The sequence below is a fragment of the Streptomyces sp. NPDC043726 genome, assembly GCF_056436565.1.
Map to the genome: position 1 here is coordinate 511,382 of NZ_JBWKCI010000006.1, position 57,671 is coordinate 569,052.

The 57,671-nt window shown below is 71.7% G+C and carries 38 protein-coding genes (2 of these 38 running past the window's edge); 23 read left to right on the plus strand and 15 right to left on the minus strand.

Annotation, left to right across the window (positions count from 1 at the left end):
* A protein-coding gene (locus AC068Z_RS20435) for a PPOX class F420-dependent oxidoreductase (protein WP_478557177.1) crosses the window boundary here: on the plus strand, positions 1-154 show its final stretch. Its footprint begins 275 nt before the window's first position; 154 of the gene's 429 nt are visible here — the last part of the coding sequence; its start codon lies off the left edge, out of view; its stop codon occupies positions 152-154.
* A gap of 20 nt (positions 155-174) precedes the next feature.
* On the opposite strand, the gene AC068Z_RS20440 is transcribed toward AC068Z_RS20435, so the two are convergent.
* From AC068Z_RS20440 to AC068Z_RS20460, 5 genes are all read right to left on the minus strand, one after another.
* Positions 175-780, minus strand: a complete 606-nt coding sequence (locus AC068Z_RS20440) for a GTP-binding protein (RefSeq protein WP_478557179.1) — start codon at positions 778-780, stop codon at positions 175-177.
* A 171-nt stretch (positions 781-951) separates the two neighbouring features.
* Positions 952-1,365, minus strand: coding sequence for a DUF742 domain-containing protein (locus AC068Z_RS20445; RefSeq protein WP_478557181.1), 414 nt, complete (start codon positions 1,363-1,365; stop codon positions 952-954).
* A gap of 22 nt (positions 1,366-1,387) precedes the next feature.
* The gene (locus AC068Z_RS20450; RefSeq protein ID WP_478557183.1) at positions 1,388-1,861 is read right to left on the minus strand and encodes a roadblock/LC7 domain-containing protein; all 474 of its coding nucleotides are present in this window, start codon (positions 1,859-1,861) and stop codon (positions 1,388-1,390) included.
* Positions 1,858-4,377, minus strand: coding sequence for a sensor histidine kinase (locus AC068Z_RS20455; protein WP_478557185.1), 2,520 nt, complete (start codon positions 4,375-4,377; stop codon positions 1,858-1,860). Before AC068Z_RS20455 ends, AC068Z_RS20450 begins: the two co-directional genes overlap by 4 nt.
* 43 nt (positions 4,378-4,420) lie before the next feature.
* On the minus strand, positions 4,421-5,194 hold the full coding sequence (locus AC068Z_RS20460) for an MHYT domain-containing protein (protein ID WP_478557187.1): 774 nt from the start codon (positions 5,192-5,194) through the stop codon (positions 4,421-4,423).
* 173 nt (positions 5,195-5,367) lie between these two features.
* On the opposite strand from AC068Z_RS20460, the gene AC068Z_RS20465 reads away from it, so the two are divergent.
* Positions 5,368-5,967 (plus strand): class I SAM-dependent methyltransferase, encoded by a 600-nt coding sequence (locus AC068Z_RS20465; RefSeq protein WP_478557189.1) that lies wholly within the window; start codon positions 5,368-5,370, stop codon positions 5,965-5,967.
* Positions 5,968-5,970: 3 nt separating this feature from the next.
* Here AC068Z_RS20465 and AC068Z_RS20470 read toward each other — a convergent pair whose 3' ends face one another.
* Positions 5,971-6,726 (minus strand): alpha/beta fold hydrolase, encoded by a 756-nt coding sequence (locus tag AC068Z_RS20470; RefSeq protein ID WP_478557191.1) that lies wholly within the window; start codon positions 6,724-6,726, stop codon positions 5,971-5,973.
* Positions 6,727-6,829: 103 nt separating this feature from the next.
* On the opposite strand from AC068Z_RS20470, the gene AC068Z_RS20475 reads away from it, so the two are divergent.
* From AC068Z_RS20475 to AC068Z_RS20490, 4 genes are all read left to right on the plus strand, one after another.
* Positions 6,830-7,354: a PadR family transcriptional regulator gene (locus AC068Z_RS20475; RefSeq protein WP_478557193.1), complete on the plus strand. Its 525-nt coding sequence runs from the start codon at positions 6,830-6,832 to the stop codon at positions 7,352-7,354.
* 131 nt (positions 7,355-7,485) lie between these two features.
* Positions 7,486-7,782 carry a hypothetical protein gene (locus AC068Z_RS20480; RefSeq protein ID WP_478557195.1) on the plus strand — a complete coding sequence of 99 codons (297 nt, stop codon included), beginning with the start codon at positions 7,486-7,488 and terminating at the stop codon, positions 7,780-7,782.
* 136 nt (positions 7,783-7,918) lie between these two features.
* Entirely contained in the window at positions 7,919-8,884 is a 966-nt protein-coding gene (locus AC068Z_RS20485) for a hypothetical protein (RefSeq protein ID WP_478557197.1), read from the plus strand.
* A gap of 203 nt (positions 8,885-9,087) precedes the next feature.
* Complete coding sequence (locus tag AC068Z_RS20490) at positions 9,088-10,464, plus strand: tannase/feruloyl esterase family alpha/beta hydrolase (protein WP_478557199.1); 1,377 nt, start codon at positions 9,088-9,090, stop codon at positions 10,462-10,464.
* A gap of 75 nt (positions 10,465-10,539) precedes the next feature.
* On the opposite strand, the gene AC068Z_RS20495 is transcribed toward AC068Z_RS20490, so the two are convergent.
* On the minus strand, positions 10,540-10,722 hold the full coding sequence (locus AC068Z_RS20495; RefSeq protein ID WP_478557201.1) for a hypothetical protein: 183 nt from the start codon (positions 10,720-10,722) through the stop codon (positions 10,540-10,542).
* Between the two features lie 284 nt (positions 10,723-11,006).
* Here AC068Z_RS20495 and AC068Z_RS20500 point away from each other — a divergent pair, with 284 nt between their 5' ends.
* The 3 genes from AC068Z_RS20500 to AC068Z_RS20510 all read left to right on the plus strand — a co-directional run bounded on the left by AC068Z_RS20500 (position 11,007) and on the right by AC068Z_RS20510 (position 16,736).
* On the plus strand, positions 11,007-13,838 hold the full coding sequence (locus tag AC068Z_RS20500; RefSeq protein ID WP_478557203.1) for a DEAD/DEAH box helicase: 2,832 nt from the start codon (positions 11,007-11,009) through the stop codon (positions 13,836-13,838).
* A complete protein-coding gene (locus tag AC068Z_RS20505) occupies positions 13,835-15,091 on the plus strand; it encodes an SWIM zinc finger family protein (RefSeq protein ID WP_478557205.1) in 1,257 nt (418 codons plus the stop codon). The genes AC068Z_RS20500 and AC068Z_RS20505 overlap by 4 nt, the downstream gene beginning before the upstream one ends.
* 304 nt (positions 15,092-15,395) lie before the next feature.
* Positions 15,396-16,736 carry an esterase-like activity of phytase family protein gene (locus AC068Z_RS20510; protein WP_478557207.1) on the plus strand — a complete coding sequence of 447 codons (1,341 nt, stop codon included), beginning with the start codon at positions 15,396-15,398 and terminating at the stop codon, positions 16,734-16,736.
* Between the two features lie 62 nt (positions 16,737-16,798).
* Here the strand turns inward: AC068Z_RS20510 and AC068Z_RS20515 are convergent, their stop codons facing one another.
* A complete protein-coding gene (locus AC068Z_RS20515; RefSeq protein WP_478557209.1) occupies positions 16,799-17,293 on the minus strand; it encodes a hypothetical protein in 495 nt (164 codons plus the stop codon).
* Positions 17,294-17,483: 190 nt separating this feature from the next.
* Positions 17,484-18,650 carry a xylose isomerase gene (xylA, locus tag AC068Z_RS20520; protein ID WP_478557211.1) on the minus strand — a complete coding sequence of 389 codons (1,167 nt, stop codon included), beginning with the start codon at positions 18,648-18,650 and terminating at the stop codon, positions 17,484-17,486.
* A gap of 148 nt (positions 18,651-18,798) precedes the next feature.
* On the opposite strand from xylA, the gene xylB reads away from it, so the two are divergent.
* The 6 genes from xylB to adh all read left to right on the plus strand — a co-directional run bounded on the left by xylB (position 18,799) and on the right by adh (position 26,553).
* Positions 18,799-20,238, plus strand: coding sequence for a xylulokinase (gene xylB, locus AC068Z_RS20525; RefSeq protein WP_478557213.1), 1,440 nt, complete (start codon positions 18,799-18,801; stop codon positions 20,236-20,238).
* A gap of 23 nt (positions 20,239-20,261) precedes the next feature.
* A complete protein-coding gene (locus tag AC068Z_RS20530) occupies positions 20,262-21,539 on the plus strand; it encodes an ROK family protein (protein WP_478557215.1) in 1,278 nt (425 codons plus the stop codon).
* A gap of 254 nt (positions 21,540-21,793) precedes the next feature.
* The gene (locus AC068Z_RS20535; protein WP_478557217.1) at positions 21,794-22,807 is read left to right on the plus strand and encodes an acetamidase/formamidase family protein; all 1,014 of its coding nucleotides are present in this window, start codon (positions 21,794-21,796) and stop codon (positions 22,805-22,807) included.
* 37 nt (positions 22,808-22,844) lie between these two features.
* Entirely contained in the window at positions 22,845-23,444 is a 600-nt protein-coding gene (locus AC068Z_RS20540; protein ID WP_478557219.1) for an N-acetylmuramoyl-L-alanine amidase, read from the plus strand.
* 184 nt (positions 23,445-23,628) lie between these two features.
* Complete coding sequence (locus AC068Z_RS20545) at positions 23,629-24,897, plus strand: GAF domain-containing protein (protein WP_478557221.1); 1,269 nt, start codon at positions 23,629-23,631, stop codon at positions 24,895-24,897.
* Between the two features lie 132 nt (positions 24,898-25,029).
* Complete coding sequence (adh, locus tag AC068Z_RS20550) at positions 25,030-26,553, plus strand: aldehyde dehydrogenase (RefSeq protein WP_478557223.1); 1,524 nt, start codon at positions 25,030-25,032, stop codon at positions 26,551-26,553.
* Between the two features lie 128 nt (positions 26,554-26,681).
* On the opposite strand, the gene AC068Z_RS20555 is transcribed toward adh, so the two are convergent.
* Positions 26,682-28,112, minus strand: coding sequence for an endo-1,4-beta-xylanase (locus AC068Z_RS20555; protein WP_478557225.1), 1,431 nt, complete (start codon positions 28,110-28,112; stop codon positions 26,682-26,684).
* 575 nt (positions 28,113-28,687) lie between these two features.
* On the opposite strand from AC068Z_RS20555, the gene AC068Z_RS20560 reads away from it, so the two are divergent.
* Positions 28,688-30,154 carry a non-reducing end alpha-L-arabinofuranosidase family hydrolase gene (locus tag AC068Z_RS20560; RefSeq protein WP_478557227.1) on the plus strand — a complete coding sequence of 489 codons (1,467 nt, stop codon included), beginning with the start codon at positions 28,688-28,690 and terminating at the stop codon, positions 30,152-30,154.
* Between the two features lie 106 nt (positions 30,155-30,260).
* Here AC068Z_RS20560 and AC068Z_RS20565 read toward each other — a convergent pair whose 3' ends face one another.
* Positions 30,261-32,099: an ABC transporter ATP-binding protein gene (locus AC068Z_RS20565; protein ID WP_478557229.1), complete on the minus strand. Its 1,839-nt coding sequence runs from the start codon at positions 32,097-32,099 to the stop codon at positions 30,261-30,263.
* A gap of 235 nt (positions 32,100-32,334) precedes the next feature.
* Here AC068Z_RS20565 and AC068Z_RS20570 point away from each other — a divergent pair, with 235 nt between their 5' ends.
* The 5 genes from AC068Z_RS20570 to AC068Z_RS20590 all read left to right on the plus strand — a co-directional run bounded on the left by AC068Z_RS20570 (position 32,335) and on the right by AC068Z_RS20590 (position 38,330).
* A complete protein-coding gene (locus AC068Z_RS20570) occupies positions 32,335-32,976 on the plus strand; it encodes a HEAT repeat domain-containing protein (RefSeq protein WP_478557231.1) in 642 nt (213 codons plus the stop codon).
* A gap of 5 nt (positions 32,977-32,981) precedes the next feature.
* Positions 32,982-33,986 (plus strand): HEAT repeat domain-containing protein, encoded by a 1,005-nt coding sequence (locus tag AC068Z_RS20575; protein ID WP_478557233.1) that lies wholly within the window; start codon positions 32,982-32,984, stop codon positions 33,984-33,986.
* Between the two features lie 162 nt (positions 33,987-34,148).
* Positions 34,149-36,065: a protein-arginine deiminase domain-containing protein gene (locus AC068Z_RS20580; RefSeq protein WP_478557235.1), complete on the plus strand. Its 1,917-nt coding sequence runs from the start codon at positions 34,149-34,151 to the stop codon at positions 36,063-36,065.
* An 87-nt stretch (positions 36,066-36,152) separates the two neighbouring features.
* Positions 36,153-37,217 (plus strand): beta propeller repeat protein, encoded by a 1,065-nt coding sequence (locus tag AC068Z_RS20585; protein ID WP_478557237.1) that lies wholly within the window; start codon positions 36,153-36,155, stop codon positions 37,215-37,217.
* 3 nt (positions 37,218-37,220) lie between these two features.
* A complete protein-coding gene (locus AC068Z_RS20590; RefSeq protein WP_478557239.1) occupies positions 37,221-38,330 on the plus strand; it encodes a beta propeller repeat protein in 1,110 nt (369 codons plus the stop codon).
* A gap of 82 nt (positions 38,331-38,412) precedes the next feature.
* On the opposite strand, the gene AC068Z_RS20595 is transcribed toward AC068Z_RS20590, so the two are convergent.
* Entirely contained in the window at positions 38,413-38,931 is a 519-nt protein-coding gene (locus AC068Z_RS20595) for a GbsR/MarR family transcriptional regulator (protein WP_478557241.1), read from the minus strand.
* Between the two features lie 91 nt (positions 38,932-39,022).
* Here AC068Z_RS20595 and AC068Z_RS20600 point away from each other — a divergent pair, with 91 nt between their 5' ends.
* Complete coding sequence (locus AC068Z_RS20600) at positions 39,023-39,949, plus strand: ABC transporter ATP-binding protein (protein ID WP_478557243.1); 927 nt, start codon at positions 39,023-39,025, stop codon at positions 39,947-39,949.
* Positions 39,946-41,553: an ABC transporter permease gene (locus AC068Z_RS20605; protein ID WP_478557245.1), complete on the plus strand. Its 1,608-nt coding sequence runs from the start codon at positions 39,946-39,948 to the stop codon at positions 41,551-41,553. The genes AC068Z_RS20600 and AC068Z_RS20605 overlap by 4 nt, the downstream gene beginning before the upstream one ends.
* A gap of 156 nt (positions 41,554-41,709) precedes the next feature.
* Here the strand turns inward: AC068Z_RS20605 and AC068Z_RS20610 are convergent, their stop codons facing one another.
* The 3 genes in view from AC068Z_RS20610 to AC068Z_RS20620 are tightly spaced (at most 40 nt apart) and all read right to left on the minus strand, a layout consistent with a single transcriptional unit that may run on beyond the window.
* A complete protein-coding gene (locus AC068Z_RS20610; protein ID WP_478557247.1) occupies positions 41,710-42,633 on the minus strand; it encodes an SDR family NAD(P)-dependent oxidoreductase in 924 nt (307 codons plus the stop codon).
* 28 nt (positions 42,634-42,661) lie between these two features.
* Complete coding sequence (locus AC068Z_RS20615) at positions 42,662-49,912, minus strand: SDR family NAD(P)-dependent oxidoreductase (protein WP_478557249.1); 7,251 nt, start codon at positions 49,910-49,912, stop codon at positions 42,662-42,664.
* Positions 49,913-49,952: 40 nt separating this feature from the next.
* Positions 49,953-57,671, minus strand: the 3' portion of a protein-coding gene (locus AC068Z_RS20620) for an SDR family NAD(P)-dependent oxidoreductase (RefSeq protein ID WP_478557251.1). Its footprint extends 5,028 nt past the window's final position; only the last 7,719 of its 12,747 coding nucleotides appear in the window; its start codon lies beyond the right edge, outside the window; it ends in the stop codon at positions 49,953-49,955.

Sequence of the window (57,671 nt, forward strand, 5' to 3'; positions counted from 1 at the left end):
GGGCCCGCTGAGGCATTGGGCCGCCCGGATCGGTGCCCGCTACATGGGCGAGGAGCGGGCCGAGGAGTTCGGTGCCCGCAACGGAGCACCCGGCGAACTCCTCGTCCGGGTGGCGATCGAGAAGGTGCTGGCGCACCAGGGCGTCGCGGACTGAGCGGGTCGCGAGGTCATCGGTCAGCTCACGGAGTCCAGCAGCCGGGCGGTGTGCATCCGCCCGGCGTACTCGACGAGCCGGATGAGGACTTCCTTCCCCGAGTCGCGGTCCCTGGCGTCGCAGAGCACGACGGGCGTTCCCTTGTCGAGGTCGAGGGCGCGTGAGACGTCGTGGGCACCGTAGGTGCGGGCGCCCGTGAAGCAGTTGACGGCGACCACGAAGGGGATGTGCCGGTGCTCGAAGTAGTCCACGGCGGGGAAGCAGTCCTCCAGGCGCCGGGTGTCGGCGAGGACGACCGCGCCGAGGGCTCCTTGGGAGAGTTCGTCCCACAGGAACCAGAAGCGGTCCTGGCCGGGCGTGCCGAAGAGGTAGAGGGAGAGGCCGGAGCGGATGGTGATGCGGCCGAAGTCCATGGCCACGGTGGTGGTGACCTTCTGGTCCACGCCGTCGGTGTCGTCGACCAGTTGGCCTGCCTCACTGAGGAGTTCCTCCGTGCGCAGCGGCCTGATCTCGCTGACCGCGCCGACCAGGGTGGTCTTGCCCACGCCGAATCCGCCGGCGACCAGGATCTTCAACGCCAGGGCGGCCGTCTCGCCGCCCGGGTCATCGGAGTGCTCGGAGACCATGGATCACTTCTCTCGGGAGTGCCGGCAACGGTCGACGTCGTCGGGTGTGCGCCGCTCGCTCACGGAACGTGTGTGTGCGGCTTCTGTGCGTGTGTGCGAAGGCAGCATCATGACAACTCCGGCGTCCAGCCGAGGGGTTCGACCGCTTTTTGCCCGGTTCTGAACTGTCATCTACAGGGCCCGCAACCCTTCGATCACTTCGCGCAGAATCCGTTCATCGGGGAGCTGCGCGGGCGGTACCGGGCGGCTGACGGTGACGCAGCCCAGTTCGAGGAGGTCGCCGAGGAGCACCCGGACCACGCCGACGGGAAGGTCGGCGCCCGCGGAGAGTTCGGCGACCGACTGTGTCTCGACGCGGCACAGGTCGATCAGGGCCCGGTGCTCGGGTCCGAGTGCGGTGTCGTCGTCGACGCCCGGCGCCCCTGCGTCCAGGGTGACGAGGGCGATCAGGTCGAACCGGACTCCGGTGGGCCCCGGCTTGGTGCGTCCGCCCGTCATGGCGTACGGGCGGACGAGGGGTCCGGCCTCGTTGTCGTACCACTGGCTGCCCGGCTCGCGCGGGGCGCCCCTCATGTCTTCGGTCATCTGTACGGGCCGCCTTCTCGCCTCAGCCCGCGGCGGGCGGCCGCGCGGCGACGCGCGGAGCGGTGTACAGGTGCTCGCCGACACGTTTCACCAGACGGGCCATCTCGTACGCCACGAGGCCGATGTCGGCGGTCACGGCGGTGAGGAGGGCGAGGCAGGAGCCGTCACCGGCGGCGGCCACGAACAGGAAGCCGTCGTCCATCTCCACCATGGTCTGGCGCACGCCACCGGCCCCGAAGTGCCGTCCGGCGCCTTTGGCCAGGCTGTGGAAGCCGGAGGCGACCGCCGCGAGGTGTTCGGCGTCCTCGCGGCGGAGGTCGGTCGACGCGCCCACGGCGAGTCCGTCGTTGGAGAGCACCACCGCGTGGCGTACCTCGTGCACGCGCAGCACCAGGTCGTCCAGCAGCCAGTCGAGTTCGCCGGACCTCCCCCGCTCTCGGCCGCGCTCGCGCGGGGGGACCCCCACGCCGTCCCTCATGCCGGGGTCCTGGATCATGTGGGATCTCCTTCGCTGATGTCGCTGCGCCCTGGGGAATCGAGGGCGGCACCGCGGCCGGGCTGCCGCCCGCCGCCGCGCGCCCAGCCGTCGCGGTACGCCGCCATGCGGTCCCGTACCAGCTCGGGCGTGCGCTGGTCGTCGCCCTGTGGGGCGGACGTGTGGGCCGGCTCCTCGGCGTGCGACTCGCGCAGTTGGGGGGCGAGGTTCGCCTGCCGCACGCGGCGCGGTAGGTCGTCGGAGCCGTCGGAGTCGTCGGCCGGGGGGCGGTGCAGTCGCAAGGCGGTGACTCCGGGGGGCGGGGGGTCGGTGGTGGCCGTCGCGGCCACGGCCACGGGGGCCACCAGCGCGGGCCGGTCGGCCGGTGCCTCCACCGGCTCCTGGTGGGCGGCATCGCCCGGCACGCGCGCGTACGTGTGGTCGGCGGGCCGGGGCGCCTCGGCGGCCTTGCGGGGGGAACGTTCCTCCGCTCCGCCGTGCAACAGGGCGGTGGGCAGCAGGACGACCGCGGTGGTACCGCCGTAGGGCGAGGTGCGCAGGTGCACCTTGACGTCGTGCCGGGCGGCGAGCCTGCTCACCACGAACAGACCGAGCCGGTCGCTGTCGAACAGGTCGAGCGCTTCGGACTGTTCGATGCGGCGGTTGGCCTCGGCGAGGGTCTCCTTGCCCATGCCGAGCCCCCGGTCCTCGATCTCGACGGCATAGCCGTTGCCGACGGGTTCGCCGGTGATGCGCACGCGCGTGTGGGGCGGTGAGAACTGGGCGGCGTTCTCGACGAGTTCCGCCAGGAGATGGGTGAGGTCGGCGACGGCGGCGCCGACGACGGCCGTCTCGGGCAGTTGCCGGACCTCCACGCGCGCGTAGTCCTCGACTTCGGAGACGGCGGCGCGTACGACGTTCGTCAGGGAGACCGGCATGCGCCAGGCGCGTCCGGGTGCGGCGCCGGAGAGGATGATCAGGCTCTCCGCGTGGCGGCGCATGCGGGTGGTGAGGTGGTCGAGGCGGAACAGGTCGCTGAGTTCGTTCGGATCGTCGGAGCGGCGTTCCATGCTGTCCAGCAGGCTGAGCTGGCGGTGCACCAGGACCTGGCTGCGGCGGGCGAGGTTGACGAACACCCCGGAGATGCCACTGGCGAGTTCCGCGCGTTCGACGGCCGCCCGCAGCGCGGCGCGGTGCACGGTGCTCAGCGCCTCGGCGACCTGCCCGGCCTCGTCCTCCGCGGGCGGTCCGGGCGGGGCCTCGGCGCGGACGTCGATCTCCTCACCCGCGCGGAGTTTGCGCATGGCTTCGGGGAGTTTGCGGCGGGCGATCTCCAGTGCGCTGTTGCGCAGGCTCACCAACTCGACGACGAGGCCGCGGCCGATGCGGACGGAGATCACCAGGGAGGCGGCGACGGCCGCGAGGCCGAGGAGGACGGCGGCTCCGGCCGGGGTGAGCAGTCCGCGGGTGAACGGGTCGGCCCGGTCCGCGACGCCACGCCCGGCGTCGGTCTCGATGATGCGCATCTCGTCCAGCACGCGCGCGTGTGCCCGGTCCCAAGCAGCCCGCGGTGCCGCGTCGACGGCCCGTGCTCCGGGCGCGGCGGCCAGGACCGCGTCCTCGGCGGCGCCCACGGCGGCGTAGTCACCGCCGGCGGCGAGCTTCCGCCAGGCAGTGCGCTCGGAGCCGCGCAGGTCGGCTACGGCGGCCTCGGTGAGCGTCCGGCGGGTCTCGACGGCGCCGGCGAACAGCCTCAGCCGCTGCCCGTCGAGCCTCCCGGCCAACCGCGCCCCGACGAGCACCGCGTCCTCTTGGGCCAACGCCTCTCCCGCGCGGGAGAATTCGAGCAGCACGCGCGCGTCTGAACCGAGCTCGGCGTCCTGGATCCCGGCGAGCGCGCCGCCGACGGGGAAGGCAGCCGCGATGGTCGTGGTGTACCGCTCGTAGGTCTGGTCCCAGCCCGCCCTGCCGTCGAGCACGGCGGTGCGCAGCGAGCCGAGCCGCTCGGCTCCGGCGACGAACTCCTCCAGCCGCTGGGAGACTCCGGCGGGCAGTTCCTCGGCGTCGGCGACGGTGTTGCCCTCGCCGAGCCGCAGTTCGGCGACCGCCTGGTCGGTGACTTCGGTGAGCTTCTTGTAGTCGCTGCCCGGCGCGGCGGCGGGATCGGTGGCGAGCCGCACGGCGGTCGCGCGCTCGGCCTGGAGGGCGGCGACGGCGGCCGCGACGGGGGTCCGGATCTCGGCGTCGACGCGTTGGACCTGCCGTAGCCCGGAGACGTCCTGCGCGGTGGTGACGGTGGCGTAGGCCCACAGGGCCAGCAACGAGACCACGGGCACCATCAGCAAGCAGACGATCTTGGCCCGCACGGTGCGTGGCCGTATCCGCCAGCCTCCGCGCGGGGGCGTGTCCTCCGGTATCGCGCTCGCGGCCTCGTCCGGGCCTTCGTCGGCGGGCGGTCCGGCGTGCGCGCGGCGGCCGCGCGCGGGCGGTGCGGGCGTCTCTGCGCCGGGTGCGGTGGTCCTACGGGGTGTGCGCATGGCCTCCTCGCTCAGAAGTGGTTCGTCGGTGCGGGCCCGCGGGCTAGCGGGCGGCGCTCTCGACCGGCCGCTGGGCGGAGGCGGAGGCCTCGCGCTCCCCTGTCGTCGGGGACAGGGCGACGAAGGCCGAGGTCAGGAAGAGATAGGACCCGAGGCCGACGGCGAGGGGGAAGATGAACTGCATCGCCGTGGCCCCGGGCAGGATGTCGCCGCCGGGTGTGACCCGCACGCTCACCGCGAACATCCCGGTGTAGTGCATGCTGCTCACCGCGGCGCCCATGATCAGGGAGGCGACGGTGACGGCGACGGGCGACTTGATGTTGAGCGCCGCCCACAGCGCCGCCGTCGCTGCGATGACGGCGATCAGCACGGAGAGTCCGACGAGGACGGGGTCGTAGTCCACATCGCCGTGCAGACGCACCGCCGCCATGCCCAGGTAGTGCATGCTCGCGACGCCGAGCCCGGTGGTCAGTCCGCCGAGGACGAGGGCGCGCGTGCGGTCGCGGCTGTAGCCGACGGCGAAGACGCCGGCGCAGACGACGGCCATGGCGACGAGCAGGCTCGCGATGGTGAGCGGCACGTCGTAGCGGATGTCGGTGCCGCTGACGCTGAAGCCCAGCATGGCGACGAAGTGCATGGTCCAGATGCCGGTGCCGAGGGCGGAGGCGGCGGTGACGAGCCAGTTGCGGCGCGAGCGGCCGGTCGCGCCGAGCGCGCGGACGGTGCAGCGCAGACCCAGCGCGGCGCCGATGCAGGCCATCGCGTACGACAGCGCGGGGGTCAGCCACCCCAGGGCGGCGTGGTCCAGGTGTCCCATGGCCCCGGGACGCTAGTCGGGGCACGGGCGCACAAAGGGGGCGCATTTCGAAAGGTGTTGGAATATGACACCAATGCCGCTATGAACGATCGCCTCGCGCTCGTACGTGTGCGCCGTGGCGTCATCCCTGTCGGTGAGCGCGTCACCCACGCGGTTGAGGGATCATGCCGAACATGAGCGACGACCACACACACGTCCAGGAGTTCTTCACCGCCCGCGCCGCCGACTGGGACTCCAGGTTCCCCGACGACGGTCCCGCCTACGCGGCCGCGGTCGCCGACCTCGGGTTGCGCGAGGGAGACCGCGTGCTCGACGCCGGCTGCGGCACCGGACGAGCCCTGCCGCCCCTGCGTGCGGCCGTGGGACCCGCGGGCGCGGTCATTGGAGCCGACCTGACCCCGGCCATGCTGGAGGCCGCCGTACGGGCCGGGAGGGACCGGGACGGGCAATTGCTGCTCGCCGACGTGGCCGCGCTCCCGCTGCGATCGGAGTCGCTGGACGCCGTGTTCGGGGCGGGACTGATCGCGCACCTGCCGCACCCGGAGGTGAATCTGCGGGAGTTGGCCCGCGTGGTGCGTCCGGGCGGCACACTGGCACTGTTCCATCCGATCGGCAGAGCGGCCCTCGCGGCCCGACAGGGGCGGCAGATCACCCCGGAGGATCTGCGCGCGGAACCCAACCTCCGCCCACTGCTGGCCGGTTCGGGCTGGCGCATGACGTCGTACGTCGACGAGGACGACCGCTTCCTGGCCCTGGCCGTACGGGAGGGCTGAGCCTCAGCAGCGTCCGGCGACCGCGGCCGCGAACGTGTCGGGGTTGTCGAACATGACGTTGTGGCCGGCGCCGGGCACGGTCACCACGCGCACGCCCGCGGCCTCCAGGGCGTCCCTGCCCTCCAGTTCACCACTGTGCTCGCCCTGGAGATACACGCGCTCGACCGGCAGACCTTGGAGAATGTCCCGCATCACGGGCTGCGAGCCGCGGATGAGGCCGATGGCGGTGCGGTGCAGGGCGCGCGGGTCGGCCAGCCGCATGGTGGCCGCCCACAGGGGGCCGACCTTCTCCAGCACGCGCGCGTAGGCGCTCTCGACGAACTCGTCCTCCCCGTAGGAGGCGATTCCGCTGCTGCCCGCGGTGGGCGGCGGGAAGGCGTCGAGATTGGCCTCCGTCAGGACCAGCCGCGAGACCAGCTCGGGTCGCCGGTGCGCGAGCACGAGGGCGACGGCGCCCCCCATGCTGTGCGCGACCAGCTCGGCGCCGGTCACTCCTGCCGCGTCCAGGACGGCCGACAGGGCGTCGGCGTGCTCCTTCAGCGTGTAGCCGAAGTGCCGAGGCCGGTCGCTCACGCCGTGTCCGGGCAGATCGACGAACAGGCTGCGTCGGCCCGCGAGTTCGGGGCGGGCCGCGATGTGCGCGTGGTACACGGACGACACCGACCCCAGCCCGTGCACGTACACGCGCGCGGGCTCCTCGCCGGGAGCCTCCGTCCACCGCACACAGCTCCCCTTGCCGTCGAACTCGGCCTGCTTCATCGCGTCGCCCTCCCCGTCCGGAATCGTCAGCCAGGACAATACCTCGGTTGCGATGTATAGCGGAAGCGATGCATGACCCGTGCGATTGCGCGAAGATGTGGCCATGCTGGAGCTCGCCATCCTCGGTTTCCTCTACGACGCCCCCCTGCACGGCTACGAGCTGCGCAAGCGCATCACCGCGCTCACCGGCCACGTACGCCCGATCGCGGAGAGCACGCTCTACCCGGCGATCAAGCGCCTGGAGAAGGCGGGCCTGCTGGAGCGCGCCACGGAGCCCGGCGCGGTGGCGGCCCCACGCCATGTGCTGACGCTCACCGAGGAGGGCGGACGGGAGCTGCGGCGCCGGCTCGCCGAACCCGTCCAGCGGGACATCACCGACGAGAACCGCTGGTTCACCGTGCTGGCCTTCCTCCGCCACCTGGACGACCCGGCGGCGCAGACGGCCGTGCTGCGCCGCCGGCTCACGTTCCTGGAGGAACCCGCGAGCTTCTTCTACGACGGCGACCGGCCCCTGAGCGCCGAGGAGTTCGACGACCCCTTCCGACGCGGCATCCTCACCATCGCGCGCGCCACCTCCCGGGCGGAACTGCACTGGCTCCGGGAGACGATCGCCTCGCTCGAGGAATGACGGCGTACTCGGCATCCAGCGGGTACTCGGCAGTCCTTGACCGGGCCGTCCCTCTTCTGCCGCCGGAACTCCAACTCTACGTTGAATAGCAGGAGATGGACTGGCAGCCGCGCAGGGGGAAGGTGGTCAGCATGTTCGGCAGGGTCCGACAGTCCTGGGGCAGAGTCCTGGAGGCATGGCGCACGGAGTCGGGCGCCGATCAGGACAGGCGTACGCACAATCTCTTCGAGGCAGCCGCGGCCTACGTCTCGGCCTGCGCCGAGGACGACCAGGAGCGCATCGACGAGGCCGCGGGATGGGTGTCGCCGGAGGCGCTGTCGTTCGGGGTGAACGAGCTGGCGTGCCGGGCCGTCATCGCCCTCGCGCGGGAACGCGACGAGTCCCCCGGCACGGTCGCGCGGGACCTCCTCGGGCTTCCGGCGGCCTGAGCCGCCCGGCGACAGAGGTCGTTTTCACCCCGTCCAGCCGGAAAACTGCAGCTCCGGGTGGGCTGGGGAGTCGTGACAAGGGCCTTCCCCTCGCACTAGGGTGCGCGCCGATGGACGAACCGATGGGGAGGCTGGGATGGCCGGGACGGACGAGGGCGCCGTCGCCGCCGAGGACGACGCGCTGTATGTGCTCACGGCGGTGCTGCTGACGCCTGCGAAGTTCCCGAGCGTGCTGGGCGACGACTATCCGGAGGCCTGCGCGGCGCTCGGCCTCGCGCCGCTGGCCGACGGGTACGGTCTGGTGCTCGGCCAGGACGGGGACGGCGCGCGATGGACGGTCGTCATCGACGATGTCTCGCTGGTCGCGGTCGCCATCGCGTCCTGGGACTGCGGCATGGAGTACGACCTGTCGCCGGACGAGCGCACGGTGGTCGCGGCCCTGCCCGGCTGGCCCCTGGCGGTCGCCGTCGCGGCCCCCAACGTGCCCCCGCCGCACGACCCCGCCCCCGACGTCGCCGAGGGCCCGCCCCTGACGCCGCCGGACACCTCAGTCTGGGGGCCCGCTCAGCGCAGGCTGGGCGCGGACGAGATCGCCCTTCAGTGGGCGGTGTGGCGCGAGCAGATCGACGACTCGGACTTCCCGAACCCCGGGGGCGGGTCCGAGGCGGCCGAGGGTCAGGAGACGGCGCAGGAGCCCGCGGAGACTGCCGAGGCGCCGGACACTTCAGCGGCCTCGGGGGGTTCAGCGGCCTCGGGGACTGCGGAGGCTCCGGGGACTTCGGAAGCTTCGGGGATGTCGGAAGCTTCGGCGGGCGGGGGTGCCAAGCCCAAGGGGCACAGCGGCATCCGCCGGGTCCTCGCCGAGGCACGCGCGTACGTGGACACCCCGCCGCCTCTCGGGCGGGTCCGGTCCGCCTTCGCGTCGGGAGAGGCCCGCACGCTGCGCGCCGACGGTCCCGGCTGGTCGCTCGTGGCCAGGACCGACGACATCGCGTTCGTGCTGCTCGACGACGAGCCCGGCGAGGTCCTTCCGGTGGGCCGGGGGCCGGAGCTGCCGGGCCTGCTGGAGGCGCTCGACAAGATGGCCGTACGCCCCAGCTGAGGCCGCGCGCACCGCCGCATCGGGGCACGAACAGGAGCACACCCGGACATGGCCGGTGCCGCCTGTCTTGGTGCCCCATGCGACGCCACCGTTCCATGTGGCCCCAACCCATAGATGGCTCTCAGGCGTGACTCCACCATGGGGCAGCCCCGGATCCGCTCCCGGATCTCCGGCTCCTGTGTCCCGCTGCCCTGGAGGCCACCATGCGTCTGACCCGAGGTGTTCCGTTCGTCGCCGCCGCGCTGATGGCGGCGGCGCTCAGCTCGCCCGCCCCCGCCGGGGCCACGGCAGCCGCGGACGGGCACTGTGAGCGGGTGCGGGTGCCCGGCGCGGCCTTCCAGCGGAGCGCCTGCCTCGCGGACCTCACCACGACAGGGCTCGCCGGCACGCCGTACACCGACCTGGCCGATCAGGCGGGCCTGACGGCCGCGGGCACCCAGGTGCCGTCCGGGGTGCCCGGGATGCAGATCGACGGCTACTTCCCGGACTCCTCGCGCTTCAACGCAACGCACGGCTGGAAGCACGACGCGCAGTTCGTCATCCGGCTCCCGGAGCGGTGGAACGGCGGCCTGGTCGTCACGGGCGCTCCGGGCACACGGCGGCAGTACGCGACGGACAAGGCGATCTCCGACCAGGTGCTGGCCGAGGGCTACGCGTACGCGGCGACCGACAAGGGCAACAACGGCTCCGACTTCTACCGGGACGGCAAGCGGCCCGGTGACGCGGTGGCCGAGTGGAACACCCGGACCACACAGCTCACCCGCGCGGCCCGGAAGGCAGTGGCCCAGCGCTACGGCCACCTCCCGCGGCGCACGTACATCACCGGCATCTCCAACGGCGGCTACCTCACGCGCTGGCAGCTGGAGAACCACCCCGAGCTGTACGACGGGGGCGTCGACTGGGAGGGGGCGCTGTGGACGGCGGAGGGCCCCAATCTGCTGACCTCGCTGCCCACGACCGTGGCCCGCATGCTCGGTTCGGCGCGGGACGAGGACCTGTACGCGGCGGGCTTCGCGCGCGGCTCCGAGTTCCTGTGGCCGTACCACGAGAAGGCCTACTGGGGCGTCACGCAGAAGATCTACCGCGCGGAGTTCGACCCGTCATACGCCCCGGACTGCCCCGGCCCGTCCGCCGGTACCACCCCGGAACAGATCCTCGCGCCCTGCGCCGAGGACGCGACCTACGACTACGCGTCGCGCCCGGCCGCCGTTCACCGCGCGGTGGCCCGAGTGGCACTGACCGGGCGGATCGGCAGGCCGCTGATCACCCTGCACGGCGACCTGGACGCGCTGCTGCCCAAGGCGGCCGACTCGGACGTGTACGCGCGCATGGTGGATGCCGCGGGACGCGGCGGCCTGCACCGGTACTACACGGTCGAGGGCGGCACCCACGTCGATGGGCTGTACGACACCTATCCGGACCGGCTCCGGCCGATCCTGCCCTGCTACCGGTCCGCGTTCCAGGCACTGGTCACCTGGGTGGAAGGGGGCATACGGCCGCCTGCGGACCGGACCGTCGACAGGCCCGCGAGCGGCGATGTGGTCGACTCCTGCGCGCTGTCGGGACCGGTCTCGCACTGAGAACCCGGCCAAGCCATCAGACCGGACCGGCCCTGGGCCCGTGCAAGTCCGCGGACTTGCACGGGCCCAGGTGCCTCAGCGGCCTATCTCCTTGCGGCCGGCCCGGCGCAGCCTGCGCCGCTGCGAGGGGTCGAGTGCGAGGTACGCGGCGGCCGGGACGCCCAGGATGATCAGGAGCGCTGCCCACCAGGGCAGCCAGATGAGCAGAATGATCCCGGCCGCCGCACCTCCTGCGGCGATCTTGTGGTTCCTCGTCATGTGTGTCGCCTCCTCCGCGGCGCACTGCCGCTCTCTGCTCTCAAAACGGGCCCGTGCTTCCCGCGGTTCCGGACCGCGACCCTGAGACGTCCCTGAGTCGTGCCCCCTACTGGTCCTCCTCTGGGCCCACCCTCCCACGGCGGTGATGCAGAACACAGCCCTGCTATGCCGGATCGAGCCATGCGGTGCTGTACCCTCAGCCACTCCACCCAGTAGTCAAGTTTGAGGAATTTGCCATCGCTGCACAGACGGTTCCCCCGGCAAGTCCGTCCGAGATCTTCGAATTGGCCCAGTGCACCGCCGTGTTCGTGCCCGGTGATCCGGCACGCGCGGGAAGGGTCGCCTTCTGGCGCCCCGACGGCGACGCCCCTCCCGTCGTCGAGGAGGGGTCGGCCGGGAACCTGACCGTGGCCGTCCCCGGCGCCGACGGCGTCGAGCGCGTGAGCGTGCCCGCCGTGCTGCTGTCCGTGCGCGCCGCGCTGCCGGTCCTGGTCCGCGCGCGTGCCTCCGAACACGCGCACCGAGGGTGCGCCTTCTGGGGCTCGGCGGCCGTCCTGGCGCTGCAACTGGTCGCCCGGGGGCTGTTGTTGCCCGGCCTGTCACCCGCCGACCACGACGCCTGGCGAGCGGGCCCCTTGGGCACCGAGGACATCGAGCACATCCGCCGGCTCGCCGCGGCCATGCCGCCCGAGGCGCACGCGGTCCCGCTGGAGGCCTCCGGCCCGCTGCGGCTGCCCGATCCGGAACTGTTGCTGCGTGCCTTCCTGGACGCCGTCGCGGACACCCTGCCCCGCACCTCCGCGGCACCGCTCGTGACCGGCTCGGACGCCTACGCGGCACCGGAACCACAGCACCTGCCGGGACACCGCGCGTGGGCGGCCGACGTCGCCGCGGGCCACGACGCCGGGGTGCGTCTCTCCCTGCGCGTGGAGGTCCCCGGCCTGGCCGCCGCGACCGAAGAGGACGCGGCGCCCGCCTTCCGCGCCGTGCTCCAGGTCCACGGGGTCAGCGATTCCGCGCTCGTCGCCGACGCCGCCCAGGTGTGGGCGGGGGCATCCGCCTTCGGCCCTCGCGCGCGGATGGACGCCCTGCTGGCGCTGCGCCGCGCGGCCCGCGCGTGGCCTCCGCTCGCGCCCATGCTCTCGGCCGCCGTCCCCGACGCCGTCGAACTGGCCGACGAGGAGGTCACGGACCTGCTCACCACCGGAGCCCGGGCGCTGGCCGGGGCCGGGGTCGACGTGCACTGGCCGCGCGGGCTGGCCCGTGAGCTGACCGCCCGCGCGGTGGTCGGGCCGCCTGACGACGAGACGGGCACGCCCGACGACGAGACCGGCCCGGCCAAGCTCGCGTCGGACACGCCGTCGTTCCTGTCGGCCGACGCCCTGCTCGCCTTCGACTGGCGGTTCGCGCTGGGCGGCCAGCGGCTCAGCCGAGAGGATCTGGACCGCCTGGCCGAGGCGAACCGGCCCCTGGTACGGCTGCGGGACCAGTGGGTCCTGATCGACCCCGAGGAGGTGCGCCGGGCACGCGGGCAGCAGGACCGCAAGGTCACGCCTGTCGACGCGCTCAGCGCCGCTCTGACGGGCTCGGCCGAGGTCGACGGCCGCCGCGTCGAGGTGCAGCCCACGGGATGGCTGGCTGCCCTGCGGGAGCGGCTCGCCGACCCCGAGGGGCAGGAGCCGGTCGCCCAGCCCGAGGCGCTCGCCGCGACCCTGCGTGACTACCAGCGGCGGGGCCTGAACTGGCTTGCCCACATGACCTCGCTCGGTCTGGGCTGCTGTCTGGCCGACGACATGGGACTCGGTAAGACCATCACGCTGATCGCGCTGCATCTGCACCGGCAGACCGACGCCTCGTCGGCCGGTCCCACGCTGGTGGTGTGTCCGACCTCGCTGATGGGCAACTGGCAGCGCGAGATCGAGAAGTTCGCCCCCGGCACGCCCGTGCGGCGCTTCCACGGCGCCCGGCGTGGCCTGGACGCCCTGGCGGACGGGGAGTTCGTGCTCACCACGTACGGCACGATGCGGCTGGACGCGCGGCGGCTCGCCGAGGTGCCGTGGGGCATGGTCGTGGCCGACGAGGCCCAGCACGTGAAGAACCCCTACTCGGCGACCGCGCGGGAGTTGCGCTCCATCGGCGCACGCGCGCGCGTGGCCCTCACCGGCACCCCGGTGGAGAACAACCTGTCGGAGCTGTGGGCGATCCTCGACTGGACCACTCCCGGCCTGCTCGGCCGCCTCGACACCTTCCGCACGCGGTACGCGCAGTCGGTCGAGAGCGGCCAGGACCCCGCCGCCGCCGAACGGCTCGCGCGGCTGATCCGCCCCTTCCTGCTGCGCCGCCGCAAGTCGGACCCCGGCATCGCGCCGGAACTGCCGCCGAAGACCGAGACGGACCGCGCGGTGTCGCTCTCGAAGGAACAGGCGGGGCTGTACGAGGCGGTGGTGCGCGAGACGCTCGCGGAGATCGCCGAGGCCGACAGCATGGCGCGGCGCGGGCTGATCGTGAAGCTGCTGACGGGCCTGAAGCAGATCTGCAACCACCCCGCGCAGTACCTCAAGGAGGAACGCCCGAGGATCGCGGGCCGGTCCGGGAAGCTGGAGCTGCTGGACGAGCTCCTGGACACCATCCTCTCCGAGGGGGCGGGAGTTCTGGTCTTCACCCAGTACGTGCGCATGGGGCGCCTGATCGAACGGCATCTGGCGGCCCGCGGCGTGGCCTCGCAGTTCCTGCACGGCGGTACGCCCGTCGCCGAGCGCGAGGAGTTGGTGCGCCGCTTCCAGGACGGTGAAGTGCCGGTCTTCCTGCTGTCGTTGAAGGCGGCCGGCACGGGTCTGAACCTCACCCGGGCCGAGCATGTCGTGCACTACGACCGCTGGTGGAACCCGGCGGTGGAGGCCCAGGCCACCGACCGCGCGTACCGGATCGGACAGACGCGGCCGGTGCAGGTGCACAGGCTGATCGCGGAGGGAACCATCGAGGACCGAATCGCCGACATGCTCAGCCGCAAGAAGGCGCTGGCCGACGCCGTGCTCGGCTCCGGTGAGGCGGCGCTGACGGAGCTGACGGACGCGGAGCTGGCCGATCTGGTGGAACTGCGAGGGGGCGCACGATGAGCCGATACGACGACGAGAACCTGGAGCGCACGTTCGCGGCACTGCCTGCCGCGCACGGAAAGGGCTTCGCGCAGACGTGGTGGGGCCGGGCCTGGCTGCAGGCGCTGGAGGAGACGGCGTTGGAACTGCAGCAGCTCAAGGCCGGCCGCAGGCTCGCCCGCGCGGGAGGCGTGGGAGCGGTGTCGGTGCGCCCTGGACGCATCACGGCCGTGGTCCAGGAACGCGACGGCACGCGCCATCGCGCGGACGTGCTGCTGGAGCGGCTCTCCGACGACCAGTGGGACCGGTTCCTGGACATGGCCGTGGAGCGGGCCGGGCATGTGGCGGCGCTGCTGGACCGGGACATGCCGCCGCACCTGGTCGAGGACGCGGCGGCCACCGGTGTCGAACTGCTCCCCGGGATGGGCGACCTGGAGCCCCAGTGCGACTGCGGGGCGTGGGACCACTGCGGGCACACGACGGCCCTGTGCTACCAGGTGGCGCGGCTGCTGGACCAGGACCCGTTCGTGCTGCTGCTGATGCGCGGCAGGGGCGAACGCGCCCTGCTGGACGACCTCCAGGCGCGCAGCACGGCCCCCGCCGAGGCGGCGCCCGAACCGGAGGGCGTGGACGCCGCGGAAGCGTTCGCTGCCGGGGACATCCTGCCGCCGCTGCCGGCCCTCCCCGAACTCCCGGCAGAACCCGGTGCACCACCGTCCCTCGACACCGAGACCCCTCCCCCGTCCGGCGTCGACCCCGAAGCCCTGGAGTACCTCGCCGCCCGCACCGCGGCACAGGCGCACCGGATGCTCGCCGACGCGCTGCGCTCCGGCCGGGATCACCCGGCACTGGGCCTCGACCTGCCCCGCGCGCAGGACGCGGTCCGGCTGGCTGCCTGCGCTCCCGCCCAGGGGATCGCGGAGCGCCTCGCCGAGGGGCGCGGCGGGGAGCGGCTGGCCCTTGCCGTACGGGCCTGGGAGTTGGGCGGGGTGGCCGCGCTCGCCGTACTGGAGGAGGAGTGGGCGGTGGAGGGCGAAACCCTCGCACGCGCGCGTGCCGCCCTGGAAACGGCCTGGGACGAGGACGAACGCCCGCATTTGCGGGCCAAGGGCAACCGGTGGACCGCCGTGGGCACTTCGGGCCAGGTGCGCCTGGGACGGGACGGCCGCTGGTGGCCGTACCGCAAGGAGCGCGGCCGCTGGGTCCCCGCGGGTGGCCCGACCCAGGACCCGGCCACGGCACTGGCCTCGGCGGAGCCGGCACCTGAGCGGTGAGCCGCGAACCCGCACGGGGTGACCCGGGCCGTGGTGAAGCTGGCGGACGACGGTGCGGTGACCGGATTCGCCACGGGCTGGACCTCCCAGGCACCGTTCCGCACCGATCGCGGCTACGGCAAGGTGGCACAGCGCCTGGGGGCCGCCCGGGTCGACGAGTTGCTGGTGGGCGCCACGTCCGCGCACAGGAAAGGTACGGCTCGACGAGTGGCCGACGGCCCGCGTTCATCCGCTCGTCGCGCGGCGTTCCGCGCGGGGCCCAAATCTGGCCGCTGTCACCGAACTTGGTCCACAGGAGGCCCTGATGTCCCCGCACGCCACCGGCAGGCGCCGCGTCCACCGTTCCGTCGCAGCGGGCGTCCCCCTCGCCGTTCTGGCCGTCCTCGCGGCGACCGGGCAGGCCGTGGGCACCCCGTCCGAGGACGCCCGTGTCGTCGGCTCCGCCACCCTCGGCGACATACCGCTCGGCGCGTTCAGCAACACGCTGCTGCCCGGCACGGTGGCCGACGACCGCGGTGTCGACCTGGGCGGCATCGGCAGCGACATCTACCCGACGGGCCGCAAGGGCGAGTTCTGGACCGTCACCGATCGCGGACCCAACGGCCAGATCAAGGTGGACGGCACCAAGCGCCGCACCTTCCCGGTGCCCGGCTTCGACCCGGCGATCGTCAAGATCCGTGTCTCCGGCGACTCCGTACGGGTGATCGACGCGATCCCGCTGACCACCTCCTCCGGCAAGCCGGTCACGGGACTGTCGAACCAGGCGGGCCGCGACGAGGCGCCGTACTCCTACAACGCCGGCACGCCGCTGTCGTACAACCCGAACGGCCTGGACACCGAGGGCATCGTGCGGGCCAAGGACGGCTCCTTCTGGCTGGTCGACGAGTACGGCCCCTCGCTGGTGCATGTCTCCGCGCGCGGGAAGGTCCTCACGCGCTACGTGCCCGAGGGGCTGAACCTCACCGGCGCCGATTACCCGGTGGTCGAGGCGCTGCCCGCCGTGCTGCTGAACCGCAAGATCAACCGCGGCTTCGAGGGGCTCGCCCAGCTGCCCGGCGGTGACCTGGTGATGGCCGTGCAGAGCCCGCTCTCGCTGCCCGACACGGATGCCGGGGAGTCCTCCCGCACGACCCGTCTGCTGCGCTTCTCGCCGAAGAAGAAGGCGGTCACCGCCGAGTACGCGTACCGCTTCGACCCGGTGAACGTCGTGGACCCGAGCGAGGACGACACCTCCGAGCTGAAGATCTCCTCGGTCGTCGCCGTCGGCGGCAACCGGCTCCTGGTGGAGGAGCGGACCGACAAGGCGGCGCGGCTGCACCTGGTCCGGCTGGACAGGGACGCGGACATCCTCGGCGGCCCGTGGGACGACGACACGACGTCCCCGTCGCTGGAGCAGCTCGACGACCCGGCCGCCGCGGGCGTGCCCGTGCTCGCCAAGAAGCTCGTCGTCGACCTGGGTACGGTCGCCGGAGTGCCCGGCAAGATCGAGGGCGTGGCGCGTGTGGATCGCGACACCCTGGCCCTGATCAACGACAACGACTTCGGGATGACCGACGGCGCGGGCGCGTTCGACGCGCAGGGCCGGCTGGTCGACAGCGGGATCGAGACGAAGGTCATCTACGTCCGTCTGCCGCACGGCATCTGACGCCGAAGGGCCTTCCATGCGTGCGTGGCGGTTCACGTCCGCCACGCACGCGTGCCGTCGGCTCAGGGCAGGTCGACCTCGTCGAGGTCCGGCAGCAGGGACTCGATCTCGCTGGGCAGGTCACTGGGCAGCTCGCTCGGCAACTCGCTGGGGAACCCAGACGGCAGCAGTGACGTGGGCAGATCGCTCGGCAGTCTGCTGGGCAGCTCGGTGGGGATGCTGAAGGACGGCCGGGGCGATGGGCCGGTGCTGCTCTCGGCGGGCGACTTGTCCTCCGGGGAGTCGTCGCTCCCCGAGCCCAGCAGCACCACCACGGCGACCGCCGCGGCCACCAGGATCACCGCGAGCAGGGCGAGGAGCGGGCCACGGCCGCGCCTCGGGCCGTCGCCGGGCGGCGGTCCGTCGTACGACGGCGGGCCGAAGCCGTCGTTCGGCGGGCCGTAACCGCCGCCCGGCGGGCCGTAACCGCCGCCCGGCGGGCCGTAACCGCCACCCGAGGGCGGCGTGTCGCCCGGCGGAGGACCGGGCGGCTGGGGAGGTACGGGAGGCATGGCCATACGGCTCAGCGTCACCTCCCGGCGGTGATCACGCGAGCGGCTCGCCGAAGTTGGTACCGGCCCATGCCGTGGACGACACCATTCCGCCGCATTCCCCGACCCACGGCGCCACACGCGACTCAGTCACACGCGTGGCGCCGTACGCGCGCGTGCCCGCTCAGGCACGCGCCCCGGCAGCCGCCTCCGGCAGTCAGGCACGCGCCCCCAGCAGGTGGTCCATGGCCAGCTGGTCGAGCCGCTCGAAGGCCATCCCGCGCGCGGCGGCCGCCTCGGCGTCGAACTCCTCGAAGGCGGTGCGGTCGGCGAGCAGGGCCTGCAGGCCGTCGCCCGCGGTGGGCTGCGCCAGTTCGTCCAGACGCGAGGCCCGCAGCGCCTCCTGGACCTCCGGGTCCGCGCGGAAGGCAGCAGCGCGCTCCTTGAGGATCAGGTAGTTGCGCATGCAGCCCGCAGCGGACGCCCAGACGCCGTCCAGGTCCTCGGTCCGCGGCGGCTTGAAGTCGAAGTGGCGCGGTCCGGCGTAGCCGGCGCTCTCCAGCAGGTCGACGAGCCAGAAGGCGGAGCGCAGGTCACCGGCGCCGAAGCGCAGGTCCTGGTCGTACTTGATGCCGGACTGGCCGTTGAGGTCGATGTGGAAGAGCTTGCCCGCCCACAGCGCCTGGGCGATGCCGTGCGGGAAGTTCAGGCCGGCCATCTGCTCGTGGCCGACCTCCGGGTTCACGCCGTACAGCTCGGGGCGCTCCAGGCGCTCGATGAAGGCCAGCGCGTGGCCGACGGTCGGCAGCAGGATGTCGCCGCGCGGCTCGTTCGGCTTGGGCTCGATGGCGAAGCGCAGGTCGTAGCCCTGGGAGGTCACGTACTCGCCGAGGAGGTCGAAGGCCTCCTTCATGCGGTCCAGGGCGACGCGTACGTCCTTGGCGGCGCCGGACTCGGCGCCCTCGCGGCCGCCCCAGGCGACGTAGGTCTTAGCGCCCAGCTCGACCGCGAGGTCAATGTTGCGGATCGTCTTGCGCAGGGCGTAACGGCGCACGTCACGGTCGTTCGCGGTGAACGCGCCGTCCTTGAAGACGGGGTGCGTGAAGAGGTTCGTGGTGGCCATCGGCACGGTCATGCCGGTGGCGTCGAGGGCCTGCCGGAAGCGCTTGATGTGCGCCTCACGCTCGGTGTCGGAGGATCCGAAGGGGATCAGGTCGTCGTCGTGGAACGTGACGCCATAAGCGCCGAGCTCGGCCAGGCGCTGCACCGTCTCGACCGGGTCGAGGGCGGGACGGGTGGCGTCGCCGAAGGGGTCCCGTCCCTGCCAGCCGACGGTCCACAAGCCGAAGGTGAACCTGTCCTCGGGGGTGGGCTGGTAGTTCATGCCGCGGCTCCTTGCCTGCTGCCAGTTTGCTTGCTGCCGACTATTTCGTCATGGCCGTTTACAAATTAGTATGCCAAGGCATCTCTGGGAAGAGAACAGTTGTCCCCGGTGGGACGCGAGCCGCATCGCCGCACAAGAGGAGAGCCCGATGTCAGCAGCCGAAGGACCGCTCGTCGTCGGCGTGGACACGTCCACCCAGTCCACCAAGGCCCTCGTCGTCGACGCGGCCACGGGGCAGGTCGTCGCGAGCGGCCAGGCCCCGCACACCGTCTCCTCCGGGGCGGGGCGCGAGTCCGACCCCCGCCAGTGGTGGGACGCCCTGTGCGAGGCCCTGCGTCAGTGCGGCGACGCGGCGCACGAGGCCGCCGCGGTGTCGATCGGCGGCCAGCAGCACGGCCTGGTCACCCTGGACGAGCGGGGCGAACCGGTCCGCCAGGCGATGCTCTGGAACGACGTCCGCTCCGCGCCGCAGGCCCGCCGTCTCATCGACGAACTGGGCGGCCCGAAGGCCTGGGCGGAGCGCACGGGCAGCGTGCCCGGGGCGTCCTTCACCGTGACGAAGTGGGCGTGGCTGGCCGAACACGAACCGGACGCCGTCCGCGCGACCAAGGCGGTCCGGCTCCCGCACGACTACCTCACCGAGCGGCTCACCGGCCAGGGCACCACCGACCGCGGCGACGCCTCCGGTACGGGCTGGTGGGCGTCCGGGACGGAGTCGTACGACGAGGAAACCCTCGCCCATGTGGGCCTCGACCCCGCGTTGCTCCCGCGCGTGGTGCGGCCCGGCGAGGTGGCGGGCACCGTCCGCGAACACCACGACCTGCCGTTCTCCAAGGGCACCCTGGTCGCCCCCGGCACCGGCGACAACGCCGCCGCCGCCCTCGGCCTCGGCCTGCGCCCCGGCACCCCGGTGCTCAGCCTCGGCACCTCCGGCACGGTGTACGCCGTCGCCAGGCACCGCCCCGCCGACCCCTCCGGCACGGTCGCGGGCTTCGCCGACGCGCACGGCGACTGGCTGCCGCTGGCCTGCACCCTGAACTGCACGCTCGCCGTCGACCGGGTGGCGGCCCTGCTGGGCCTCGACCGCGAGGCGGTGGAACCCACCACCGACGTCACCCTGCTGCCGTTCCTGGACGGCGAGCGCACCCCGAACCTGCCGAACGCCTCCGGCCTGCTGCTGGGCCTGCGCCACGACACGACCGCCGGACAGCTCCTCCAGGCGGCCTACGACGGCGCCGTCCACTCCCTGCTCGGCGCCCTGGACCTGGTCCTCGACGCGGACGCGGACCGCTCGGCCCCGCTGCTCCTGATCGGCGGCGGCGCGCGCGGTACGGCCTGGCAGCAGACCGTACGACGGCTCTCGGGCCGTCCCGTACAGGTGCCCGAGGCCAAGGAACTGGTCGCGCTCGGCGCCGCGGCCCAGGCGGCCGGACTGCTGACCGGCGAGGATCCGGGCGCGGTCGCCCGGCGCTGGAACACGGCCGCGGGGCCGGTGCTGGAAGCGGTGGAACGGGACGAGGAGACCCTGGCCAGGATCGCCGGGGTACTCTCCGACGCGGCCCCGCTGCTGGAGCCGGGGACCCGCTGAGCGCATCGAGGACTGACGGAGGCATGACCGCACCCCTGCACGAGCCCGACCCGACCGGTCCCGGGCGCGCACCCGAGCCCCAACCGGCCGGTCCCGGACGCGCGCCGCACGAGCCGCACGCCGCCGGTCCCGGACGCGCGCTGCCCGACACCCAGCAGGGCATGCGCCGCCGAAATCTGGCCCGGGTGATGCACACGGTCAGCGCGGAGGGCCCGCTCTCCCGTGCCGCAGTCGCCTCCCGGATCGGTCTGACGCGTGCCGCGGTGTCGACGCTCGTGGACGAGCTCATCCGCTCGGGGCTGATCGAGGAACTCGGCCCGGAGCGGCCCGGCCGGGTGGGCAGGCCCGGTTCGGCGCTCGCCGTCAGCGCGCACGGCCCGGCCGGCATCGGCGCCGAGATCGGCGTCGACCACCTCGCGGTGTGCGCGGTCGATCTGCGCGGCGCGGTGCGGGCGAAGGCGGTACGGCACGGCGGGAACCGGGGGCGTTCGGCCGAACCGGTGATCCGGGAACTGACCGAGCTGGTGCGCGGGGTGGTCGCCGAGGCCGAGCAGGACGGGCTGTGGCCCGCGGGTCTCGCGGTGGCCGTGCCCGGACTGGTCGCACGCGACGGCCGTACGGTCGTCCGCGCGCCGAACCTCGACTGGCACGACGTCGACCTCGGGGCGCTGCTGCCCGGGGAGTTCCCGTTGACCGTGGACAACGAGGCGAACTTCGGCGCCCTCGCCGAACTCTGGCTCGGACAAGGCACACCGCGCGACTTCCTGCATGTGTCGGCGGAGATCGGCATCGGCGCGGCCGTCGTCGTGGACGGGCAACTGCTGCGCGGGACCCGCGGGTTCGCGGGCGAGCTGGGGCACGTGCCGGTCCGGCCGGAGGGGCCGGCGTGTCCCTGCGGAGGGCGCGGGTGTCTGGAGCAGTACGCCGGTGAGGAGGCCGTGCTGCGGGCGGCGGGGCTGGAACCGGGCGAGGACCGCGTCGGGCTGCTCGCGGGGCGGGCAGCAGAGGGGGATGGGGCGGTACGAGGTGCTCTCCACGACGCCGGGGCCGCGCTCGGGGTCGCCCTGACCGGGGCGGTGAATCTGCTGGACCCCGAGAGCGTGGTGCTCGGCGGGGCGCTGGCCGGGCTCGCGCCGTGGCTGTTGCCTTCCCTGGAGGCCGAGTTGGAGGGGCGTACGGCGGGGGCGGCCTGTCCGGTGTCCGTGTCGCGGCTGGGTTCCGAGGGGCCGTTGCTGGGGGCCGCGCACTGGGTGGTGCGGGGGGTGCTGGACGATCCGGCGGCGGTGGCCGGGAGGAGCTGAGTCCGGCTGGATCCACAGCCGCAACGGCCCTGTCTCCAGGCCCGCTTCACCCGCACGAGTTGCCGAGTTCTCCACAACCCGGCCCGCGTCCACTGATCCGCAGCGCTCACTGCTGCCCGGCTTCTCCGCCCCGTACCGTGATTCACGCGAGGGCGCTCCCGGCCCCTCCACCCCGGAGACCTGAGACCTGGGACTTGAAGCCTGGGACCTGGGTCCGTGATGTGCGACCTGTGGCAGAACGGAGCTGTGCGGCGATGAGCGACCCCCGGATCCTGACCGTCCGACCCGAACCCGGCGAGTACGCCTGGACGTTCGGCGGTGCGCCGCCCGTGGCGCGCATCGCGCCCGGAACCGTGCTGGACCTGTACACGGAGGACTGCTTCGGCGGCCGGGTCAGGTCCGAGAAGGACCTGGTCTCCGAAGTCTGCGAGTTCCCGTTCCTCAACCCGCAGACCGGTCCCTTCCACATCGAGGGCGCGGAGTCCGGGGACACCGTCGCCGTGCACTTCGTCTCGATCGAACCGGCCCGCGACTGGGCGGCCTCCACCACCGTCCCCCTGTTCGGCGCCCTCACCTCCACGCACACCACGGCCACGCTCCAGCCGCCGCTGCCCGAGACGGTCTGGATCTGGCAGTTGGACAGAACCCGGCGTACCGCCCTCTTCCGCGCCCACGACAGTGACTTCGAGGCCGAGCTGCCGATGGACCCGATGCACGGAACCGTCGGGGTCGCCCCCGCCAACCTGGAGGTCCGCTCCGCCCTGGTGCCGGACGCGCACGGCGGGAACATGGACACACCCGAGATGCGGGCCGGCGTCACCTGCTATCTCGGTGTGAACGTCGAGGGCGCGCTGCTCAGCCTGGGGGACGGCCACGCCCGCCAGGGCGAGGGCGAGACCTGCGGTGTCGCCGTCGAATGCGCGATGCGCACCGTCGTGATCGTCGAACTCCTCAAGGGGGTCGCCACTCCCTGGCCCCGGATCGAGTCGGACACGCACATCATCTCGACGGGCTCGGCCCGCCCCCTGGAGGACGCGTTCCGGATTTCCCAGCTCGACCTGGTGCAGTGGCTGGTCCGCGACTACGGCTTCAGCGAGTTGGACGCGTACCAGTTCGCCACCCAGGCCGTCGAGTCGCCGCTGGCCAATGTGTGCGACACCAACTACACCTGCGTCGCCAAGATCCGCAAGCAGTGGCTGCCCGAGCGCGAGACGCACCGCGGGGTGCACGCGCGGCTGCGCGAGACCGCGGCCATCCTGTCGAGCTGACCGCCCCACTCCTCCTCTGCCGAGAGGCGAACCGCCCGTGGAACAAGCACGATCACACACCAGCAGACGACGGCTGCTCAGGGGCGCCGCCCTGGCCGCTTTACCGTACGGGCTGCTCCCGCGGCCGCGAGCCGACGCGCAGGTCCCGGCCCCCGACTACCCGGGCGGTGTGTGGCAGGGGGCGAACTCCACCAATTTCACCGCCGCACGCCGGCCCTCGGAGTACCGAATCGACCTCGTGATCGTCCATGTCACGCAGACCGACTTCTCCGGCACCCTGAGCGTGTTCCGTAACCCGAAGAAGAAGGTGTCCGCGCACTACGTCGTCCGTTCCGCCGACGGGCATGTGGCGCAGTGCGTGCGGGAGTCGGACATCGCCTGGCACGCGGGGAACTGGGACTACAACACGCGCAGCATCGGAATCGAACACGAGGGGTGGGTGGACCGGCCCGCGTATTTCACGGACGCGATGTACGAGAGATCGGCCGCGCTGACGGCGGCGATCTGCTCCCGGCACGGTATTCCCCGAGACAGGAGGCACATCATCGGGCACCACGAGGTGCCAGGCACCGACCACACCGATCCGGGGCCGTACTGGGACTGGGAGCGCTACATCCAGTTGGTCAAGGCCGCCTGACCGAGATCACTGGCTCGGACCACCGGCTCGTCGATCGAGACAAGCGGCACGTCGTTCGAGACAAGCGGCACGTCGTTCGAGACAACGGGCCCGTCGTTCGGGTGACCGCAGTCGAAAAGGTTGTCCGCGCGCGTACTCGGAGTGACGATGTCCCCAAGTCGCATCGCCGTCCGGGGAGGCCGAGTTGACCGATCAATGGGTGGCCCTGGAGCCGGGGGCCGACCCTGCCGAGCGTGCACGGATGCTGCGCCGCGCGCATGAGACCTTCACGGCGGCGGGCACCGTGCCGAAGCCGGTGCGTGCCGTGGTGGCCGACTCGTGGCGGCGTTCGGCGAGAGCGGGGGTCGGGCCGGACGGCAAGGCGAGCGTGGAACTCGGGGACGGCGACCTCGGCGCCTACCGGGCGGAGCACCCGCTGGCTCGGGTGATGCCTCTGTTCCGGGAGCTGATGGGCTCGTTCGCGGCGGACGGGGAGCATCTGCTCGCGGTGTGCGACGAGCACGGCAGGCTGCTGTGGGTCGAGGGGCACGCCTCCACCCGGCGGCAGGCGGGGCGGATGAACTTCGTCCCGGGGGCGCGCTGGTCGGAGACGGCGGTCGGGACGAACGCCCCGGGTACGGCGGTCGCGGTCGACCGGCCGGTGCAGGTGTTCGCGGCCGAGCACTTCATCCGGCGAGTGCAGCCGTGGACGTGCGCGGCGGCGCCGGTGCACGATCCGCGCACCGGGCGGGTGCTCGGGGCCGTGGACATCACCGGCGGCGACGGTCTGGCGCATCCGCACAGCCTGGGCTTCGTGCAGGCGGTGGCGCGGGCGGCCGAGTCCCATCTGGCCCTGCTCCTCCCGGCGGCGCCGGCCGCCGACAGGCACGAGCTGTCCGCGCTGGGCCGGGACGAGGCCCAACTGCTCACGGACGGCCGCAGGATCAGGCTCAGCCGACGGCACAGCGAGATCGTCGTGCTGCTCGCCCGGCATCCGGAGGGGCTGACCGGTGACGAACTGCTGTGCGCGCTGTACGAGGACGAGTCGGTGACGCCGGTGACGTTGCGGGCCGAACTCGCGCGGCTGCGGCGGACACTCGGCCCCGGTCTGCTGGCCTCGCGGCCGTACCGGCTCACCGTGCCGGTGGAGTCCGACGTCTCCGTGGTCGAGCGGCGGCTGGCGGCGGGGGCGGTCAGTGCGGCGGTGACGGCGTACAGCGGTCCGCTGCTGCCCGGCTCCCAGGCTCCGGCGGTGGCGCGGATCCGGCGCCGGGTTGCCGACGGACTGCGTACGGCGTTGATCGCCCGCCGGGACCCCGACCTGCTGGCGGACTGGGCACACGCTCCGTGGGGCGAGGACGACCTCGACGTGTGGCGGGCGCTGGCCGCCGTACGCCCCACGGCCACGGTCCGCTCCCGCCTCGCGGCACTGGAGGCGGAGCTGGCGGCGCCCCCGGACTGGACGGCGCGCTGAAGGCCGTACACACAACGCCCGGACCTCACCTCTTCCCCGGTCCGCGCAACGTCCTTGCAACCTCGTCCTGCCTAGCCTCGCGGCGAGAGCTGTCCAACGGCGGGCAGCGCTGTTGCAGGGAGGCAGGCCGGCATGACCCGTTACGCGGCACCCGGGACCGAGGGCGCGATCGTCTCCTACCAGGCGCGCTATGACCACTTCATCGGCGGCGAGTACGTGCCGCCGGTTCGAGGGCAGTACTTCGAGAACCCCTCGCCGGTGAACGGGCAGCCGTTCACCGAGATCGCGCGCGGTACTGCGGAGGACGTGGAGCGGGCCCTGGACGCGGCGCACGCGGCCGCCCCGGGGTGGGGCCGTACGTCGGTGGCGGAGCGCTCCGACGTCCTGCGGAAGATCGCCGACCGGATGGAGGCGAACCTGGAGGCGCTCGCGGTCGCCGAGAGCTGGGAGAACGGCAAGCCCGTGCGCGAGACGCTGGCGGCCGACATCCCCCTCGCGATCGACCACTTCCGCTACTTCGCGGGAGCGATCCGCGCGCAGGAGGGTTCGCTGGGCGAGATCGACGACGACACGGTGGCGTACCACTTCCATGAGCCGCTCGGCGTGGTCGCGCAGATCATTCCGTGGAACTTCCCCATCCTGATGGCGACATGGAAGCTCGCCCCGGCGCTGGCGGCGGGCAACGCGGTCGTGCTCAAGCCGGCCGAGCAGACCCCGGCGTCCATCCACTTCTGGCTGAGCCTGATCGCCGATCTGCTGCCGCCGGGTGTCGTCAATGTCGTGAACGGCTTCGGTGTGGAGGCGGGCAAGCCGCTGGCGTCGAGCCCGCGGGTGGCGAAGGTGGCGTTCACCGGGGAGACCACGACCGGCCGGCTGATCATGCAGTACGCCTCGGAGAACATCACCCCGGTGACGCTCGAACTCGGCGGCAAGTCCCCGAACATCTTCTTCGAGGACGTGTGGCGGGCGGACGACGACTTCCGCGACAAGGCCCTCGAGGGCTTCACGATGTTCGCGCTCAACCAGGGCGAGGTGTGCACCTGTCCGTCGCGGGCCCTCGTCCAGAGCGGCCACTACGGCGAGTTCATGGAGGCGGCGGTCGCCCGCACCGAGCTGATCAAGACCGGTCATCCGCTCGACACCGACACGATGATCGGCGCGCAGGCGTCCAACGACCAGGTGGAGAAGATCCTCTCCTACCTCGACATCGGCCGGCAGGAGGGCGCCCGGGTACTCACCGGCGGTGAGCGCGTCGAGCACGACGGCGAACTCAAGGGCGGCTACTACGTCCAGCCGACGATCTTCGAGGGCAACAACCGGATGCGGATCTTCCAGGAGGAGATCTTCGGCCCGGTGGTCTCCGTGACGTCCTTCGACGACTTCGACGACGCCATCAAGATCGCCAATGACACGCTGTACGGCCTCGGCGCCGGCGTGTGGACCCGCGACGCCAACACCGCGTACCGCGCGGGCCGCGCGATCCAGGCGGGCCGCGTCTGGACGAACTGCTACCACGCCTACCCGGCGCATGCGGCGTTCGGCGGCTACAAGGGCTCGGGGATCGGCCGCGAGACGCACAAGATGATGCTGGAGCACTACCAGCAGACGAAGAACCTGCTGGTGAGCTACTCGCCGAAGAAGCTCGGGTTCTTCTAGGGGCCCTGGGGAGCGGCGGCACCGAGCCGGTCCCACCAGAGCACCTGGCCGTGGCCGGAGGGGAGCCAGGACTGTCCTGGCTCCCCTCCGTTCGCCTGCTGGATCGAGGCGCCTTGTCCCTCGATGCCTCAGGACCGGGTCCAGCGCTGGTTGCTGCCGTTAGAGCAGGAGTAGAGCTGGATCAAGGTGCCGTTGGCCGTGCCGGCCCCGACGGCGTCGAGGCAGAGACCGGACTGGACGCCGACGATGGATCCGTCGGAGTTGAAGCGCCACTTCTGGTTGTCGCCGCCCCAGCAGCTGTAGATCTGGACCTTGGCGCCGTTGCCGGTGCCGGCGGCGTCCAGGCACTTGTTGCCGTAGACCCTTAGCTCGCCGGCGGCGGTGTACGTCCATTGCTGGTTGGTGCCGTTGTGGCAGTCCCACAGGTGGAGCTGGGTACCGTCGGTGGTGCCGGCCCCGGGCACGTCAAGGCAGCGGCCCGAACCGACTCCCTTGATCGGTCCGGACTCCGAAGGGGGCTGCGTGGAACCGCCGTTGAGTGCGTTGAGGACAGCGGTGTAGGCGGGCTTCTTGCTGCCGTCGCCGTTGAAGAGCAACGGCGTCTGCTCTGCCCGCCAGGAGTCGGTGTCGCGCACGCCCCAGACGGTGATACCCAGGCAGCGAGGGACGGCCAGGCAGTCGTTGGTCACGTTGGCGTAGGTCGTGGCCGAGGCGCCCTGGATGTCGAGTTCGGTGATGGCCACGTCGACGCCGAGGGCGGCGAAGTTCTGCAGGGTGGTGCGGAAGTTGCTGTTGTAGGGGCTGCCGCTGTTGAAGTGCGCCTGGAATCCGACGCAGTCGATCGGCACTCCGCGCTGCTTGAAATCGCGGACCATGGCGTACATCGCCTGGGTCTTGGCCCAGGTCCAGTTCTCGACGTTGTAGTCGTTGTAGCAGAGCTTGGCGGCCGGGTCGGCGGCGCGCGCGGTGCGGAAGGCGACCTCGATCCAGTCGTTGCCCGTGCGCTGCAGGTTGGAGTCGCGCCGAGCGCCCGAACTGCCGTCGGCGAAGGCCTCGTTCACGACGTCCCACTGGGCGATCTTGCCCCTGTAGTGGCCCATGACGCCGTTGATGTGGCCGATCATCGCCTGGCGCAGGTCGCTGCCGCTGAGGCTCTGCATCCAGCCGGGCTGCTGGGAGTGCCAGGCCAGGGTGTGGCCGCGTACCTGCTTGCCGTTCTGCACGGCCCAGTTGAAGACGCGGTCGGCGGCGGTGAAGTTGAACTGGCCCCGCTGCGGTTCGGTGGCGTCGATCTTCATCTCGTTCTCGGCGGTCACCGAGTTGAACTCACGGTTCGCGATCGTCGTGTACGCCGAATCGCCGAGCCTGCCCGAGGCGATGGCGGTACCGAAGTAGCGGCCGCTCTGCGCAGCCGCGGCCCCGAGCGTGCTCTCGGCAGCGTGTGCGGCGGGGGGCGCGACCAATGCGGCGACCAACCCGAGGGCGCCGACGACCAGCGCCAGCAGCAGGGCGCGGATCTTCCGGCGGACGCCGGTTCTGGCAAGGGCGTACGAGCCCATGACTGTGCCTCCAAGGTGGACATCACGGAAGAACTGAAGTTCAAGGGATTGCGTCGTCCGCTCTCACTGGGGATACGGACGGGGCGGGCCGGAACCCGGGCAGCACTCACTCACCGGACCTCCGGTCACGGGCTTGCGGCAGAGACGTCCCATGACCGCCAGGTTCGATATATCGAACTAAGGTCGGCTTCTCAGACAGGGATGATTGAGGAGTTGACGATGGATCGTCAATACTCCTCGCGGAAGAAGTTTCGGATTCCATCCCGAAACTTTCTGACACCCAAGAGCCGGAAATCGACCCTCGGCGTCACCGTCGGCGAGTACCCAAGAGCCTGGGCCAACCTCCCAACATGGAGGGATTCCGGTCCACGCGGCCGCCCCGGCAGGCCCGAAGACGAGGCGCTGTTTGCGGACAGATCGGCGACAGCCCTTGACCAGAGGGCATCACATTCCTAGCTTGTGGCGTCAATCCATCCGGGAATTCCTCGAAACATTCGAGGCTGTCCTGCACCCGGTCCGCTCGCTCCGCTTGTTCATCGGAGCCCCCTCACCCCACCCCCGAAGGAGGCCCTCTGATGTGGTTTCGCCACCCGTCCCCGGTGCGTCTGAGACGCTTACTCGCCGTCCTCGCGCCCTTGCTGCTCGCGGCGACCTTCCTCAGCGCACAGCCCGCCGACGCGGCGACCGTAGACCCCGGCGCCTCGTATGTGCTGGTCAATCGCAACAGCGGCAAGGCCCTGGACGTCTACAACCTGGCGACCGGCGACGGCGCTCGCATCACCCAATGGAGCAGAAACGATCAGGCCCAGCAGCAGTGGCAGTTCGTCGATTCCGGAGGCGGCTACTACCGCATCAAGTCCCGGCACTCGGGCAAGGTGCTGGACGTCCACAACTGGTCCACCGCGAACGGCGGCCCGATCGTCCAGTGGGCCGACCTGAACGGCACCAACCAGCAGTGGCGGCTGGCCGACAGCTCGGACGGCTATGTCCGGCTCATCTCGCGTCACAGCAACAAGGCCCTCGAGGTGCAGGGTGCTTCCACCGCCGACAACGCGAACATCGTCCAGTACGACGACTGGGGCGGCAGTAACCAGCAGTGGCAGCTCGTCAAGGTCGGCGGCGACAACCCCGGCTCGTGCGAGCTGCCGTCGACGTACCGCTGGACATCGACCGGCGTGCTGGCGCAGCCGAAACCGGGGTGGGTGTCCCTGAAGGACTTCACCGTCGTGCCCTACAACGGCAGACAACTCGTGTACGCGACGACGCATGACACCGGAACGAGTTGGGGTTCGATGAACTTCGGCCTGTTCACCAATTGGTCGGAGATGGCGTCGGCCAGTCAGAACACGATGTCGTCCTCCACCGTGGCGCCCACGCTCTTCTACTTCGCGCCGAAGAACATCTGGGTGCTCGCCTACCAGTGGGGCGGGACGGCGTTCTCCTACCGGACGTCGAGCGACCCCACCAACCCGAACGGCTGGTCGGCGCCGAGGGAGCTCTTCTCCGGAAGCATCACCGGCTCCGGAACTGGACCCATCGACCAGACGTTGATCGCTGACGGGACGAACATGTACCTGTTCTTCGCCGGCGACAACGGCAAGATCTACCGGGCCGCCATGCCGCTCGGGAACTTCCCGGGCAGTTTCGGCACGAGCTCGACAGTGATCATGAGCGACACGACGAACAATTTGTTCGAAGCCCCGCAGGTCTACAAGCTCCAGGGCCAGAACCGCTACCTCATGATCGTCGAGGCGATCGGCTCACAGGGCCGCTACTTCCGCTCGTTCACGGCCACCAGCCTGAACGGTTCCTGGACACCGCAGGCAGCGACGGAGAGCAACCCCTTCGCGGGCAAGGCCAACAGCGGCGCCACCTGGACCAACGACATCAGCCACGGCGAACTGATCCGCACCAGTCCCGATCAGACCATGACCGTCGATCCCTGCCATCTGCAGTTGCTCTACCAGGGCCGCAACCCCAACTCCGGGGGCGACTATGGCCTCCTGCCCTACCGTCCGGGTCTGCTCACCCTGCAGCGCTGACGGCGTGACACAAGTCCGGCCCCGGCAAGGGGGCGGCCCGAGCGGGCTCGGCGTTCCGCCGAGCCCGCTCCGACGTGGCCTGTGCCTCGCACCCTGCTCGACCCGACTACGTGGAACCGGTGCTCGGCACGGGTATTTCGGGGGCCGGATCCGTGCTCTCGCCGAGGAAGCCGCCCGACTGGTGCTGCCACAGTTTGGCGTAGGCGCCCTCCGATGCGAGGAGCTGGTCGTGGGTGCCCTGTTCGATGACGGTTCCGCGGTCGAGGACTACGAGGCGGTCCATGCCGGCGACCGTGCTGAGGCGGTGGGCGACGACGAGGGCCGTGCGCCCCTCCAGTAGCCGCCACAGGGCGTCCTGGACGAGGAGTTCGCTCTCCGAGTCCAGGGCGCTGGTCGCCTCGTCGAGCAGGAGGATCGGGGCGTCGCGGAGGATGGCCCGGGCAAGGGCCACGCGCTGGCGCTGGCCGCCCGAGAGTTTCACTCCTCGCTCCCCCACCAGGGTGGCGAAGCCGTCGGGGAGTTGGTCGGCGAACTCGGTGACGTGCGCGGCCTCGGCCGCCGCGTGGATCTCCTTGTCGGTGGCACCGGGCCGGGCGAAGGCGATGTTGTCCCGCAGGCTGCGGTGGAACATGGCGGGTTCCTGTGGGACGTAGGCGAACAGCGAGCGCAGGTCGGTCTGGCGCAGTCTGCTGATGTCCTGACCGCCGATCAGGATGCGGCCGTCGTCGAGGTCCGACATGCGCAGCAGGAGCCGGGTGAGCGTGGTCTTGCCGCCGCCGGACCTGCCGACGAGACCGATCCGCGCGCCCGCGGGCACGTCCAGGTCCAGTCCCCGGAAGATCGGCCGCGCACCGGAGTGGGCGAAGGTCACCGCCTCGAAGCGGATGCCCGTGTCCCGGGGTGCGAGCGGTTCGGGTCGCGCCGGGTCGAGCACGGTGGGCGGATCCAGCAGCAGCTCGGTGAACTGCGCGGCCTCGGTCATGGAGCTTTCCAGTCGCCGGTAGATCTGATTGAAGTCGAACATGATCTCCGTGGCGTTGAAGTAGTACGTGAACGCGACGACGAGCGCCTCGACTCCCTGGCCCGAGCCGGCGAGGGCGATGGCGACCAGCAGTCCCAGCACGTTGGTCAGCACGAACATGGGGGCGACCAGGACGTCGACGCGCAGATTGCCGTAGTCCCAGGACCGCAGCGTCAGGCGCCTGGACTCCGCGACTCGGCTGCGGTGTTCCTCGGCCTCCAGGCGCTCGGCCGCGAACGCGCGGATCGTCTCCATGTTCATGAGGCTGTCGGCGACGTGGCCGGAGACCCGGGCCATCGCCGCCTCACGGTCGTTGACGAGTCTCTGCCGACGCCGGATCAGCGGCGTCGCGGCCACCGCGGTCAGCGCGATCATCACGAAGAGGCCCACGACGAGCATCGGTTCGTAGGTCCAGAGCACCACCGCCCCGAACACCAGCGGGACGAGGCTGCCCACGATCCGGAAGGTCAACGTGTCGACGAAGTCCTCGAAGCGCTTGCCGTAGCTGAGCACCCGTTTGGTCAGGGAGCCGGCGAAGTTGTCGTGGAAGAACGCCGCGTCCTGGGCGAGGAGTTCGTCCATGCCGCTCACGTACAGGTGCTCCATGCCGAGGGCGTCCACGCGGTTCAGGCAGTGCTGACCGATCCGCCACACGGCCTCGGCGAGCAGCAGCGCCGCGCCGAAGCCCAGGACGTACGGCAGGGCCGAGGCGAGGGTGAGACCGCTGTCCTCGGCGGCCTGTCCCGCCAGTTTGGCGATCAGCAGGGGGGCGACGTAGCGGGTGCCGATGTTGCCCAGGGCCGGCAACAGCAGCGCGGGGAAGGCATGCCGTCGTAGGCGCAGGAGTTCCCGGCCGTAGCGGCGCAAGGCCAGAATCACCGCGCTCCTGCCCGGCGTGGGGCCTCGCGTGTCTGTTGTCCCCATCACACTCCCGGAGGTTCGGAAGTCGGAAGTGTCCCGTCAAGGGAGGTTTTCAGTCCAGGCAATTACCGCGGACCGGCGAGAACCGGACATCGCCGCATTCGGCGCGCGACGCCTCTCGCCCACGCCACCGTCACGCGCGCACCGCTTGACCTTGACACCGTGGCAAGCCCTTCACTGTGGCCCAGGAGGGGCCCTCAGGGTCCTCATGATCACGTCGAACAGGGACCGAAACACCATGCACGCACTTCAAAGGCTGGAGCACCCCAGCCCGTCGGTCCGGCTGCAGGCGGCGCTCGCGGCCGGTACGGCGCCCGACCCGGAGTTCATCGGCAAGCTCATCGAGCGCTGCGCGATCGAGCCCGAGTTCTATGTGCGCGAGATGCTGACGTGGGCGCTCACCCGCCATGCCGCCTCGATGACCGTCCCGCCGCTGCTGGACGAAGTCCGCTCGGAGGGTGCGCAGGCGCGGAGTCAGGCCTTGCACACGCTGTCGAAGATCGGGGACCGGCAGGCGTGGCCCGCGATCACACCGGCGCTGCTGGCCGACGCCGACGACGAGGTGGCCCGGAGCGCCTGGCGAGCGGCGGTCGTCCTCGTGCCTGAAGGAGAGGAGCGCGAGCTGGCCGTACTGTTGGCGACGCAGCTCGGGCGCGGTGAACGTGAGACGCGGTTGAGCCTCAGCCGGGCGCTGGTCGCGCTCGGGGAGGTGATGCTTCCGGTCCTGGGCGCCGCGGCGGCGGACCTCGACCCGCGCGTGCGCGCCCACGCGCTCGCCACCGAGCAGCTGTGGCGGGACCCGGACGCGGAGTTCGAGTTCGCGGTCGAGGAGGCGAAGCGCGTCGTAGCCCTCGGCGGGGGCGGCCAGGAGGGGCGGTAGGTGCAGTGTTGATCGGTGACGTCGCGCGGCGGTCCGGGGTCAGCGCCCGCATGCTCAGGCATTACGAATCGCTCGGCCTGGTGCGGCCTTCGGGGCGTACCGGTTCCGGCTACCGCGAGTACTCCGGCGAGGACATCCGGCGGATCTTCCACATCGAGAGCCTGCGGTCGTTGGGGCTGTCGCTGCGGGACGTCGGGCGCGCGCTCGACGACCCCGGCTTCGCGCCCGGCGAGCTCGTCGACGACCTCATCCGCCAGACGCGGGACCGCATCGCGGCGGAGACGGAACTGCTCACGCGGCTCAGCCGGATCGGTGCCGCGGAACCGGCCGGGTGGGAGGACGTCCTCCAGATCGTCGCGCTTCTGCAGGCGCTGGGGTCGAAGAGCGCGGAGACGCGGCAGCGCGCGGCCCTGTCCGCGGTCGAGGACGTTCCCGTGCCGGTGGAAGCGCTGGCCGAGGCCGTGCTGAGCGAGCCGGACCCGGTCGTCGCCGGAGCCCTGCGGTGGGCTCTGGCGCAGTCGGGCGAGGACGCGCCGACGCTGCTGGCGGACGGGCTGCGGTCGGGCGCGGCCGAGGTGCGCAGACGTGCCGTCGAGGCCATCGCCGAGATCCCGGACGCTGCCGCGACCGACCTGCTGCGGGACGCCCTCGGCGACTCCGACCTCGTCGTCCGCGGGCACGCGGCTCTGGCGCTGGGGGCACGTGGAGTCTCCGACGCGGTCCCCACGCTCGTCGAGATGATCGTCGAGGAGAGGAACGACGTCGACGCGGCCGACGCACTGAGCGCGCTGGCGGCTGACCCAGCGTCAGCGGAGCGGATCGCCACGCGACTCCTCGACCGCCTCGCCGACGACAGCACGGGAACGTCCGCGCGTCGACGGCTGACCCAGGCGCTGGCGGGTATCCCGGGGACCGCCACGTCACGTGCCCTCGAGGATCTGTCGCAGGACGAGGACCGTGGCGTGGCGCTCACCGCGACGTACATCCTCAAGATGCGCGACGCGCGATAGCGAGCCTCGAGCGGGGGTCGTTCCCCGTCCGCCGCAGGAGGTACCTCCACCTGCAATTCCTCATCAAAAAGGATGACTTCACACCGCACAGCCAACGCACAGCGCTCGTTTGGCCTCATTCCCTGCAGCGGGGTTCGACCGCTGGGAACGAGAGGACACGAAGTGCGTACGAGACACGCTGCACGGGCGGTACTGGCCCTCACCGCGACGGGAGCGGTGCTCGCACCGCCGGGCATGGCGTACGCGGAGGAGGAGCCGCCGCGCATCGATCTGAGGGCGGACGTCAACCGCGACGGGCAGGTCGACGTCACGGGCGACACCGACACCGCCGGGGAGAACACCTGGTCGGTCGGGCGGGGTGCGGTCTTCCTGCCCAACATCGACGACGACAGCAAGCGCTGCCCGACCACAGGTCCTGGCGGCCGCCCGCTGTCCGACGCCAAGCTCAGCGCCTGCAACGACGCCTCCGACAAGAAGGTCAACGGCCGTGCGGACGCCGCCGACCTGGCCCGGGTGCGTTCGGTGCCGCTGCGCAACCTGCCGTCCGACGCCAAGGGCAGCGTCAAGGTCACCACGGGCGCCGCGCAGAGCAGGGTCTTCGTCCAGCGCAACGGCGCCTGGGAGCCGGTCACTTCGCAGACCCGGCTGACGCGGGCCGAACTGCGCGCCGGCGTCGAGTTCGGTGTCGAGGGCAAGGACGTCATCCGGGACAGCGCGAAGTGGGACGGGCGCGTGGTGATCCGGCTGAAGGTCACCTCCTCGTCCGGCACCACCGCCGACTCCGTCACCCTGCGCGCCGCCCCGCTGCTCACCCACCACGCCTTGCAGAACACCCAGCAGCTGCTGGTCACCAAGGTCAAGGGCAACGACCCGTGGGCCAAGCGGCAGCGCGCGTTCGTCAAGAAGCTGGAGAAGGAGAGCCAGGCGGCGGGCATCACCAAGCCGCTGGTGACCTTCGAGAAGTACGGCGACATCTGGGCCCAGGACTTCGTCGAGCCGGCCTACCTCAACATGACGGGCCCGGACGGCAAGCAGCGCACGATGCGCGTCATGCTGCGCTCCGCCCAGGACCGCGAGGCGGGCCGTGAGCTCTACGAGAAGCTGCGCGGCCCCAACGTCGGTGTCGTGCAGGCCAAGGGCCGGGACATGCAGGGCTGGGAGACCCTCAACTCCTACGGCAACCTGGAGACGATCCCGCCCTACGCCCACAACGGCCGCTCGTTCCCGGCCGGTCGGATCATCATGGGCGAGCGCAAGGACGGCAGCGGCGTCAAGCCGTCCAAGGAGATACGCACGATGCTGAAGTCCCAGGGGCTTCAGGACCCGCTCCTGCTGGACACCTCCTGGCTGCATGTGGGGCACGTCGACGAGTTCGTGCAGTTCCTGCCCGCCGACACCCCGCGCGGCTGGCGGATAGGCATCGCCGACCCCGAGGCCGGGCTGCAACTGCTGCGTGACGCCCAGCGCGACGGCCACGGCGCGAAGAAGATGTTCTCCGTGCCCGGCTTCGACGAGCTGCTGCCCCCTGAGGAGACCATCGACGAGGCCCTGGCCTCCCGGCACCTGGTCTCCGACAACGAGATGGCGGCCCGGAAGATCGCGGCCAACCTGGAGATCCTCAAGAAGCAGACGGGCGTCACCGACGAGGAGATCGTCCGCGTGCCCGCCCTCTACACCCGGGGCATCGTCGGGGACAGCGAGGAAACCCGCGTGCCGCTGCTCCGCCGCCTGGGCGGCGACGGCGCCCCGGAGGCCGCCCGGAAGTACGGTCAGCAGCAGTTCCGGGAGGACGCCGACGGCGCTCGCGCCGCCGCACCCACGGTGATGACCAGCGCCTACGTCCCGGGCGCCGTCAACGGCATCCTGCTCTCCCGCGACCGCTACCTCGCCCCGCGCCAGTGGGGTCCCGTCATCGGGGGCAAGGACATCTTCACCGAGGCCGTCACCGCCGCGTACACCGGCGCCGGCATGAAGATCTCGTACGTCGACGACTGGTACACGTACCACCTCGGCATGGGCGAGATCCACTGCGGCACCAACACCCTGCGCGACGCGTCCGGCCTCTGGTGGAAGCCGTGACCACGGCGATAGTGGCGCCGTGAGACGTCTGTTCACTTGTGGGCGAACGCCATAAGCTGAGCGGCCTTCGCGTTCTGGGGAGGTCTGGTGAACGGTCTCCGTGCGATCTTCGTCTGTTTGGTGATGGCGTGTGCCGCGGTGGTGTCGCCCGCCGCGGCCGTCACGCCCAGCCCGACACCCACGTGGTCGGCGCTGCCGGTGCCGCCGGCGGCGTCGTCCCCCGTGACCGTGTCCGACCTCGCCGCCCGCGGGCCCGGCGAGGCCTGGGCGACGGGGTACGAGCACGCCGCCGACGGACTGCGGCCGATGCTGTACCGGTGGGACGGCACCGCGTGGAGCCGGGAGACCTCCTTCCCCGGCGCCGGTGACCTGGGCTGGCTCGGCAAGGTGCAGTTCGTCGGCGAGGAAACGTGGATCTTCCACAACCGGGAAGGGGCGGGGGAGATCCTGCGCCGGTCGGCGGACGGGTGGAGTTCCGTACCACTCCCCCAAACCCTCTGGACCTACCAGGACTTCACCGCCGTACCAGGTGGAGCGTGGGTGGTCGGCGAGGACGACACCGGTCTGAAGGTGTTGCACCACGACGGCTCCACCTGGACCCAACAAGCCACCCCGGACGGGGTGCTGTACTTCATGGGAATCACCGCGCGCACCGCCACCGAAGTCTGGGCCTGGGCCGACACCACCAGCGGGAGCACGATCCTGCGCTGGGACGGCACGGCATGGCGGGACGCGCAGGTGCCGCTGCCGCCGAACAGCAACGTGCACACCATGCTGCTCGAACCGGCCGGGCGGATCACGATCGGCGGCAGCCAGTACACCGACGGCGTGGCCCGCACGTATCTGATGACCTTCAACGGGCGCGCCTGGCGGACTGGTTACCCACCACTCGGCGACACCTACACCGAGGGCATGGCGCGCGCCCGGGACGGCGCGCTGTGGCTGCCGGTGCGCAGCGACCGCGCGTTCCAGTCGAAGTACGCGCGCGTGGACGGCCGCCGCACCACCTTCTCCTACGGCCCCGAGCGCACGAACGCGATCGACGTCAAACCGCGTGAACTGGCGTCCTCCGGTTCCTCGTTGTTGTCCTTCGGCACCGTCGAGATCTACGGCTCGAAACCGAATCTGATGAGTGAGCGGCTGGGAGGCTGATCCGTGTTACGCAGACTTCTCGTCGCGGCCCTCGCCGTCGCCACGACCCTCGTGATGCTGGTGACCTCGGCCGCGGCGGACACCCTGTCCTGGCAGCACGTCCCGGTCCCGGCGCAGGTGCGTCCGCAGGCCGGGCTGAACGAGGCCGCCGCGTTCGGTCCCGACCATGCGTGGGCGGTGGGCGCCGATGCCGTCGGCCGTGAGGCTCCGGGCTTCCCGCTGGTGCTGCGCTGGGACGGCAGCGCGTGGCAGCGCCGGCCGCTGACCGGGATCGGCTGGCAGGGGGAGCTGCTGTCCGTCGCCGGGGCCTCGCCCAGCGCGGTCTGGGCGGTGGGCCGCGACTCGGCGGGCGGCGCCCGTCTGCTCCGTTTCGACGGCAGTGCCTGGTCCGAGAGGCGGGCGCCGCGCGGTGTCCTGCTGTCGCGAGTCGTCGCCGGTGGCGGCGAGGTCTGGCTGATCGGGTCGCGGGACGGCGTACAGGTGTTGCTGCGGTGGGACGGGCGCGGCTGGCGGGAGGTGCCGGCGCCGCCCGGCGGTGTGTACGGGCTGCACATCCTGGCGGCCGACGACGTGTGGGCCGCGGGCGACACCGCCTCGGGTGCGGCCGTGTCGCACTGGGACGGGCAGGCGTGGGAGCAGACAATCGTGAACGGGTTCCCGCGGTCGGCGGTGGGCAGTGTGCTGGCGGTCTCGCCGACGGAGGTGTGGGCGGGCGGCACGGCCGGGTTCGTGGGCGGTCCGCCGGGCAGGCCGATCCCGCCGCTGCTGGTCCGGTTCGACGGGCAGACGTGGAACCGGGTGACCGTGCCCGCCGACTTCGGGGGGATCACCTCACTGGCACCCACGACGTCCGGCGAGCTGGGCTGGATCTCGGTGGCCAACTCGCAGAAGTGGGGCCCGCCCGGCAGTACGCCGCCGCTCGTTCCCGGCCCCGACTTCCTCGCCTGGGACGGACAGTCCTTCACCGAGTACAGCGAACCGGCGGTGCCCGGCGAGGGCGACTCACGGACGCTGCGGCTGACGCCGGTGCCGGGTACGGAGACGGTGTGGTCGGTCGGCCGCGCCAGCGGCCCCGAGAACACCTTCGCGCCGCGGATCCTGCGGTTCGGCTGAGCCGACGCGCAAGGGTTCGACTGAGCCGACGCGCCGACATGGAACGGGGCCGCCTCCACCGTGGACGCGACCCCGTTCCCCGTCAGGCTCCAGAGGCCCGGTACTCCCGCCAGTCGGCGACGATCTGCTCCAGCTTGGGCATGACGAAGAGACCGAACTCCCGCATGTCCGCCAGGCGGGCGCGGCCGGCGGTGTTGGACTCGTCGAGCAGGTCGATGTCCTCCATCGCGGCCTTCGCGAACTCCCGCAGCCACAGGCTGCGGATGGCGAAGACGTCGGGCCAGGGGTCCTCGCGGACGCGGTAGAGGTCACGGCGCGAGCCGGGCTGGTTCTCCCGGCTGATCAGGCCGATCCGGACGAGGCTCTGCAGCGCCGTGGAGACGGTGCCGGAGCTGATGGAAAGAAACTCGCCGATTTCGGCGGCGGTCAGCGCGCCGTTCGGGGACACCAGTAGGGCGGCGAAGACGCGTGCGGACATGCGGGGCAGTCCCGTCTCGGCGAACCGGCTCGCGAGCCGCTCCACGGCGCGGGCCTCCCCCTCCGCCGCCCACTGCGATCCCGTGGGCGCGTCGTTCGTCGATTCTGCTCTGCCTGTGGACACGTGTAGGGCACCTCCTGCACCCACCCTAACCGGCCATTCAAGCTTCTTCCAGTTCTCGCAAATTTCAAAATATTCAAGTACAGTTAAAATCATGACGCCACCGATCTCAATCTCCTCACTGGTCAAGACGTTCGGACCCGTCCGTGCCCTTGACGGTCTTGACCTCAGCGTGGAGGCCGGGGAGGTGCACGGGTTCCTCGGTCCCAACGGCGCGGGCAAGACGACGGCCATCCGCGTCCTGCTGGGGCTCCTGCGCTACGACAGCGGGCAGGTGAAGCTGCTGGGCGGCGAACCGTGGGCGGACGCCGTCGAGTTACACAAGCGGCTGGCGTACGTCCCGGGTGATGTGACCCTCTGGCCGACCCTCTCGGGCGGCGAGGTCATCGACCTGCTGGGCCGGCTGCGCGGCACCACGAGCCGGAAGCGGCGCGACGAGCTGATCGAGCGCTTCGAGCTGGACCCGAAGAAGAAGGGCCGCGCCTACTCCAAGGGCAACCGGCAGAAGGTGGCCCTGGTGGCCGCCCTCGCCTCCGACGTCGAACTGCTCATCCTCGACGAACCCACCTCGGGTCTCGACCCGTTGATGGAGTCCGTCTTCCAGGACTGTATCGACGAGGAGCGCCGCCGCGGCCGTACGGTGCTGCTCTCCAGCCACATCCTGTCCGAGGTGGAGCGGCTCTGCGACCGCGTCAGCATCATCCGCGGCGGCCGTACGGTGGAGTCCGGCACCCTCGCCGAGCTGCGCCACCTCACCCGCACCTCCATCCGCGCCGAGCTGACCGAATCCGTCGGCGGCCTCTCCCGCCTGCCGGGCGTGCACAATGTGCGCATCGGCGACGACGAGCGCACGGTCACCTTCGACGTCGACTCCGGCGACCTCAACACGGCCGTACAGCATCTGACGACCCTCGGGCTGCGCGGTCTGGTCAGCCAACCTCCCACCCTGGAAGACCTGTTCATGCGGCACTACACGACCGTGCCGGACCGGGCGGGAGACCGGGCGGAGGCCGCGCGGTGAGGGACTACGCGGGCACCTGGACGCTGCTGCGCCTCGCCCTCCGGCTCGACCGGGTGCGCGCGAGCGCCTGGATCCTCGGCATCGTGCTGTTCACCACGGCGTCCGCGCAGAGCAACAACGACCTGTACAGCACGGCCGAGGAACGGCAGAACCTCGCCGAGACGGTCGAGACCAACCCGGCGATGCTCGCCCTCGGCGGCCGCGCCTTCGACCTGACCACGACCGGCGGGATCAACGCCTACCAGCTCGTCGCCTTCATGGCCACGATCATCGGCCTGATGAGCATCCTGATGGTGGTACGGCACACCCGTGCCGAAGAGGAGAGCGGCCGGGCGGAGCTGGCCGGTTCGGCGGTCGTCGGCCGCAAGGCCTGGCTGGCCAGCTCCCTGCTGCTGGTCACCGGCATGAACCTGGTCATCGCGCTGCTCCTCGGGCTCGGGCTGCGCAACACCGATCTGCCGGCCACCGGCTCCTGGGCGTTCGCGCTCGGCTGCGCGGGCGTCGGCGTCTTCTTCGCCGTCGTCGCCGGGATCACCGCCCAGCTGACCGATCACGCCCGCTCCGCCACCGGCCTCGCCTCCGCCGTCCTCGGCCTCGCCTATCTGCTGCGCGCCACCGGTGACGCGGCCAGCGCCACCGACGGCGGCATGTCCTGGCTGACCTGGCTCTCCCCCATCGGCTGGGCCGAGATGATGCGCCCGTACACCGACGAGAACTGGGCGGTGGGCCTGTTGTTCGTCGGCGCCGTCGCTGTCCTGGTCGCCGCGGTCGGCGTGCTCATCGGCCGGCGGGACATCGGCGCCGGAGTGCTGCCGCCCTCGCTCGGGCCGGTGGAGGCCACCCCCGCGCTGCGCTCCCCGCTCGCCCTCGCCTGGCGCCTGCAGAAGGGCTCGATGCTGGGCTGGGCGCTCGCCTTCCTGATCGTCGGGGCCGCGTTCGGCGGGGTCGCGGACGGCATGGTCGACGTGGCCGAGGACAACCCGAACATCGACGAGCTGCTGCGCGACCTGGGCGGCTCCGGCAGCATCGTCGACGTCTTCCTGGCCACCATCACCTCGCTCATCGCCGTCGTCGTCGGCGCCTACGCCGTCCAGTCGGCGCTGCGCCTGTCCGGCGAGGAGTCCGCCCACCGCATCGATCCGGTGCTGTCGACGGCCGTACGACGCGTGAATTGGGCAGCCAGTCATCTCACGGTCGCCGCCATCGGCTCGGTGGTCATGCTCACCTCGGCCGGACTCGCGGCCGGCCTGGCCCACGGCCTCAACAGCGGCGACGTCACCGGCGAAGTGCCCCGCGTGCTGGGCGCCGCGCTGGCCCAGGTGCCCGCCGTATGGACACTGATCGGACTGTGCGCGCTGCTGTTCGGGCTGCTGCCGCGCTACACGGCCGTCGCCTGGGTGGTGCTGGCCTTCGTCCTGGTCATCGGCCAGTTCGGGGAGGTGCTCAAGGTCGACCAGACCGTCATGAACCTCTCCCCCTTCACCCACGTCCCCGATCTGCCGTCGGCGGACTTCCGGGCGACGCCCCTGCTCCTGCTCGCACTGCTGGCCGCCGCGCTCATCGCGGCCGGGCTGAGCGGCTTCCGGCGTCGCGACGTGGCCTGAGACCCGAGCGCCGTCCGAACCGGTTCACCGGCGGGCGGCCCGGCCGATGCGGCCTACCTCCCCCGGGGTCGCATCGGCACCCGGGGCCACCACGCGGGCTCTCCCCCGTCCCGCGTGGTGGCCCCGCTCTGCGGATTCGGTGGAGTTGCCGCGGCTTCAGTGGGTCTTGCCGCCCGAGCGGGCCGCCTCCCGCATCTGCGCCGCCACATGACGGGCGATCCGACGGTCGTGCTCCGTCTCCGGGGGCAAGGCCATGAACAGCGCCTTCGACCGGGCGGCCAGCGGCTCCGCGACACTCCGGTCGGTGATGACGTACGGCTTCCCGGACCGTACGCCCTCGACCACCATGTCCCCCACCGCCTCCGGGGACAGCCCGAGCTGGCGCAGATAGAAGTCCTGCTCGGTGAGGAGCCGCTCCCGGTCCTCCTCCTGCTCGGTGGTGAGCCCGAGATCCCCGGTGATCCGGCGGCGCGCCGCCCGGTTGGTGGCGACCATGTTCGTGGCCACCAGCCCCGGGCACAGCACCGTCACCCCGATGGGATGGCCCTCGTAACCCAACTGCCGGGCGAGCCCCTCGGACAGGCCGATCACCGAGGCCTTGGTGCCCTCGTACATGTAGCCACCCTGCCCGCCCTGGGGCGCGAGCCCCGCGGTGGAGCCGGTGTTGACGATGTGGGCCGGCTCCCCGCGGGCGATCATGCGGGGCAGGAAGGTCTGGAGGCCGTTGACCACTCCGCCGATGTTGACGCCCAGGATCAGGTCCCACAGCTCGTAGCTCATCGCGCTGACGGGATAACTGCCGCCGACGCCCGCGTTGTTGCACAGCAGCGACACCGGGCCGAGGCGTTCCTCGGCCTCGTCGGCAACCCGGGCGAAGGCCTCCCGGTCGGTGACGTCCAGGACGAAGCCGGCCACCTCGGTCACCGCCGACAGCTCCGCCTCGGCCGAGGCCAGCGCGTCCGCGTCGATGTCGGCGAGAGCCAGCCGTACGCCCTCCTTGGCGAAGGCCCGGGCCAGGCCGAGGCCGATGCCCTGGGCGCCGCCGGTGATGAAGGCGGTCCTTCCCGCGAGTTCGAGCACTGCCGCTCCTCAAGTCGGTGGATGGGTGTCACATGCGCTCGGGAAGTTCCCGCAGCCAGGCGTCGACGGCACGGGCGGTGTCCGCCGCGTGCGCCGCCTCCATCAGCGTGAAGTGGTCGCCCGGCACCTCCACGGCGGTGTGCTCGTAGCCCCACTCGGCACGCCGCCGCGAACCCTCGGGGCCGAGCGAGTCGGCCGCCCGGACCAACAGCGTGGGAGCCGCCAACTCCGCCTGGTGGAAGTCCAGGTAGAGATAGCGGGCGCGGGCGGTGACCCAGGCGTCGCCCCAGCTCTCGCCCTGATGATCGCTCTCCCCGACCCGGTCCATCAGCCCGCTCAGCACACTGGCCGCCCACGGGTCGACGTCGAAACCACCGGCCGTGTCCCACCAGTGCGTGTCGATCATCACCAGCGCGGCCGGACCCGAGTCCGTCTCTTCCAGGTGCCGGGCGACGGCGCTCGCGATCAGACCACCACTGGAGTAGCCGAGCAGGCCGTACGGCTCGTCCCCCGCGTTCTGTCGGATCGCCTCCGCCAGCGTGCGCACCAGGGCGTCCAGGTCGGCCGGGATCGGCTCTCCGGTCATGAACCCCGGCAGGGAGAGGGCGGAGACGGTACGGCTGTCGCCGAGCGCGGCGGCGAAGGACAGGTACTGGTAAACGCTGGGCTTCCAGGCGAACGTCGGGAAGCAGATCAGCTGAGGCGACCGGCCGCCCCGGGCCAGCGGGGTGAGCTGCGGCAGCTTCGCCAGCTCGGCCGGGCCGGTGAAGGACTCACGGAAGTCGGCCGCCGTCCGCAGCACGGTACTGATCTCCGTGAACCGGCCCTCACGGCAGGCCTTGACGAAGATCCCGCTGAGCGAGTCGGGATCCATGGCCCGCGCCTCCACGGGCGCCGCGGGCACCACCTCGCCGCCCTCGACCTCCGTGGACAGATACCGGGCCAGCGCCTCCGGCGTCCGGTGCTCGAAGATCAGCGTCGCGGGCAGCGCCAGACCGGTGACGGCGCCGAGCCGGTTCCGCAGCTCGACGGCGGTAAGCGAGTCGAAGCCCAGGGAGGAGAACTCACGCGCCATGTCCAGCGCGGCGGCGTCGGCGTGACCGAGTACGGCGGCGACATGGCTGCGGACCAACTCCCCCAGCACCTGCTCCCGGCCCGCCCGGTCCAGTCCGGTGAGCCGTTTGGCGAGCCCCGAGGCCGACTCGACCACCTCGTTGGCCGCGGTCCCGCGCCGCCGCCGGGCGGACGTGACCAACTCCCGCAGGAAAGGCGGTACATGCTGAGCGGCACGGTCACGCAATCCCGCCGGATCGAGCGCGGCGGCAACCGTCACAGCGCCGTCCACACCGGTGGCCGCGTCGAACACGGCCAGCCCGCGCTCCGTGCTGAGCGGCAGCATCCCGCCCTGGGCCATCCGCGCCTGCTCCTGTTCCCCGAGGTTGCTGGTCAGGGCACTGGTCTCGGCCCAGAAGCCCCAGGCGAGGGAGGTGGCGGGCAGGCCTTGGGCTCGGCGGTGGTGGGCGAGGGCGTCGAGGAAGGTGTTGGCGGCGGCGTAGTTGGCCTGTCCGGCGCCGCCGAAGACGCCGGAGGCGGAGGAGTACAGCGCGAACAGGGCCAGATCGTGGTCGCGGGTGAGCTCGTCGAGGTGGAGGGCGGCTTGGGCCTTCGGTCGCCAGACCGTGGTGAGCTGCTCGGGGGTGAGGGCGGTGATGAGGCCGTCGGCGAGGACTCCGGCGGTATGGACGACGCCCGTCAGATCGCGGCCGTGGAGGAGGGCGGCGAGCTGCTCGCGGTCGGAGACGTCACAGGCGGCGACGGTCACCGCGACGCCCAATTGCTCAAGCTCAGCAACGAGTTCGGGGGCGCCCGGTGCGTCGGGTCCCTGGCGGCTGGTGAGCAGCAGATGCCGTATCCCGTGCTGAGTGGCGAGGTGACGGGCGACGAGGGAGCCCAGGGTGCCGGTGCCGCCGGTGATCAACACCGTGCCGTCCGGGTCGAGGGGGCGCGGCATGGTGAGCACGACCTTGCCGGTGTGCCGGGCCTGGCTCATGAACCGGAACGCCTCCCGGGCCCTGCGCACATCCCACGCCCGCACCGGAAGCGGCACGAGAGCACCGGACGCGAACAGGCCCATCAGCTCGCCGAGGATCTCCTGGATGCGGTCAGCACCCGCCTCGCTCAACTCGAAGGCGGTGTACTGGACATCGCCGACCTGGTCCGCTTCCCGGATGTCGGTCTTGCCCAGCTCCAGGAAGCGGCCACCGGAGGTCAACAAGTCGAGGGATGCGTCGACGTATTCGCGGGCCAGGGAGTTGAGGACCACGTTCACGCCCGCGTCGGCGAAGGCCTCGCGGAAGCTCAAGTCGCGGGAGGAGGCAATCTGTTCGTCGGGGAGGCCGAGGCCTCGCAGCACATCCCACTTCCCGGGACTGGCCGTGGCGAGAACCGTGGCGCCGAAGTGCTTCGCGAGCTGGATCGCCGCCATGCCTACGCCGCCGGCACCCGCGTGGACCAGCACAGTGTCGCCCTGCTGGACCGAGCCGAGATCGACCAGGCCGTAATAGGCGGTGAGGAACACCACCGGTACGGCAGCCGCCTGCTCGAACGACCAGCCCTCCGGGATCGGGACCACGAGCCGGGCGTCCGTCACCACCCGAGGGCCGAAACCCTCCGTCATCAGGCCCGTGACCCGGTCGCCGGGGGCGATGCCGGTGACGTCCGCGCCGACTTCGAGCACCACCCCGGCCGCCTCGCTGCCGAGGATCGGGCGGCCCGGGTACAGGCCCAAGGTCAGCAGCACATCGCGGAAGTTGACGCCGGCGGCGCGGACGGCGACCCGGATCTCGCCGGGTGCGAGGGGGGCCTCCACCTCGGGGGCGGGTACGAGGGTGAGTCCGTCCGGGGTGCCGTCGCCCGTGGCGTCCAGGCGCCAGGCATCGGCGCCGACGGGCGGCACCAGGGAGCCGCCCTCGGCGCCGGGCCGCACCAGCCGGGGCACGAGGGTCTGTCCGCCGCGCACCGCGACCTGGCCCTCGCCGGAGTCCAGCGCGGCCGTGACAGCAGCAGGAAGCAACTCGGCGTCTGTGCCACCCGGTTGCTCCGCCGGGTCCAGGTCGACCAGGAGGAACCGGCCCGGGTGCTCCGACTGAGCCGAGCGGATCAGGCCCCACACCGGAGCGGTGGCAAGGTCGGTCAGAGAGTCGTCGCCGCCTGCCGGTACCGCGCCCCTGGTGACGAAGACCAGCTGGGAGTCGGCCAGCGCCTCGTCCGCCAGCCACTCCTGGACGGTGGCGAGGACGCGGGCCGTCGTCTCCTCGGCGGCGCCCGGCTCCTCGGCGGCACGGGGGGCCTCAGCGGCGCCCGGCTCCTCTGCGGCGCCCAGCTTCTCGCCCGTCACCGCGATCAGCGTGACCTGCGGGGCGGGCACACCCCACTCCAGAACGCCCCGGACACCGGCCACGTCCAGATAGGCGTCGACCGCCAGACCCGCGCCCTGGACCGCCGCGCCCAGACCGTACGGATCGTCCCCGACCACGGCCCAGGTGGCGTGGCGCACGGCCTCGGGGTCGCAGGGTACGGGGGTCCAGTGGACCCGGAACATGTCGTTGGTACGCGGTGCGCGGGCAGCAGCCAGCTGGGCCGCCGTCACCGGGCGCACGAGCAGCGAGTCGACGCAGGCGACCGGCGCTCCTGCGCTGTCGGCGAGGTCGACCCGGACGGCGTCGGAACTCTCGGCACGGAGCCGGACGCGCAGCCGGTCGGCGCCGGTGGCGAAGAGGGTCACTCCGGTCCAGGCGAAGGGCAGGCGCAGGGCCCGCGCCTCCTCCGGTGCGGCGGGTTCGGCCGGGGCGCAGCCGTGGGCGTGCAGGGCGGCGTCCAGCAGTGCCGGGTGCAGCCCGAAGCGGGCCGCGTCGCCCTTCTGCTTCTCGGGGAGCACGACCTCGGCGAAGATGTCGGCGCCGCGCCGCCAGACCGCCCGCAGACCCTGGAAGGCGGGCCCGTAGCCGTAGCCCGCCTCGGCTGCGGCGCCGTAGAAGCCGGAGACGTCGACGGCTTCGGCAGCGGTCGGAGGCCACACCTCGGTGAACGGCGGTGGCGCGGGCGGCTGTTCGGGCAGGAGGGTGCCCTCCGCGTGCAAGGTCCACTCCTCGGCGGAAGCGGAAGCGGATCCGTCAGGCGCCTCGGACCGGGAGTGGATGGTGAGGGCGCGGTGCCCGGATCCGTCGGGGAGATCCACGAAGACCTGCACCTGTACGGCGCCCTGCTCGGGGAGGATCAGGGGTGCCTGGAGGGTGAGTTCGGTGAGATGGCCGCAGCCGACCTCGTCTCCGGCGCGGACGGCGAGTTCGACGAAGGCGGTGCCCGGGAGGAGGACGGTGCCTGCGACGGTGTGGTCCGCCAGCCAGGGATGCGTGCGCAGGGAGAGCCTGCCGGTCAGCATGACCCCGCCGTCGACGGCGAGGCTTGCGGCAGCGCCAAGCAGGGGGTGATCGGCCGCCGTGAGACCGGCGCCGCTGACGTCGGCCGCGTCGGTGCCCGATTCCAGCCAGTAGCGGCGGTGTTGGAAGGCGTACGTCGGCAGGTCGACGCGGGTGACGGGGCGTCCCGCGTATACGACGGACCAGTCGATGTCGGTCCCGTGGACCCAGAGTTCGGCGGCGCTCGCGACGAGGCGGGCGTTCTCGTCCTCGTCCCTTCGCAGGGTGCCGACGACGGTGACCGGCTTCTCGCTCGCCTCGGCAATGGCCTGAACTCCCATGGTCAGCACCGGGTGGGCGCTGACCTCGATCAGACAGGCGTGTCCGTCGTCGAGCGCGGTCGTGATCGCCTCGGTGAACCGGACTGGGTGGCGCAGACCCTCGTACCAGTACGAGGCGTCCATCGTCGCGGTGTCCAACACCCCGCCCGTCACCGTGGAGATGATCGGGGTTCGGGAGGTCTGCGGCTTCACCGGAGCGAGGGCGTCGAGCAGCTTGGCCTTGATGTCCTCGACCTGCGCGGAGTGCGAGGCGTAGTCCACCGGAACCCTGCGGGCGCGCACACCGGCCGTCTCCGCCACGTCGGCGATCTCGTCCAGCGCCTCCGGGTCACCGGCGACAACCGTGGCCTCCGGGCCGTTGTAGACCGCCACCGCGACGCGATCGCCGTACGGCTCAACCCACGCCGACACCTGTTCCGGACCGGTCGCCAGCGACAACATGCCACCGCGGCCGGCGAGTTCATCGCGGATGGCCGCCGACCGCAGTGCCACGACCCGAGCCGCGTCCTCCAAGCTCAGCGCGCCCACGACCGCCGCAGCCGCGATCTCCCCCTGCGAATGCCCGATCACCGCAGCCGGTGCAACCCCGAGCGACTCCCACACCGCCGCCAGCGACACCATCACCGCCCACAGCACCGGCTGGATCACATCCACCCGGCCCATCCACGCGTCGTCCTCGCCCCGCAGCACCTCCGTCAACGACCAGTCGACAAAGGGCCCAAGAGCGGTCTCGCACTCCACGATCCGCGCCGCGAACACCGGCGAGGACTCCAGCAACCCCCGCCCCATCCCCAACCACTGCGCGCCCTGACCCGGGAAGACAAACACCACACTCGCCCCGGCGCCCCCCGCCGCGCCCGTCACGACGTTCGGCGCGACGCCGCCGGAGGCCACCGCCCGTACGCCGGTGAGCAGCTCGTCCGCTTCCGAACCCCACACCGCCGCACGCTGGTTCAGCGCGGCGCGAGTGGTGAGGAGGCTCCAACCGGTGTCCAGGGGGTCGGTGTCAGCCACCGTGTCCGCGAGGCGTTCCGCCTGGGCGGTCAGCGCGTCGGCCGTGCGGGCGGAGATCAGCCAGGGGAGGACCGGGGAGCCGGAGAGCGGGCCGTCGCCCTGGACGGGCTCGGGGGCCGGCGGTTCCGGCGCCTGCTCCAGGACCACATGGGCGTTAGTCCCGGAGATCCCGAACGAGGAGACGGCGGCCCGGCGCGGTCGGTCGTCGAGTGTCGTCCACTCGCGGGCCTCGGTGAGGAGCGCGACCTGGCCCGCCGTCCAGTCCACGTGCGGGGTGGGCTCGTCGACGTGCAGAGTGCGCGGCAGAACGCCCGCCCGCAGGGCCATCACCATCTTGATGACACCGGCGACACCGGCAGCGGCCTGGGTGTGTCCGATGTTCGACTTCACCGAGCCCAGCCAGAGCGGGCTCTCCGCGTCCCGCCCTTGCCCATAGGTGGCCAGCAGCGCCTGCGCCTCGATCGGATCACCCAGCGTCGTCCCCGTACCGTGCGCCTCCACCGCGTCCACCTCGGCGGCCGAGAGTCCGGCGGCGGCCAGCGCCTGGCGGATGACGCGTTGCTGGGACGGGCCGTTGGGGGCGGTGAGGCCGTTGGAGGCGCCGTCCTGGTTGACGGCGGAGCCGCGGACCACGGCGAGGACAGGGTGGCCGTTGCGGACGGCGTCGGTGAGCCGTTCGACCACGAGGAGGCCGACGCCCTCCGCCGGACCGAAGCCGTCGGCGGCACCCGCGAACGCCTTGCAGCGGCCGTCCGCCGCCAGTCCGCGCTGGCGGCCGAACTCCACGAAGGTCGCGGGCGTCGGCATGACGGTGACCCCGCCCGCGAGTGCCAGGGTGCACTCGCCCTTGCCGAGCGCCTGGATCGCCAGGTGCAGCGCGACGAGGGACGACGAGCACGCCGTGTCGACGGAGACGGCCGGGCCTTCCAGGCCGAGGGTGTAGGCGACGCGGCCGGAGGCCACGCTGACGGCGTTTCCGGTGCTGATGTAGCCCTCGAGGCCGTCCGGGACGCTGTTCAGCCGTGTCACGTACTCGGAGGACGGGGCGCCGACGAACACGCCCGTAGGGGTGGAGCGCAACGTGTGCGGGTCGATGCCCGCGCGCTCGACGGCCTCCCAGGACGCTTCGAGCAGCAGCCGCTGTTGCGGGTCCATCGCCAGCGCCTCGCGCGGCGAGATCCCGAACAGCTCGGCGTCGAAGTCTCCGACGGAGTCGAGGAAGCCGCCGGCCGTCACGTAGGTCTTGCCCTCGGCCTCCGGGTCCGGGTCGTAGAGGCCGTCCAGGTCCCAGTCGCGGTCTGCGGGGAAAGGGCCGATGGCGTCCTCGCCGGACAGCACCAGTCGCCACAGGTCCTCCGGCGAGGCCACGCCGCCGGGGTAGCGGCAGGCCATGCCGACGATCGCGATGGGGGGCTGCTCCTCCAACTGCTTGATACGACGGCGGGCCTGGCGGAGGTCGGCAGTCGCCCGCTTGAGGTAGTCGCGGAGTTTCTGCTCGTTGTTCATCGAGAGGCTCCCGTCGGCCCGTCGAGGCGGATGAGTCGGTTCACGCTGTCCCCAACTCGCTGTCGAGGAGGTCGAAGAGTTCGTCGTCGGTGGCGTCGTCCAGGTCGTCGTCCTCGGCCGCGTCGGCCGTGGACGCCGTGCCCTCCAGGGCCGCGAGCAGCGCCCGAAGCCGGTCGGTGACGCGGTGGCTCACGACGTCGTCGGAACTGGCCGCGCCGATGACCCGCTCCAGCCGCTCCAGCTCCGTGGCGAGGGCCGGGGCCGTGTCGGCCGCCTCCGCGACGAGGATCTGGGAGCGGATGTGGTGGGTGAGGGCGATGGGGGTGGGGTGGTCGAAGACGAGGGTGGCGGGCAGCCGTAGACCGGTCGCCGTGTTCAGGCGGTTGCGCAGCTCGACCGCTGTCAGAGAGTCGAAGCCCAAATCCTTGAAGGGCCGTTCGGCGTCGACGGCTTGGGGGTTCGCGTGCCCGAGGACCGCCGCGACGTGCGAACGGACCAGGTCCAGCAGGAACCGCTCCCGCTCCGGCTCGCTCAGCCTCGCCAGCCGCTCCTCCAGCGCGCCGGCGTCACCGCCGGTCCCCGCCGAGGCCACCGTTCGCCGGGCGGCCGGTGCCCGCACCAGCCCCCTCAGCATCCCCGGCAGCACACCGCTCGCCGCGTGGGCCCGCAGCTCCGCCAGGTCCATCCCGCTGGCCACGAGCAGGCCTTCGTCGAGGGCGAGGGCTCGGTCGAAGAGGCCGAGCCCGTGCTCCGAGGTCAGCGGGACGAGGCCGCTGCTGGAGAGCCGGGCGCGGTCCCGGACCTCCATGTGCCCGGTCATCGCGCTGACCTCCTCCCAGTATCCCCAGGCCAGCGACACGGCGGGCATGCCCTGCGTACGACGGTGTTGGGCCAGGGCGTCCAGGAAGGTATTGGCCGCCGCGTAGTTGGCCTGACCCGGGGCGCCGAGGACTCCGGAGGCGGAGGAGTACAGCGCGAACAGGGCCAGATCGTGGTCGCGGGTCAGCTCGTGGAGGTTGACGGCCGCTTCGACCTTGGGGCGCCAGACCGTGGCGAGCTTTTCCGAGGTGAGCGAGGTGACCAGTCCGTCCGCGAGTACGCCTGCCGCGTGGACGACGCCTGTCAGGTTCCGTCCTTCGAGGAGGGCGGCGAGCTGTTCGCGGTCGGCGGCGTCACAGGCGGCCACTTCCACTTCAGCGCCCAACTGATGTAGATCTTGGCTGAGTTCGGAGGCGCCCGGCGCGTCCAGCCCTTTACGGCTGGTGAGCAGGAGGTGCCGTACGCCGTGATCGGTGACCAGGTGACGGGCCAGCAGACCCCCCAGGGTGCCCGTGCCACCGGTGATCAGTACCGTCCCCTCGGGATCCAGCGCCGGCGGCATCGTCAGGACGACCTTGCCGACATGCCGGGCCTGGCTCATGAAACGGAACGCATCCCGAGCCCTCCGCACGTCCCACGTCCGCACCGGCAACGGCTTCAGCGCACCGGCTGCGAAGAGTGACAGCACCTCGGTGAGGATCTCGCCCATCCGCTCCGGTCCGGCCTCGCCCAGCTCGAACGGCGCGTACGTCATTCCGGGGTTGGCCTCCGCCAACTGCTCCGGATCGCGCAGATCCGTCTTGCCCATCTCGACGAAACGGCCCTGGGGGGCAAGGAGTTCGAGGGAGGCGTCGACGAATTCGCGGGCCAAGGAGTTGAGAACCACTGTCACACCCGCGTCAGCGAAGGCCTCTCGGAAGCCCAAGTCGCGCGAGGAGGCTATCTGTTCGTCGGTCAGCCCCATGCCCCTCAGCGCATCCCATTTCCCGGGGCTGGCGGTGGCGAGGACGGTGGCGCCGAAGTGCCTCGCGAGCTGGATCGCCGCCATACCGACACCGCCGGCACCCGCATGCACCAGCACGGTGTCGCCCTGCCGGACCGAGCCGAGGTCGACCAGGCCGTAGTAGGCGGTCAGGAACACCACCGGAACCGAAGCCGCCTGCTCGAACGACCAGCCCTCCGGGATCGGGGCCAGCACGCGGGCATCGGCAACGGCCAGCGGCCCGAAGCCTTGGTGGACGATGCCCATGACGCGGTCGCCGGGAGCCAGATCGCGGACCCCTTCGCCGACCTCGACGACCACACCCGCGGCCTCGCTCCCCAGAACGGGCTGTCCCGGATACATCCCGAGGCTGATCAGGACATCGCGGAAGTTGAGGCCGGCGGCTCGGACCGAGACACGGACCTGTCCGGCTGCCAGCGGCGCGGTGGCCTCCGGTACCGGCACGAGAGTCAGGCCGTCCAGTGTTCCGCACGCCACGGTGTCCAGCCGCCAGGCCCGCTCACCGGCCGGAGGCATCAAGGCCGCACCGGAGGACGCCCGCGCCAGCCTCGGCACCAGGACTTCGTCACCGCGGACCGCCAGCTGCCACTCCCCCGCTTCCAAGGCCGCCGACACGCCCTCGGCAATCAGTTCCGACTCCGCGTCCAAATCCAGCAACAGGAACCGGCCCGGATTCTCTGACTGCGCCGACCGGATCAGACCCCACACCGGAGCCAGGGCCAGATCCGCCACGCCCTCCCCATCACGCGCGGCAACAGCACCACGCGTCACCACCACCAACCGCGTCTCACTCAGCGCCTCTTGTGCCAGCCACTCCTGCACGAAGCTCAGCGCGCTCTCCGTCACCTGGCGAGCGGCGCCGGTAGGTGTCCAGAACACCAGCGAAGGCGCCGGAACCCCGGCCTCCAGCACGACCCGAAGCCCATCAAGGTCCAGGTACGAGTCCACGGCGAGCCCGGCACCCTGAACCGCCGCCCCGACGTTGTACGGGTCCTCCGAGCCGAGTACGGCCCACACGCCGGCCCCGGGGACCTCCTCGGCATACGGCAAGGCCGTCCACTCGATACGGAACAGATCATCGGAAGCAGGAGTACCGCCGGCCAGCGCCGCAGCCGACACCGGCCGCAGCACCAGCGAACGCACCTCGGCAACCGGCTGCCCCGTACCGTCCGCCACCTCCACCGCCAGCGCGTCCTCACCGGCCTCCGTGATCCGCACCCGCAGCCGGTCCGCACCCGCCGCGAACAGCGACACACCCGTCCACGCGAACGGCAGCCGCAACACCTCACCACCCCCACCGCCGAATTCGCCGAACGCATTGGCGTGCAACGCCGCGTCCAGCAAGGCCGGATGAATCCCGAACCGAGCCGCCTCCCCCCGCTCGGCGTCGGTCAGTTCGACCTCGGCGAACACCTCCTCCCCGCGCCGCCAGACCGCGCGCAGGCCCTGGAAGGCCGGTCCGTAGCCGTAACCGGCCGCCTCCGCACCGCCGTAGAAGCCAGACGCGTCAATGCTCTCGGCGCCGGTCGGGGGCCAGGTGGTCAGATCGGTGGCGGGCGACTCGGCGGCCTCCGCCGTGAGCACACCGTCGGCGTGCCAGGTCCACGGTGCGTCCGTCTCCGCGCCTTCCGGACGGGAGTGCACGGTCACCGTCCGGTCCCCACTGTCGTCGGGCGCTCCTACGGCCACCTGAAGGTGGACGGCGCCTCGTTCGGGGAGGACCAGGGGGGCTTGGAGGGTGAGTTCGGCGAGGTGTCCGCAGCCGACCTCGTCCCCGGCCCGGATCGCCAGCTCCACAAAGCCCGTCCCCGGGAACAGCACCGCGTCGGCCACGCTGTGGTCGGCGAGCCAGGGGTGGGTTCGGGTGGAAAGCCTGCCGGTCAGCATCACGCCCCCGTCGGCGAGGCTCACGGCGGCGCCCAGCAGGGGGTGTTCAGCAGAACTGAGGCCCAGTTCGGCCGGGTCGCCTGTGGTGCTGGGTGCCTTCAGCCAGAAGCGCTCACGCTGGAAGGCGTACGTCGGCAGATCGACCCGCCGCACGGCACGGCCCGCGAAGACGGCGGACCAGTCGATGTCGGTGCCGTGGACCCAGAGTTCGGCCGCGCCGGCGATGAACCGGGCGTTCTCGTCCTCGTCACGGCGGAGGGTGCCGACGACGGTGACCGGTTGCTCACGCGCCTCCGCGATGGCCTGCACTGCCGTGGTCAGTACCGGGTGGGCGCTGACCTCGATCAGACGGAAGTGCCCCTGCCCAAGGGCCTCCTGAACGGCGTCGGTGAAGCGGACGGGCCGGCGCAGGCCGTCGTACCAGTAGGAGGCGTCCATCGTCGCCGTGTCCAACACACCGCCGGTCACCGTGGAGATGACCGGAACGCGAGAAGCCTGAGCCGTCACCGGAGACAACACCTCAAGCAACCGCTCCCGGATGTCCTCCACGTGCGCGGAATGCGAGGCGTAGTCCACCGGAACCCGCCGGGCCCGCACACCACCGGCTTCTGCGAGAGCAGCGATCTCGTCCAACGCCTCCGGATCACCGGCCACCACCGTGGCATCGGGGCCGTTGTAGACAGCGATCGACACCCGGTCGCCATACGGCTCAACCCAGACCGACGCTTGATCCGGACCGGTCGCCAGCGACAACATTCCACCGCGACCAGCGAGTTCGTCCCGGATGGCCGCCGAGCGCAGCGCGACCACGCGGGCGGCGTCCTCCAGGCTCAGCGCGCCGACCACCGCCGCAGCCGCGATCTCCCCCTGCGAGTGCCCGATCACGGCGGCCGGCTCGATGCCCAGCGACTCCCACACCGCCGCCAGCGACACCATGACCGCCCACAGCACGGGCTGGACCACGTCCACCTTCTGCATCCAGGCGTCGTCCTCGCCTCGCAGCACATCGGTCAGCGACCAGTCCACGAATGGCCCGAGCGCCGACTCGCACTCCGCGATCCGGGCCGCGAACACCGGCGAGGACTCAAGGAGTCCGCGCCCCATCCCCAGCCACTGCGCCCCCTGCCCGGGGAAGACGAAGACCGGGGCACCGGAGCCCGCAGCGATCCCCGAGACCACTTGCCCCGCCACACCACCCGAAGCCAAGGCCTCCATCCCGGCGATCAGCCCGGCCCTGTCCTGCCCCCACACGACGGCCCTGTGCTCCAGCGGAGAACGCGTCCGGAGCAGACTCCACCCCACATCGACCGGGTCACCGGGCACCGCCGCCAACCGCTCCGCCTGCGCGGCCAAAGCCCCTGCCGAACGCCCCGACACCAACCACGGCACCACCGGCGACCCCGACAGCCCACCGGAACCGTCGACCACCACCGGCCCCGGCTCCGCTCCCTCCTCGGCCGGTGCCTCCTCCAGGACGACGTGTGCGTTCGTGCCGGATATGCCGAAGGAGGAGACACCTGCCCGGCGCGGGTGGCCGTTCGCCTGCCACTCCCGCTGCTCGGTGAGCAGTGCGACTTCTCCGGCCGTCCAGTCGACGTGGGGCGTGGGCTCGTCCACGTGCAGGGTGCGCGGCAGCACACCCTCCCGCAGGGCCATCACCATCTTGATGACACCGGCCACACCCGCCGCGGCCTGCGTATGCCCGATATTCGACTTCACCGACCCCAGCCACAACGGCCGGTCCGCATCCCGCCCCTGCCCATACGTCGCCAGCAGCGCCTGCGCCTCGATCGGATCACCCAACGTCGTCCCCGTACCGTGCGCCTCCACCGCGTCCACCTCGGAGGCCGCCACCCCCGCGTTCGCCAGAGCGGCACGAATCACCCGCTGCTGCGACGGACCATTAGGCGCCGTCAAACCATTCGACGCACCGTCCTGATTGACCGCCGACCCCCGCACCACCGCCAACACCCGATGACCACGACGACGAGCATCAGACAACCGCTCCACCACCAGCACACCCACGCCCTCAGCCGGGCCGAAGCCGTCGGCGGCGCCCGCGAACGCCTTGCAGCGGCCGTCCGCCGACAGACCGCGCTGACGGCTCAGCTCGACGAAACCGGTGGGCGTGCACATCACCGTCACACCGCCCGCGAGGCCCATGTCGCACTCGCCGTTGCGCAGCGACTGCGCCGCCAGGTGAAGCGCGACGAGCGACGACGAACAGGCCGTGTCGACCGTGACCGCCGGACCCTCCAGGCCCAGCTGGTAGGCGACCCGGCCGGAGGTGACGCTGGACATGTTGCCGGTGCCGAGGAAGCCCTCGATGCCGTCCGGGAGGGCGTTCAGCCGTGCCACGTACTCGGAGGCCAGGGCCCCGGCGAAGACCCCGGTCCGGGTGCCGCGCAGGGTGCCGGGGGCGATGCCCGCCCGCTCGACGGCCTCCCAGGACGTCTCGAGGAGCAGCCGCTGCTGCGGGTCCATCGCCAGTGCCTCGCGCGGCGAGATGCCGAAGAACCCGGCGTCGAACTCGGTCGCGTCCGGCACGAAGCCGCCGCCCCGGACGTAGGTCTTGCCCTGGGTCTCGGGGTCGGGATCGTAGAGGTCGTCGTCCCAGTCGCGGTCCTGCGGGAAGGCGGTGATGGCGTCCTCACCGGCGAGGACGAGCCGCCACAGCTCCTCCGGGGACTCGATGCCGCCCGGAAGACGGCACGCCATGCCGACGATCGCGATCGGCTCGTCCGACGGACGGGCGAGGACCGTCGCACTCCGCTCCTCGGTGATGTCGGGCAGCCCGGACACCTGGGAGCGGATGTGGTGGGTGAGGGCGATGGGGGTGGGGTGGTCGAAGACGAGGGTGGCGGGCAGCCGTAGACCGGTCGCCGTGTTCAGGCGGTTGCGCAGCTCGACCGCTGTCAGAGAGTCGAAGCCCAAATCCTTGAAGGGCCGTTCGGCGTCCACGGCTTGGGGGTTCGCGTGCCCGAGGACCGCCGCGACGTGCGAACGGACCAGGTCCAGCAGAAACCGCTCCCGCTCCGGCTCGCTCAGCCTCGCCAGCCGCTCCTCCAGCGAACCGGCGCCTCCGTCGGCCCCCGCCGAGGCCGCCATCCGCCGGGCCGCCGTCGCCGGTGCCCGCACCAGCCCGCGCAGCACTCCCGGCAGCGCACCGCGCGCCGCCAGCCCGCGCAAGTCCGCCATGTCCAACGGGCTGGCCAGCAGCAGACTTTCGTCAAGCGACACCGCGCGGTCGAAGAGGGCGAGCCCGTGTTCCGAGGACAGGGGGATGAGGCCGCCCTGGGAAAGCCGCGCTCGGTCCCGGCCCTCCATGTGCCCGGTCATCGCGCTGACCTGCTCCCAGTAGCCCCAGGCCAGCGACACGGCGGGCAGCCCTTGAGCGCGGCGGTGTTGGGCCAGCGCGTCCAGGAAGGTGTTGGATGCCGCGTAGTTGGCCTGTCCTGGCGCGCCGAAGAGGCCGGAAGCGGAGGAGTACAGCGCGAAGAGGGCGAGGTCGTGGTGGTCGCGGGTGAGCTCATGCAGGTTGACGGCCGCCTCGACCTTGGGGCGCCAGACCGTGGCGAGTTGTTCCGGGGTGAGCGAGGTGACCAGTCCGTCCGCGAGTACGCCTGCCGCGTGGACGACGCCTGTCAGCTTCCGTCCTTCGAGGAGGGCGGCGAGCTGGTCTCGGTCGGCGGCATCACAGGCGGCCACCTCGACATCGGCACCCAACTCCTGCAAGTCCGCGATGAGTTCGGGCGCTCCAGGCGCTTCCGGTCCCGTGCGGCTGGTCAGCAGCAGATGCCGTACACCGTGTTCAGTGACCAGGCGACGGGCGAGGAGGGAACCCAGGGTGCCCGTGCCACCGGTGATCAGTACCGTGCCCTCGGGATCCAGCGTCGGCGGCATCGTCAGGACGACCTTGCCGACATGCCGGGCCTGGCTCATGAAACGGAACGCCTCGCGGGCCCTGCGCACGTCCCAGGTCCGCACCGGCAACGGCTCCAGCGCACCCGACTCGAAGAGGGAGACGACGGTCCGCAGGATCTCGCCGGC

Bases quoted from the DNA above. Each gene is read 5' to 3' on its own strand.
- AC068Z_RS20440 (WP_478557179.1), bottom strand. From the start codon at position 780: ATGGTCTCCGAGCACTCCGATGACCCGGGCGGCGAGACGGCCGCCCTG.
- AC068Z_RS20445 (WP_478557181.1), bottom strand. From the start codon at position 1,365: ATGACCGAAGACATGAGGGGCGCCCCGCGCGAGCCGGGCAGCCAGTGG.
- AC068Z_RS20450 (WP_478557183.1), bottom strand. From the start codon at position 1,861: ATGATCCAGGACCCCGGCATGAGGGACGGCGTGGGGGTCCCCCCGCGC.
- AC068Z_RS20455 (WP_478557185.1), bottom strand. From the start codon at position 4,377: ATGCGCACACCCCGTAGGACCACCGCACCCGGCGCAGAGACGCCCGCA.
- AC068Z_RS20460 (WP_478557187.1), bottom strand. From the start codon at position 5,194: ATGGGACACCTGGACCACGCCGCCCTGGGGTGGCTGACCCCCGCGCTG.
- AC068Z_RS20465 (WP_478557189.1), top strand. From the start codon at position 5,368: ATGAGCGACGACCACACACACGTCCAGGAGTTCTTCACCGCCCGCGCC.
- AC068Z_RS20470 (WP_478557191.1), bottom strand. From the start codon at position 6,726: ATGAAGCAGGCCGAGTTCGACGGCAAGGGGAGCTGTGTGCGGTGGACG.
- AC068Z_RS20475 (WP_478557193.1), top strand. From the start codon at position 6,830: ATGCTGGAGCTCGCCATCCTCGGTTTCCTCTACGACGCCCCCCTGCAC.
- AC068Z_RS20480 (WP_478557195.1), top strand. From the start codon at position 7,486: ATGTTCGGCAGGGTCCGACAGTCCTGGGGCAGAGTCCTGGAGGCATGG.
- AC068Z_RS20485 (WP_478557197.1), top strand. From the start codon at position 7,919: ATGGCCGGGACGGACGAGGGCGCCGTCGCCGCCGAGGACGACGCGCTG.
- AC068Z_RS20490 (WP_478557199.1), top strand. From the start codon at position 9,088: ATGCGTCTGACCCGAGGTGTTCCGTTCGTCGCCGCCGCGCTGATGGCG.
- AC068Z_RS20495 (WP_478557201.1), bottom strand. From the start codon at position 10,722: ATGACGAGGAACCACAAGATCGCCGCAGGAGGTGCGGCGGCCGGGATC.
- AC068Z_RS20505 (WP_478557205.1), top strand. From the start codon at position 13,835: ATGAGCCGATACGACGACGAGAACCTGGAGCGCACGTTCGCGGCACTG.
- AC068Z_RS20510 (WP_478557207.1), top strand. From the start codon at position 15,396: ATGTCCCCGCACGCCACCGGCAGGCGCCGCGTCCACCGTTCCGTCGCA.
- AC068Z_RS20515 (WP_478557209.1), bottom strand. From the start codon at position 17,293: ATGGCCATGCCTCCCGTACCTCCCCAGCCGCCCGGTCCTCCGCCGGGC.
- xylA (WP_478557211.1), bottom strand. From the start codon at position 18,650: ATGAACTACCAGCCCACCCCCGAGGACAGGTTCACCTTCGGCTTGTGG.
- xylB (WP_478557213.1), top strand. From the start codon at position 18,799: ATGTCAGCAGCCGAAGGACCGCTCGTCGTCGGCGTGGACACGTCCACC.
- AC068Z_RS20530 (WP_478557215.1), top strand. From the start codon at position 20,262: ATGACCGCACCCCTGCACGAGCCCGACCCGACCGGTCCCGGGCGCGCA.
- AC068Z_RS20535 (WP_478557217.1), top strand. From the start codon at position 21,794: ATGAGCGACCCCCGGATCCTGACCGTCCGACCCGAACCCGGCGAGTAC.
- adh (WP_478557223.1), top strand. From the start codon at position 25,030: ATGACCCGTTACGCGGCACCCGGGACCGAGGGCGCGATCGTCTCCTAC.
- AC068Z_RS20555 (WP_478557225.1), bottom strand. From the start codon at position 28,112: ATGGGCTCGTACGCCCTTGCCAGAACCGGCGTCCGCCGGAAGATCCGC.
- AC068Z_RS20560 (WP_478557227.1), top strand. From the start codon at position 28,688: ATGTGGTTTCGCCACCCGTCCCCGGTGCGTCTGAGACGCTTACTCGCC.
- AC068Z_RS20565 (WP_478557229.1), bottom strand. From the start codon at position 32,099: ATGGGGACAACAGACACGCGAGGCCCCACGCCGGGCAGGAGCGCGGTG.
- AC068Z_RS20570 (WP_478557231.1), top strand. From the start codon at position 32,335: ATGCACGCACTTCAAAGGCTGGAGCACCCCAGCCCGTCGGTCCGGCTG.
- AC068Z_RS20600 (WP_478557243.1), top strand. From the start codon at position 39,023: ATGACGCCACCGATCTCAATCTCCTCACTGGTCAAGACGTTCGGACCC.
- AC068Z_RS20615 (WP_478557249.1), bottom strand. From the start codon at position 49,912: ATGAACAACGAGCAGAAACTCCGCGACTACCTCAAGCGGGCGACTGCC.